Origin of the sequence: Nocardioides sp. (assembly GCF_004803405.1) — a bacterium.
Taxonomy (GTDB): domain Bacteria; phylum Actinomycetota; class Actinomycetes; order Propionibacteriales; family Nocardioidaceae; genus Nocardioides; species Nocardioides vastitatis.
The window spans coordinates 1-55013 of the sequence record NZ_SSXI01000144.1; the positions used below are offsets into that span (position 1 = coordinate 1).

At 68.6% G+C, this 55013-nt stretch carries 57 protein-coding genes and 1 pseudogene (1 of these 58 running past the window's edge); 19 read left to right on the top strand and 39 right to left on the bottom strand.

Annotated elements, in window-relative coordinates; translation table 11 throughout:
- The 3 genes and pseudogenes from E7Z54_RS10110 to E7Z54_RS10120 form a co-directional block, all read right to left on the bottom strand.
- Positions 1–203, bottom strand: a pseudogene (locus tag E7Z54_RS10110) (hypothetical protein); the annotation flags it as partial.
- Entirely contained in the window at positions 200–1060 is an 861-nt protein-coding gene (gene folP, locus E7Z54_RS10115; RefSeq protein WP_136433350.1) for a dihydropteroate synthase, read from the bottom strand. The pseudogene E7Z54_RS10110 and the gene folP, both read right to left, overlap by 4 nt.
- Positions 1060–1956 (bottom strand): glucosyl-3-phosphoglycerate synthase, encoded by an 897-nt coding sequence (locus tag E7Z54_RS10120; RefSeq protein ID WP_136433351.1) that lies wholly within the window; start codon positions 1954–1956, stop codon positions 1060–1062. The genes folP and E7Z54_RS10120 overlap by 1 nt, the downstream gene beginning before the upstream one ends.
- Before the next feature lie 341 nt (positions 1957–2297).
- On the opposite strand from E7Z54_RS10120, the gene E7Z54_RS10125 reads away from it, so the two are divergent.
- Positions 2298–2678: a hypothetical protein gene (locus tag E7Z54_RS10125; protein ID WP_136433353.1), complete on the top strand. Its 381-nt coding sequence runs from the start codon at positions 2298–2300 to the stop codon at positions 2676–2678.
- 59 nt (positions 2679–2737) lie between these two features.
- Complete coding sequence (locus E7Z54_RS10130) at positions 2738–3112, top strand: MarR family winged helix-turn-helix transcriptional regulator (protein ID WP_240769610.1); 375 nt, start codon at positions 2738–2740, stop codon at positions 3110–3112.
- A gap of 112 nt (positions 3113–3224) precedes the next feature.
- Here E7Z54_RS10130 and E7Z54_RS10135 read toward each other — a convergent pair whose 3' ends face one another.
- The 3 genes from E7Z54_RS10135 to galE are packed head-to-tail and all read right to left on the bottom strand — an operon-like array spanning position 3225 to position 6220.
- The gene (locus tag E7Z54_RS10135; RefSeq protein ID WP_136433357.1) at positions 3225–4373 is read right to left on the bottom strand and encodes a Vms1/Ankzf1 family peptidyl-tRNA hydrolase; all 1149 of its coding nucleotides are present in this window, start codon (positions 4371–4373) and stop codon (positions 3225–3227) included.
- 18 nt (positions 4374–4391) lie between these two features.
- Entirely contained in the window at positions 4392–5219 is an 828-nt protein-coding gene (locus tag E7Z54_RS10140) for an N-acetylmuramoyl-L-alanine amidase family protein (protein ID WP_240769611.1), read from the bottom strand.
- A complete protein-coding gene (gene galE, locus E7Z54_RS10145) occupies positions 5216–6220 on the bottom strand; it encodes a UDP-glucose 4-epimerase GalE (RefSeq protein WP_136433359.1) in 1005 nt (334 codons plus the stop codon). The genes E7Z54_RS10140 and galE overlap by 4 nt, the downstream gene beginning before the upstream one ends.
- A gap of 258 nt (positions 6221–6478) precedes the next feature.
- Between galE and E7Z54_RS10150 the strand changes: the two genes are divergently transcribed.
- On the top strand, positions 6479–7933 hold the full coding sequence (locus tag E7Z54_RS10150; RefSeq protein ID WP_136433361.1) for a sugar transferase: 1455 nt from the start codon (positions 6479–6481) through the stop codon (positions 7931–7933).
- 15 nt (positions 7934–7948) lie between these two features.
- On the opposite strand, the gene rfbA is transcribed toward E7Z54_RS10150, so the two are convergent.
- Entirely contained in the window at positions 7949–8821 is an 873-nt protein-coding gene (gene rfbA, locus E7Z54_RS10155) for a glucose-1-phosphate thymidylyltransferase RfbA (RefSeq protein WP_136433363.1), read from the bottom strand.
- Positions 8822–8887: 66 nt separating this feature from the next.
- On the opposite strand from rfbA, the gene rfbB reads away from it, so the two are divergent.
- The 3 genes from rfbB to manA are packed head-to-tail and all read left to right on the top strand — an operon-like array spanning position 8888 to position 12520.
- The gene (rfbB, locus tag E7Z54_RS10160; RefSeq protein ID WP_136433365.1) at positions 8888–9886 is read left to right on the top strand and encodes a dTDP-glucose 4,6-dehydratase; all 999 of its coding nucleotides are present in this window, start codon (positions 8888–8890) and stop codon (positions 9884–9886) included.
- A 21-nt stretch (positions 9887–9907) separates the two neighbouring features.
- A complete protein-coding gene (locus E7Z54_RS10165) occupies positions 9908–11302 on the top strand; it encodes a sugar nucleotide-binding protein (protein ID WP_136433367.1) in 1395 nt (464 codons plus the stop codon).
- A gap of 36 nt (positions 11303–11338) precedes the next feature.
- On the top strand, positions 11339–12520 hold the full coding sequence (gene manA / locus E7Z54_RS10170; RefSeq protein ID WP_136433369.1) for a mannose-6-phosphate isomerase, class I: 1182 nt from the start codon (positions 11339–11341) through the stop codon (positions 12518–12520).
- 30 nt (positions 12521–12550) lie between these two features.
- On the opposite strand, the gene E7Z54_RS10175 is transcribed toward manA, so the two are convergent.
- From E7Z54_RS10175 to E7Z54_RS10185, 3 genes are all read right to left on the bottom strand, one after another.
- Entirely contained in the window at positions 12551–12850 is a 300-nt protein-coding gene (locus E7Z54_RS10175) for a DUF2516 family protein (protein WP_136433370.1), read from the bottom strand.
- An 86-nt stretch (positions 12851–12936) separates the two neighbouring features.
- Positions 12937–13557 carry a hypothetical protein gene (locus E7Z54_RS23750; protein WP_206056122.1) on the bottom strand — a complete coding sequence of 207 codons (621 nt, stop codon included), beginning with the start codon at positions 13555–13557 and terminating at the stop codon, positions 12937–12939.
- Positions 13544–13999 (bottom strand): helix-turn-helix domain-containing protein, encoded by a 456-nt coding sequence (locus tag E7Z54_RS10185; RefSeq protein WP_136433372.1) that lies wholly within the window; start codon positions 13997–13999, stop codon positions 13544–13546. Before E7Z54_RS10185 ends, E7Z54_RS23750 begins: the two co-directional genes overlap by 14 nt.
- Positions 14000–14127: 128 nt before the next feature.
- On the opposite strand from E7Z54_RS10185, the gene cysC reads away from it, so the two are divergent.
- Together cysC and E7Z54_RS10195 are read left to right on the top strand one after the other, a co-directional pair.
- Positions 14128–15960 carry an adenylyl-sulfate kinase gene (cysC, locus tag E7Z54_RS10190; protein WP_136433374.1) on the top strand — a complete coding sequence of 611 codons (1833 nt, stop codon included), beginning with the start codon at positions 14128–14130 and terminating at the stop codon, positions 15958–15960.
- Positions 15957–16961: a sulfite exporter TauE/SafE family protein gene (locus E7Z54_RS10195; RefSeq protein WP_136433375.1), complete on the top strand. Its 1005-nt coding sequence runs from the start codon at positions 15957–15959 to the stop codon at positions 16959–16961. The genes cysC and E7Z54_RS10195 overlap by 4 nt, the downstream gene beginning before the upstream one ends.
- Positions 16962–16968: 7 nt before the next feature.
- On the opposite strand, the gene E7Z54_RS24185 is transcribed toward E7Z54_RS10195, so the two are convergent.
- The 3 genes from E7Z54_RS24185 to E7Z54_RS10205 all read right to left on the bottom strand — a co-directional run bounded on the left by E7Z54_RS24185 (position 16969) and on the right by E7Z54_RS10205 (position 19224).
- A complete protein-coding gene (locus E7Z54_RS24185) occupies positions 16969–17097 on the bottom strand; it encodes a hypothetical protein (RefSeq protein WP_276606217.1) in 129 nt (42 codons plus the stop codon).
- 73 nt (positions 17098–17170) lie between these two features.
- Positions 17171–18337: a nucleotide sugar dehydrogenase gene (locus E7Z54_RS10200; protein ID WP_136433377.1), complete on the bottom strand. Its 1167-nt coding sequence runs from the start codon at positions 18335–18337 to the stop codon at positions 17171–17173.
- 83 nt (positions 18338–18420) lie between these two features.
- Complete coding sequence (locus tag E7Z54_RS10205; protein ID WP_168798262.1) at positions 18421–19224, bottom strand: DUF4143 domain-containing protein; 804 nt, start codon at positions 19222–19224, stop codon at positions 18421–18423.
- A gap of 142 nt (positions 19225–19366) precedes the next feature.
- On the opposite strand from E7Z54_RS10205, the gene cysD reads away from it, so the two are divergent.
- The 3 genes from cysD (at position 19367) to E7Z54_RS10220 (ending at position 23274) form a co-directional block, all read left to right on the top strand.
- Positions 19367–20281, top strand: coding sequence for a sulfate adenylyltransferase subunit CysD (cysD, locus tag E7Z54_RS10210; protein ID WP_136433381.1), 915 nt, complete (start codon positions 19367–19369; stop codon positions 20279–20281).
- Complete coding sequence (gene cysN, locus E7Z54_RS10215; protein WP_136433383.1) at positions 20281–21552, top strand: sulfate adenylyltransferase subunit CysN; 1272 nt, start codon at positions 20281–20283, stop codon at positions 21550–21552. The genes cysD and cysN overlap by 1 nt, the downstream gene beginning before the upstream one ends.
- Positions 21553–22386: 834 nt before the next feature.
- A complete protein-coding gene (locus E7Z54_RS10220) occupies positions 22387–23274 on the top strand; it encodes a sulfotransferase family protein (RefSeq protein WP_136433385.1) in 888 nt (295 codons plus the stop codon).
- A 2-nt stretch (positions 23275–23276) separates the two neighbouring features.
- Here E7Z54_RS10220 and E7Z54_RS10225 read toward each other — a convergent pair whose 3' ends face one another.
- The 13 genes from E7Z54_RS10225 to E7Z54_RS10285 all read right to left on the bottom strand — a co-directional run bounded on the left by E7Z54_RS10225 (position 23277) and on the right by E7Z54_RS10285 (position 36294).
- The gene (locus tag E7Z54_RS10225; protein ID WP_136433387.1) at positions 23277–24557 is read right to left on the bottom strand and encodes an O-antigen ligase family protein; all 1281 of its coding nucleotides are present in this window, start codon (positions 24555–24557) and stop codon (positions 23277–23279) included.
- On the bottom strand, positions 24550–25575 hold the full coding sequence (locus E7Z54_RS10230) for a glycosyltransferase (RefSeq protein ID WP_136433389.1): 1026 nt from the start codon (positions 25573–25575) through the stop codon (positions 24550–24552). Before E7Z54_RS10230 ends, E7Z54_RS10225 begins: the two co-directional genes overlap by 8 nt.
- On the bottom strand, positions 25568–26590 hold the full coding sequence (locus tag E7Z54_RS10235) for a glycosyltransferase (protein ID WP_136433391.1): 1023 nt from the start codon (positions 26588–26590) through the stop codon (positions 25568–25570). Before E7Z54_RS10235 ends, E7Z54_RS10230 begins: the two co-directional genes overlap by 8 nt.
- Complete coding sequence (locus E7Z54_RS10240) at positions 26587–27825, bottom strand: hypothetical protein (protein ID WP_136433392.1); 1239 nt, start codon at positions 27823–27825, stop codon at positions 26587–26589. The genes E7Z54_RS10235 and E7Z54_RS10240 overlap by 4 nt, the downstream gene beginning before the upstream one ends.
- Positions 27826–27847: 22 nt before the next feature.
- The gene (locus E7Z54_RS10245) at positions 27848–28543 is read right to left on the bottom strand and encodes a glycosyltransferase family 4 protein (protein WP_168798263.1); all 696 of its coding nucleotides are present in this window, start codon (positions 28541–28543) and stop codon (positions 27848–27850) included.
- A 356-nt stretch (positions 28544–28899) separates the two neighbouring features.
- Complete coding sequence (locus E7Z54_RS10250) at positions 28900–29997, bottom strand: glycosyltransferase (RefSeq protein ID WP_168798264.1); 1098 nt, start codon at positions 29995–29997, stop codon at positions 28900–28902.
- Positions 29990–31369: a polysaccharide biosynthesis tyrosine autokinase gene (locus E7Z54_RS10255; protein WP_136433398.1), complete on the bottom strand. Its 1380-nt coding sequence runs from the start codon at positions 31367–31369 to the stop codon at positions 29990–29992. Before E7Z54_RS10255 ends, E7Z54_RS10250 begins: the two co-directional genes overlap by 8 nt.
- Positions 31370–31393: 24 nt before the next feature.
- On the bottom strand, positions 31394–33157 hold the full coding sequence (locus tag E7Z54_RS10260; RefSeq protein ID WP_136433400.1) for a DUF4012 domain-containing protein: 1764 nt from the start codon (positions 33155–33157) through the stop codon (positions 31394–31396).
- Between the two features lie 145 nt (positions 33158–33302).
- Positions 33303–33719, bottom strand: a complete 417-nt coding sequence (locus E7Z54_RS10265; RefSeq protein WP_136433402.1) for a hypothetical protein — start codon at positions 33717–33719, stop codon at positions 33303–33305.
- Positions 33720–33913: 194 nt separating this feature from the next.
- Positions 33914–34876 carry a YgfZ/GcvT domain-containing protein gene (locus E7Z54_RS10270; protein ID WP_136433404.1) on the bottom strand — a complete coding sequence of 321 codons (963 nt, stop codon included), beginning with the start codon at positions 34874–34876 and terminating at the stop codon, positions 33914–33916.
- On the bottom strand, positions 34873–35340 hold the full coding sequence (locus E7Z54_RS10275) for an adenylyltransferase/cytidyltransferase family protein (RefSeq protein WP_136433406.1): 468 nt from the start codon (positions 35338–35340) through the stop codon (positions 34873–34875). Before E7Z54_RS10275 ends, E7Z54_RS10270 begins: the two co-directional genes overlap by 4 nt.
- Positions 35337–35807: a Fur family transcriptional regulator gene (locus tag E7Z54_RS10280; protein ID WP_136433408.1), complete on the bottom strand. Its 471-nt coding sequence runs from the start codon at positions 35805–35807 to the stop codon at positions 35337–35339. The genes E7Z54_RS10275 and E7Z54_RS10280 overlap by 4 nt, the downstream gene beginning before the upstream one ends.
- Positions 35800–36294, bottom strand: coding sequence for an FABP family protein (locus tag E7Z54_RS10285; protein ID WP_136433410.1), 495 nt, complete (start codon positions 36292–36294; stop codon positions 35800–35802). Before E7Z54_RS10285 ends, E7Z54_RS10280 begins: the two co-directional genes overlap by 8 nt.
- A 34-nt stretch (positions 36295–36328) precedes the next feature.
- On the opposite strand from E7Z54_RS10285, the gene E7Z54_RS10290 reads away from it, so the two are divergent.
- Both E7Z54_RS10290 and dtd read left to right on the top strand, forming a co-directional pair.
- The gene (locus E7Z54_RS10290; protein ID WP_136433412.1) at positions 36329–36691 is read left to right on the top strand and encodes a DsrE family protein; all 363 of its coding nucleotides are present in this window, start codon (positions 36329–36331) and stop codon (positions 36689–36691) included.
- Positions 36692–36734: 43 nt separating this feature from the next.
- A complete protein-coding gene (dtd, locus tag E7Z54_RS10295) occupies positions 36735–37163 on the top strand; it encodes a D-aminoacyl-tRNA deacylase (RefSeq protein ID WP_136433413.1) in 429 nt (142 codons plus the stop codon).
- A gap of 1 nt (position 37164) precedes the next feature.
- Here the strand turns inward: dtd and E7Z54_RS10300 are convergent, their stop codons facing one another.
- From E7Z54_RS10300 to E7Z54_RS10320, 6 genes are all read right to left on the bottom strand, one after another.
- Positions 37165–37602 carry a DUF4395 domain-containing protein gene (locus E7Z54_RS10300; protein WP_136433415.1) on the bottom strand — a complete coding sequence of 146 codons (438 nt, stop codon included), beginning with the start codon at positions 37600–37602 and terminating at the stop codon, positions 37165–37167.
- Positions 37602–38048, bottom strand: coding sequence for a TlpA family protein disulfide reductase (locus tag E7Z54_RS10305; RefSeq protein WP_240769612.1), 447 nt, complete (start codon positions 38046–38048; stop codon positions 37602–37604). Before E7Z54_RS10305 ends, E7Z54_RS10300 begins: the two co-directional genes overlap by 1 nt.
- A gap of 49 nt (positions 38049–38097) precedes the next feature.
- Positions 38098–38406 (bottom strand): DUF1416 domain-containing protein, encoded by a 309-nt coding sequence (locus tag E7Z54_RS10310; RefSeq protein WP_136433419.1) that lies wholly within the window; start codon positions 38404–38406, stop codon positions 38098–38100.
- Positions 38406–39254, bottom strand: coding sequence for a sulfurtransferase (locus E7Z54_RS10315; protein WP_136433421.1), 849 nt, complete (start codon positions 39252–39254; stop codon positions 38406–38408). Before E7Z54_RS10315 ends, E7Z54_RS10310 begins: the two co-directional genes overlap by 1 nt.
- A gap of 178 nt (positions 39255–39432) precedes the next feature.
- Positions 39433–39552 (bottom strand): putative leader peptide, encoded by a 120-nt coding sequence (locus E7Z54_RS24390; protein WP_431188803.1) that lies wholly within the window; start codon positions 39550–39552, stop codon positions 39433–39435.
- A 41-nt stretch (positions 39553–39593) separates the two neighbouring features.
- Entirely contained in the window at positions 39594–41429 is a 1836-nt protein-coding gene (locus tag E7Z54_RS10320) for a DUF4012 domain-containing protein (RefSeq protein ID WP_136433423.1), read from the bottom strand.
- A gap of 131 nt (positions 41430–41560) precedes the next feature.
- On the opposite strand from E7Z54_RS10320, the gene E7Z54_RS10325 reads away from it, so the two are divergent.
- Complete coding sequence (locus E7Z54_RS10325) at positions 41561–42976, top strand: polysaccharide biosynthesis tyrosine autokinase (protein ID WP_168798265.1); 1416 nt, start codon at positions 41561–41563, stop codon at positions 42974–42976.
- 18 nt (positions 42977–42994) lie between these two features.
- Here E7Z54_RS10325 and E7Z54_RS10330 read toward each other — a convergent pair whose 3' ends face one another.
- From E7Z54_RS10330 to E7Z54_RS10340, 3 genes are read right to left on the bottom strand one after another with little or no spacing between them, the layout of a single operon-like run.
- Positions 42995–44191 carry a glycosyltransferase family 61 protein gene (locus E7Z54_RS10330; protein ID WP_136433427.1) on the bottom strand — a complete coding sequence of 399 codons (1197 nt, stop codon included), beginning with the start codon at positions 44189–44191 and terminating at the stop codon, positions 42995–42997.
- Between the two features lie 4 nt (positions 44192–44195).
- Positions 44196–45230 carry a glycosyltransferase family 2 protein gene (locus tag E7Z54_RS10335; RefSeq protein WP_136433429.1) on the bottom strand — a complete coding sequence of 345 codons (1035 nt, stop codon included), beginning with the start codon at positions 45228–45230 and terminating at the stop codon, positions 44196–44198.
- Positions 45223–46257 (bottom strand): glycosyltransferase family 2 protein, encoded by a 1035-nt coding sequence (locus tag E7Z54_RS10340; RefSeq protein WP_136433431.1) that lies wholly within the window; start codon positions 46255–46257, stop codon positions 45223–45225. Before E7Z54_RS10340 ends, E7Z54_RS10335 begins: the two co-directional genes overlap by 8 nt.
- A 90-nt stretch (positions 46258–46347) precedes the next feature.
- Between E7Z54_RS10340 and E7Z54_RS10345 the strand changes: the two genes are divergently transcribed.
- Positions 46348–47421 carry a hypothetical protein gene (locus tag E7Z54_RS10345; RefSeq protein WP_136433433.1) on the top strand — a complete coding sequence of 358 codons (1074 nt, stop codon included), beginning with the start codon at positions 46348–46350 and terminating at the stop codon, positions 47419–47421.
- On the opposite strand, the gene E7Z54_RS10350 is transcribed toward E7Z54_RS10345, so the two are convergent.
- Positions 47394–48683, bottom strand: a complete 1290-nt coding sequence (locus E7Z54_RS10350) for a hypothetical protein (RefSeq protein WP_136433435.1) — start codon at positions 48681–48683, stop codon at positions 47394–47396. The genes E7Z54_RS10345 and E7Z54_RS10350 overlap by 28 nt on opposite strands.
- Positions 48684–48761: 78 nt before the next feature.
- Here E7Z54_RS10350 and E7Z54_RS10355 point away from each other — a divergent pair, with 78 nt between their 5' ends.
- Positions 48762–49748 (top strand): hypothetical protein, encoded by a 987-nt coding sequence (locus tag E7Z54_RS10355; RefSeq protein ID WP_136433437.1) that lies wholly within the window; start codon positions 48762–48764, stop codon positions 49746–49748.
- 2 nt (positions 49749–49750) lie between these two features.
- Positions 49751–50488, top strand: coding sequence for a hypothetical protein (locus E7Z54_RS10360; RefSeq protein WP_136433439.1), 738 nt, complete (start codon positions 49751–49753; stop codon positions 50486–50488).
- Positions 50489–50497: 9 nt separating this feature from the next.
- Here the strand turns inward: E7Z54_RS10360 and E7Z54_RS10365 are convergent, their stop codons facing one another.
- Positions 50498–51397 carry an FkbM family methyltransferase gene (locus E7Z54_RS10365; protein ID WP_136433441.1) on the bottom strand — a complete coding sequence of 300 codons (900 nt, stop codon included), beginning with the start codon at positions 51395–51397 and terminating at the stop codon, positions 50498–50500.
- A gap of 9 nt (positions 51398–51406) precedes the next feature.
- Positions 51407–52414: a GDP-mannose 4,6-dehydratase gene (gmd, locus tag E7Z54_RS10370; RefSeq protein WP_136433443.1), complete on the bottom strand. Its 1008-nt coding sequence runs from the start codon at positions 52412–52414 to the stop codon at positions 51407–51409.
- 24 nt (positions 52415–52438) lie between these two features.
- On the opposite strand from gmd, the gene E7Z54_RS10375 reads away from it, so the two are divergent.
- Positions 52439–53524 (top strand): glycosyltransferase, encoded by a 1086-nt coding sequence (locus E7Z54_RS10375; protein ID WP_136433445.1) that lies wholly within the window; start codon positions 52439–52441, stop codon positions 53522–53524.
- Here E7Z54_RS10375 and E7Z54_RS10380 read toward each other — a convergent pair.
- A complete protein-coding gene (locus tag E7Z54_RS10380) occupies positions 53497–54477 on the bottom strand; it encodes a GDP-mannose 4,6-dehydratase (RefSeq protein WP_168798266.1) in 981 nt (326 codons plus the stop codon). The two genes, E7Z54_RS10375 and E7Z54_RS10380, sit on opposite strands and share 28 nt — an antisense overlap.
- Positions 54478–54610: 133 nt before the next feature.
- On the opposite strand from E7Z54_RS10380, the gene E7Z54_RS10385 reads away from it, so the two are divergent.
- A protein-coding gene (locus tag E7Z54_RS10385; RefSeq protein ID WP_136433449.1) for an NAD-dependent epimerase/dehydratase family protein crosses the window boundary here: on the top strand, positions 54611–55013 show its 5' end (the start). The gene runs 581 nt beyond the window's last position; the window shows 403 of its 984 coding nt (coding positions 1–403); the start codon lies at positions 54611–54613; its stop codon lies off the right edge, out of view.

A 55013-nucleotide genomic window follows, 5' to 3' on the forward strand; every position in this document is an offset into this window, starting at 1 on the left:
ACCGCGGCGCCGGCCGCGGCGACCAGCGCCGCGCCGACCTGCGCGCCCGCGTCCCCGGACGCGACGACCCGTACCTGCGGGCCCAGCTCAGCCACCGCCGACACGCACACATCGCGCAGGTCACCGACCGGGTCCTCCAGCGAGGCGTACTCGGGGAGCAGCGCCAGCACACCCGGGACCAGGACCACACGCGCGGCGTTCACTGCAACCCCCGGATCGCTCGCTGCGGCGGCCGTCGTCCCGCGATGGACCACGCCATGTCGACAGTCTGCCGGGTCTCGGGGACCTGGTGCACCCGGAAGACGCGGGCGCCCGCGAGGGCACAGATCGCGGTCGCGGCGAGTGTTCCGGTCAGCCGCTCGCCGACGTCGAGGCCGAGCGTCTCGCCCACGAAGTCCTTGTTGGACAGCGACACCAGGACCGGCCATCCCGTCGCGACCATCTCGCCGAGCCTGCGGGTGATCTCCAGGGAGTGGAAGGTGTTCTTGCCGAAGTCGTGCGCCGGATCGATCACGACCGACTCGCGCGAGACGCCTGCTGCCATGGCGCGCTCGGCGTAGCCGACGGTGTCGGCGATCGCCGCGGCCACCACGTCGTCGTACTGGTTCCGGAACGGGCGCGTCCGGGGGGTCGCCCCGCCGGTGTGGGTGCAGACGATCGCGGCGCCGTACTGGGCGGCGACGTCGACGAGCTCCGGGTCGGCGCCGCCCCAGGCGTCGTTGAGGACGTCGGCCCCCGCTTCGCAGACGGCGGCCCCGACCTCGGACCGCCAGGTGTCGACCGAGATGACCAGCTGCGGCCACTCCTCGCGCACCCGCGCCACGAAGTCCACCACTCGCGCCTTCTCTTCCGCGGCGCCGATCTCCTCCCCGGGCGCTGCCTTGATTCCCCCGATGTCGACGATCTCCGCTCCGTGGGCGACGACCTCGGCGACGCGAGCGAAGGCATCGTCCTCGGCCCACGTCGCCCCGTTGTCGAAGAACGAGTCGGGCGTGCGGTTGACGATCGCCATCATCAACGTGACGTCGTCGTCGAAGGCGTGGCGTCCCAGGCGAAGCATCAGAGGAACCTCTCCGCGGGCTCCCGCTCGACCACCGGTACGACGTGCCGCGTCGGGTCGAGCCCCTCACGGAACTGTCGCAGCACCACTGCTCCGTCCGTCGACGCGGTGTCCACGTCCACGCGGGCCAGCGCCGCCGCGAGGATCTGCGTCGCCATGGCGCCGAGGTCGAGCAGCGTCTGGTGCTGGTGCGCCCGGGTGCCGAGGTCGACCTGTGCCAGCGCGGGCTGACCGGCCCGGCGCACCGTCTCCACCAGCGCGGCCAGCTCCACGGCGTACCCGGTCGGCACCGTGAGCGAGGCGAACCACGACCGGCGCACCGCCCACTCCCCCGCCAGGGGCTGCACCAGGCCCGCGAGCTCCGGGAAGAGCAGGGCGATCAGCGGCCGCGCGACGAGCTCGGTGACCCGGCCGCCCTCGAGGGGGCCGCCGGCACCCGGCCGCGCGTAGAAGCCCTTCACCAGCTGGACCTCGGGCCGGGTCAGCAGGGGGCCCAGCAGGCCCGGCACGAAGTGCGTGTCCCAGTCGAGCAGGTCGGCATCCATGAACACCACGAGGTCGCCCGAGGTGACGAACAGCGACTTCCACATCGCTTCGCCCTTACCCGGGTGGCTGCCGAGGTCGGGCCGGATCTCGGCCGAGCGGTGCACGCGGGCGCCCGCCTCGGTGGCGACGTCGAACGTCCCGTCGACGGAGTCGCTGTCGATCACGACGATCTCGTCCACCAGGTCGACGGTCTGCATCAGGGCCTGGCGGACTCGCGCCACGACGGCCCCGACGGTTCCCGCCTCGTTGCGCGCCGGCACGACCAGGCTGACGGTGGCGCCGGCGTGGCTCTTGGCGGCCAGCAGTGCGTCGAGGGCCCAGTCGTCCCAGTGGGCGGCGTGGATCCCCATGGCGGCAAACCTACCGGGCCACCGCCCGCGCTTTTCAGGGCAAAGCGCCCACGCCGCCCAGCGAGCTGGGCTACCGTCGCTCGAGGTTCGGGCCTCCGGGTGCGTTCCCACCTGCCGCTGACCCCTCAGGAGATCCGACATGGGCATGCGTCGATGGCGCCGCAAGGTGCGTTGTCTGCTCAAGTACGGGCCCAGCGGCTGTCCGCACATCGAGCGGCACTCGCGACGCAGGCGCAGGCCTCGGCCCGGCAACGTCGAGCGAGCGGTCTAGTTGTTGCGGGTCGTTGGGTCGACAAGCCTGCCCGAGCGAAGATACATGCGGATCGCATATAGTTCCGGGCATGAGCTCGAGCCTTGAAGCAGCAATCGACGCGTGGCACGCGAGCGTCAACGACGGCGACCTCCAGCGCTCGGCGAAAGCGGTTGGTGACCCCGTTGTCGTCCTGGGCCCGAAGGGCGCGGGGCCGATCACGCCTGCTCAGTTCGCGCAGTGGGTGCAGCGTTCAGGGATCAAGCTGATCCCTCGGTCGTGGCACCCGGTCAGTGAGCGGCTGATGGTGGTCGAGGAGGACGCCACCTGGCCCGAGAGCTCGGAGCCTACGCGGGTGGCGACGGTCTTCCGTGCCTCTGACGGGAAGGTCACGGCTGCGCTGCGGCTGCCAGACCTCACGTCCGCCCTCGAGCTGGCCTACATCTGTCGCGAGATGGCGGCATCCGAGTGACGAGCCGGGGCCCTGGTCAGGTCCTGTTCCACTTCGTCCGGCATTGGGCGCGCCGGCCCGTGACGGCAGACGCCGGAGGTGACCAGGGCCGACTCGTGCTGGTTTGCGAGGCGGTCCACGCAGTCAGCCAGCGCGGGACCTCTGCAACGGTCAACGCCATCGCGCACGAGATCGGTATCGACCAGAGTGGCGCGTCACGGTTGATCACGAGCGCCACAGCGGCCGGCTACCTGGTCATGGCAGCATCCGCGACCGATGGTCGACGTCGCGAAGCATCGCTCACCGCCGCGGGCCGGTCCATGCTGGACCAGGCTCATCGTTGGCAGGAAGAGATCTTCGTTCAGCTGACCGCAGGCTGGAGCGACAAGAAGCGCCGCGACTTCCAGCAGGCGATCACCGACCTGATGGACCGCTCCTACGTGATGGACGCTTGAGGCACGCGAACGCTCCACTGCGCATCGCAGGACGCCGCGGGCTGCTCGAGCGCTGCAGACTGCCGGCATCTCGACTGCGGGGCGTCGTCTTCAACGTCCAGCCCGCTTATCCCTAGTCACCGGCCGCGGGCGTCTCGCCCTCCGTCGGCGTCCGGTCGTCCCAGCGCAGCAGCGCGGCAACGCCCGACGAGAGCGTGAGCTCGCGGGGCAAGGGCATCTCGTGCGGCACGACGGACACCTCGGCGTCGGTCAGCGCAGCCGCGGCGAGGAGCACCTGATCGGCGGGCAGCTCGCCTGCGTCTGTCGCAGAGGCCGGCAGCGCGAGACCCGGATGGTCCGCAGCCGACACCCCGACCGCACGTGCGTCGGGCAGGTCGAGCACCACCTGCTCGACCGCGCCGTTGACCATGGCGTCCGCCACCGCGTCCGGCCCGGTCACCACGCCCTCGGCGACGGCGAGCCCGCGGGCCAGGCGCTGTGCGATCAGGTCGACCGAGTGCGCCTCCAGGTCCGCGAGTGCCCGGTGGATCTCGGCCCACAGCGCCTCGTCGGACCCGCCCGCGGCGCGGCCGCCTCCGGCGTCGGTCTGCACGATCGTCACGTCGTCCCGTTCACCGAGCATCTGTGCCATGTCGGCCCGAGCCCGGACGTCACCGGAGATGACGACCAGCCGTACCCCGCGGCCGACCAGCAGGTGCTCGATGGCGGCGACCGCGAGCTGGGCGTTCTCGTGCCACTGGTTCTCGGAGCGCTGCTGGAACTTCTTCTGCGCCCAGTCGCCGTCGGGCACCTTCTGGAGGTGCAGGTCCGACCCCTCGACGGACTGGCTCTCCGCCCTCGCCGAGTTGCCGGCGACGTACAGCTCCAGGTCGGCGCCGAGCCGGTCGGCGCGGACGAGCAGGAAGGGGAACTGCCCGTCCGCCATGCTCACCCAGCCGGCGAGGTCGGGCAGCGGGCCCACGCCGACGGACTCGGGCCAGGTCGTGGTGCCGGAACGCACGTCGTCGAAGAGCACCTCATCCGAGGTCGCGACGATGGTCCGGCGCGCCGGTCCCGCGACGTGGGTCGGGGCACGCAGCCGCTCCTCCAGCTCGCCGAGCAGGTCGGCGGAGACGTCGGCCCGCTCCAGGTCGTGTCGTGTGGTGGTCCAGCGGGCGTCCAGCTGTTGTCGCGCGTCCTCGGTGTCGCGGCTGACGTCGAGGTGCAGTGAGACGAAGGGGCCGCTGTGCTCGTAGATCGGTCGGACGGTGTCGAGCCTCATGAGATTGCCGTACCCCCATCAGCCCGCGAGATACGCCCGCACGCCCCGCACGAGCGCCCGCGCGTACCGGTCGCGCCCGGCGGCGCTGCTCATCACCGCCGCCTCGGCCGCGTTGCGCATGTTCCCGAGCTCGACAAGCACCACCGGCACGTCCGACAGGTTCAGGGTGCCGAGATCGGTCCGGACGTCCAGCCCCCTCGTGCCCCGGTACGACGACGGCTGGAACCTCGCCCGGACCAGGGCGTCCCGGACGGCGAGCGCCAGCACGCGAGAGGCGCCCGCGATGTCGTCGGTGTAGCCGGGCAGCCGGCCGGGACGGATCACGTGGAAGCCGTGGGCGCCGGCGTCGTGGAGCCCGTCGGCGTGCAGGCTCAGCTTCACGTCGGCGGTGGGGCCCGGCCGGTCGGGATTGCCGGCGCGACCGCGCTCATCGACGCACGGTCCCCAGTGCGCGTCGCTGTTGGTCGACCGGGTCAGCACGACCCGCGCGCCGAGCCGGCGCAGCTGCCGCCGTACCTCCCGAGCCAGCTGCCACACGAAGGTGGCTTCGGGGTATCCCCGGTTCGTGGCCGTGCCCGTGGTGTTGCACTCCTTCTCGAACCCGCCTGCGTCCACCGGCTCGTCGATCTCCCGTGGGAAGCGGGCGTTGCCGAGCTGGTGACCGGGGTCGAGCACGATCACCTTGCCGGCCAGCGGACCACCGGCGACGGACGCCGACGCCGACGCTGTCGGCGACCCGATCGGCTTCGCCGTCGAGGGCTTCTCGGGGCTCTGGTCGTCGCCGGCCGAGCACCCACCCACCAGAGCGGCCGCGACCAGGACGGCGACCAGGCGGATCGAGCTCACTCGTACCCCAGGACGGCCTTCCGCTTCTCCCCCCACGCCAGTGCGGAGGCGATCGCATCGTCGAGCGACAGCTCCGCCTGCCAGCCGAGCAGCTCCGCAGCCTTGTCGGCGTTGGCGAACGCGCCCGCCGCGTCACCGGGCCGCGGCGGCGCCTCGGTCACGGGGATCGGCCTGCCGACGACCCGTTCGACGGCCGCAAGCAGCTCACGCACAGTGACACCGTCACCACCGCCGAGGTTGATGTAGGTGTAGGTCGCTCCGACCTTGCCCAGGACGGCGTCGAACTCCTCGACCGCCCGGACGTGGGCCTTCGCGAGGTCCCAGGCGTGGATGTAGTCCCGGATGCCCGTGCCGTCCCGGGTCGGGTGGTCGATCCCGGTGATCGTGAACGAGTCGCGGAACCCGAGAGCGGTCTGCGCCATCAGCGGCACGACGTGGGTGGCGTCCCTGAGGTGGTAGCCGGTCTCGAGGTCCGGGTCGGACCCGATCGGGTTGAAGTAGCGCAGGATGATCGCGCGCAGGTCGGTCGCGCCGCTCATGTCCTCGAGGACCTGCTCGATCATCCGCTTCGTCCGGGCGTACGGCGAGTTCGGGTCGACCGGGTCGTCCTCGCGCACCTCGAAGTCCGACTTGAGCGCGTAGAGGGAGGCGGTCGAGGAGAACAGGATCCGCGGCCGCCCGAGCGCGGTGAGCTCGTCGAACATCTCCAGCGACTTGGCCACGTTGTCGCGGTAGTACTCGTAAGGCTTCTCGACGGACTCCGGTACGACGATCCGCGCGGCCATGTGGATGGTCGCCTCGATGTCGGGGTGCTCGGCGACCACGCGCCGCAGGAGCGCTCGGTCGGCGATGTCGCCCTCGTAGAAGATCCGGTCGCCGACGTACTGCCGGGGGCCACTGATCAGCGAGTCGAGGACCACGGGGGTGTGGCCCGCCTGCTCGAGCGCCTTCGACGTGATCGAGCCGAGGTAGCCGGCGCCGCCGGTGACGAGAACCTTCATGTCAGCGACCCTACCGACGCACGGCGAGATCGGCGGGGAGCGCGGACCCAGAATGGCCTTTCGGTCATGATTTCCGAAACGGCCACGCGCGTCGGCAACCCCACCTACGGTACGTCGTGGACGTTAGGTCAGGTTCCCGGGTCTAAGTGACGTGGGGACTCGGCACCGCCGGGCTCTCATCGTGGGGGATGGACCGGGGGTCTGCGGGAGCCAAACGGGAACTCGGGCAACGTCCTGCACTTCTTGGGACTACACAAAATGACCGTTTTGGAACGTACCCGGCTGATCGCCGGGTCCGAGCCCAGCCGCACCCTGCGTTACCTACCGGGCAGCGTTCTCGCGGTAGACGTGGTAGCGCTCGCTGTCACCGCTCTGCTCGCCACTCTTGGTCGCGAGCGACTGACGATCTTCTCACGTGCGTGGGGAGCGCACGAGGAGCTGGGTGTAGTCGCCACCATCGCGATCGTTGCTTGGATCGGCATCATCGCCGTCGCCGGCGGCTACCGACGTGACCTGTTCGGCTCCGGCAGCGACGAGTTCAAGCGCGTCGTCAACGCCAGCCTCGTCACCGCCGGCGTACTGGGCGTCGGCTGCTACCTCGCGAAATACGACTTCTCCCGCGGCTTCTTCCTCTTAGCGTTCGCCATCGGGCCGCTACTGCTCCTGCTCGGCCGGTTCAGCGCACGCAAAGCTCTTCACGCGCTGCGCCGTCGCGGGTTCCTGCAGGCGCGCGTGCTGGTCGCCGGGTCCGCCCGGCGTGTCGACGAGGTCACTCAGGTGCTTCGGCGCGAGAAGTGGCTCGGCTACTCAGTTCTCGGCGCCGTGACGCCCGCCGTCGAGCCGCTCGAGGAGACCGCCACAGGAGTGCCGGTCCTCGGAGACAAGGAGAACGTCGTCGAGATCGGGCGCGCGCACGGAGCCGACATCATCTTCTTCGCCGGTGGCACCAGCACCTCGGCCGCGGAGATGAACCAACACCTGTGGGCGCTGGAAGGGCACGGGATCGACGTGGTGGTGGCACCCAGCCTGCAGGAGGTCTCCCAGCAACGACTGTCCTTGCGGCCCATCGGCGGCCTTCCGCTGATCCACGTCGACCAGCCGACCTGGGTGAGCGCCGGGCGTATCGGCAAGCGCATCTTCGACGTGGTCGGCTCGTTCCTGCTGATCCTGGCCCTGTCACCGATCCTGCTGGTCGCGGCGACCCAGATCTTCCTCCACGACCGCGGACCACTGCTCTTCAAGCACTACCGCATCGGCCGCAACGGCAAACGCTTCGGGTGCCTGAAGTTCCGCACGATGGTGGTCAACGCCGAGGCGATGGTCAAGGACCTCCAGGTCGAGACCGGTCAGCAAGCCCTTCTGTTCAAGTTGAAGAACGACCCCCGCGTCACGAAGCCGGGCCACTGGCTGCGCCGATTCTCCGTGGACGAGCTCCCGCAGCTCCTCAACGTGCTTCGCGGCGACATGAGCCTGGTCGGCCCGCGTCCCCAGGTCCAGGGCGAGGTGGATCTGTATCAGGGTGCGATGGAGCGACGCCTGCTCGTTCGGCCCGGCATGACCGGATTGTGGCAGGTCTCGGGCCGGAACGACCTGACGCCCGAGGAGGCCATGCGGCTAGACGTGTACTACGTGGACAACTGGTCGATGATGCAGGACATCTCGATCCTGCTTCGCACCTTCACAGCGGTCACGAGTTCCCGCGGGGCCTACTGACCGAGCGGTGGGTCATCACTTCCCGTCCTCATCGAGGATGTCGAGCAGGTACTGCCCGTAGCCGCTCTTCAGCAGCCCCTGGGCGAGCTGGGCGAGCTGTTCGTCGTCGATGTAGCCGGCGCGCCAGGCCACCTCCTCGGGCGAGCCGACCTTGGTGCCCTGCCGGGCCTCGAGCGCGCGCACGAAGTTGCTGGCGTCGTTGAGGTCGTCGAACGTCCCGGTGTCCAGCCAGGCGGAGCCGCGGGGAAGCACCTCGACCTGCAGTCGCCCCTCCTCCAGGTAGAGCCGGTTGAGGTCGGTGATCTCCAGCTCGCCGCGGGCCGAGGGCTTGAGGCCCTTGGCCTTCTCGACCACGTCGGCACCGTAGAAGTAGAGCCCGGGCACGGCGTAGTGGCTCTTGGGCTTCTCGGGCTTCTCCTCCAGCGAGAGCGCCCGGCCGTCGGCGTCGAAGTCCACGACCCCGTACGCCGTCGGGTCGGAGACGCGGTAGCCGAAGACCGCCGCGCCGTCGAAGCTCTCGAAGCGGCGCAGCCGGGTGCCCAGGCCCGCGCCGTAGAAGATGTTGTCGCCGAGCACCAGGCCGGCGCCGCCGCCCGCGAGATGGTCCTCGCCGATCAGGAACGCCTGCGCGAGGCCGTCCGGCGACGGCTGCACGGCGTAGCTGATCTCGATCCCGAAGTGCGAGCCGTCGCCCAGCAGCCGGCGGAACTGCTCGGCCTCGTGCGGGGTGGTGATGACCAGCACCTCACGAATGCCGGAGAGCATCAGCGTGGACAGCGGGTAGTAGATCATCGGCTTGTCGTAGATCGGCATCAGCTGCTTGCTGATGGCGTGGGTGATCGGGTGCAGTCGGCTGCCCGTGCCTCCGGCCAGGATGATCCCGCGCATGTGTCTGTCTCCCTCGTAGCGCCCTCGATGGGCTGACGGATCATTGTCCTCCATACACTGACACCTGTGCATCGCATCCTCGTGACCGGCGGGGCCGGCTTCATCGGCTCCAACTTCGTCCACCACCTCGTCCGCAGCACCGACGCCTTCGTCACGGTGCTGGACAAGCTGACCTACGCGTCGACCGAGGAGTCGCTCGCGGGACTGCCGGAGGACCGGGTCCGCCTGGTCGTGGGTGACATCGTCGACCCCGCACTCGTCGAACCACTGGTCGCCGAGCAGGACGCCGTCGTCCACTACGCGGCGGAGTCTCACAACGACAACTCCCTGAACGACCCGACCCCGTTCATCCAGACCAACCTGATCGGCACGTTCACGCTGCTCGAGGCGGTCCGGAAGGCAGACGTCCGGTTCCACCACGTCTCGACCGACGAGGTGTACGGCGACCTCGAGCTGGACGACCCGAAGAAGTTCACCGAGGACACGCCGTACAAGCCCTCGTCGCCGTACTCCGCATCCAAGGCCGGCTCCGACCACCTGGTCCGGGCCTGGACGCGAAGCTTCGGCGTGCGCGCCACGATCTCGAACTGCTCCAACAACTACGGTCCGTGGCAGCACATCGAGAAGTTCATCCCCCGCCAGATCACCGAGGTCCTCTCCGGCCGCCGCCCGAAGCTCTACGGCTCCGGCGAGAACGTCCGCGACTGGATCCACACCCAGGACCACTCCTCCGCCGTGCTCACCATCCTCGAGCAGGGTCGGATCGGGGAGACCTACCTGATCGGCGCCGACGGCGAGAAGTCCAACCTCGAGGTGGTCCGGCTGATCCTGCGCCTGATGGGACGCGACGAGAACGACTTCGAGCACGTCAACGACCGCGCCGGCCACGACCTGCGCTACGCGATCGAGTCCGGCAAGCTGCGCACCGAGCTCGGCTGGCGGCCCCAGTACGCCGACTTCGAGGCCGGCCTGGCCCAGACGATCGACTGGTACCGGGACAACGAGGCTTGGTGGCGGCCGCACAAGGACGCGACCGAGGCGGCCTACGCGGCCAAGGGCCAGTGAGGGCCACCCGGCGAGCTACGGATGACTGACCTTCGCATCGACCCGACGCCGATCCCGGGGCTCCTGGTCGTGCACCTGCCCGTGCACGGCGACGCCCGCGGCTGGTTCAAGGAGAACTGGCAGCGGGAGAAGATGGTGGCCCTCGGACTGCCCGACTTCGGCCCCGTGCAGAACAACATGAGCTTCAACGCCACCCGGGGCGCGACCCGCGGCATCCACACCGAGCCCTGGGACAAGTTCGTCTCCGTCGCGACCGGCAAGGTCTTCGCGGCGTGGGTCGACATGCGGGCCGGCGACAGCTTCGGCGCCACGTTCTCGGTGGAGATCGACGAGGGCGTCGCGGTGTTCGTCCCCCGCGGCGTGGGCAACTCCTACCAGGCGCTCGCCGACGGCACGGTCTACTCCTACCTGGTCAACGACCACTACCAGCCGGGCAAGGTCTATCCGGCGCTCAACCTCGCCGACCCGACGGCGGCCATTCCGTGGCCGATCCCGCTGGCCTCCGGCGAGGCGGAGATCTCCGAGAAGGACCGCAACAACCCCTTCCTGGGCGACGTCGCTCCCATGGAGCCGAGGCGGACGCTGATCACCGGCGGCCAGGGCCAGCTCGGACGCGCGCTCGCCGCGCTCTACCCCGATGCCACCGTCGTCGGCCGCGACGAGCTGGACCTCACCGACGAGGCCGCGCTCGAGGCCTGGCCCTGGCAGGACTACGGCGTGGTGCTCAACGCCGCCGCCTACACCGCGGTCGACAAGGCCGAGACCCCCGAGGGCCGCGCCGCCGCATGGGCGGCGAACGCCTCGGCGCCGGCGGCGCTCGCGCGGATCGCAGCCCGACGCGGCCTCACGCTCGTCCACTACTCCACCGACTACGTCTTCGACGGCTCGGACGTCGAGGGAGGCCACACCGAGCAGACGCCGCTCGCCCCGCTCGGCGTCTACGGGCAGACCAAGGCGGCCGGCGACATCGCGGTGGCCGCCGCTCCGCGCCACTACATCCTGCGGACGACCTGGGTCATCGGCGAGGGGCACAACTTCATCCGGACCATGCAGAAGCTCGCCGCCGAGGGGGTCTCCCCCTCGGTCGTCGCCGACCAGGTCGGCCGGCTGACCTTCACCGACGAGCTGGCCCGGGCGACGGGGCACCTCCTGGACTCCGGCGCCGCGTACGGCACCTACAACGTGACCAACGCCGGCACCCCCCGGTCCTGGGCCGACTACGCCCGCCGGGTCTTCGAGCTGTCGGGCCGCGACCCGAAGGACGTGAGCAGCACGACCACCGAGGAGTACGCCGCCGGCAAGCAGATGTCGCCCCGGCCACTGTTCAGCGTGCTGTCGCTCGCCAAGCTGGAGGCGACGGGGTTCACCAGCGCCGACGCGGATGAGGCGCTAGCGTCATACCTCGGCAACGCCTAGCGGGCCACCCCCGATCACCACCGCCCAGGAGAGAAGTTGCTCGAACTGGACTGTCCCACCCAGGACTACGACTGGGGCTCATCGGACGCGATTCCGGGCTTCCAGCGCCGGACCGCGGAAGGCCGCCCGGTTGCAGAGGTCTGGATGGGCACGCACCCCCTCGGGACCGCCCAGGTCGTCGACGGCGCCGCTGTCCGGCGTCCACTGACGGCCGTCGCGGGTGAGCTGGGCTTCATGCTGAAGATCCTGGCCGCCGGGCGACCGCTCTCGATCCAGGTGCACCCCAACGAGGCTCGGGCGAAGGCCGGCTTCGCCGCCGAGGAGGCGGCGGGCGTGCCGCTCGACGCTCCGCAGCGCGTGTTCAAGGACCCGAGCCCCAAGCCGGAGATGGTCTATGCGCTGTCGACCTTCGACACGCTGGTGGGGTTCCGACCCACCGCCGAGATCCTCCGGGTCCTGATGCCGCTTCGGCACCCGACCGTGCGCGCGCTGGTGAAGAGCCTGCGCGACAACCCGGGCTTCGCAGGGATCGTGCGCCTGGTCGAGGGGCTGGTGGGCGACCCGCCCTCGCCCGACGTCGTCCGGGACGTCGTCGCCGAGTGCCGCGAGGCACTCGAGGAGGGCATCGACATCAAGCGCGCCTATGCGACCGCGGTCGAGATCGCGCAGTTCTATCCGGGTGACGTGGGCGTCATCGTGTCGCTGCTGCTCAACCGGCTGACGCTCCAGCCGGGCGAGGCTGCCTACCTCGGCACCGGGATCATCCACGCGCACCTGCGCGGCATGTGCCTGGAGGTGATGGTGTCCTCGGACAACGTCCTGCGGGCGGGCCTCACGAGCAAGCATCTGGACCCGGTCGGCCTGGTGCAGTGTCTCGAGGAGGGGATGTCACGCGTGGCGCGGGTGACCCCGCGCCTGTTCGGCGCGTCCACCGACGTGTTCAGCCCGACCGCGGACTTCGCACTGTCGATCACCCAGAGCTCCCAGGCCGATCCGGGCGGCGTGACCCTCCCGGCCTCGGGCCCTCGGCTGCTGGTGTGCACCGGCGGCGAAGTGGCGCTTCTCAACGAGCGTGACCAGATGCTGCACCTGCGTCGCGGCGACACCGCCTTCGCCGACGACTCCGACGGGGAGCTCCGCGTGGTCGGCACGGGCGAGGTCGCACAGGCCTACCGCCCCACGGGCGACGACGCCGCAGAGCTGCTGGACCTCGTCTGAGCGCTGTCCGACCTGGCCGTCGGCCCGGATCTACCGTCGACGCAGGCCGGCCAGTGCCGGCCGGACGTCCGCCAGGTACACCAGCGCAGCGACCGTCATCGCGAGGTTGATGATCGTCAGGTTGATCGGCAGCAGCTGGAGCACCACCCCGACGCCGAGCACGATCGTCCACGTCGCCTTGTTCAGCTTGTCGGCGGCGGAGTAGGACTCCGCGGAGTAGAGCAGCGAGCTCACGAAGGCGAAGATCTTGACGACGAGCAGCACGAACGCGACGGCGAGGTTGATGTACAGCTCGACCGTGCTGACTGGACTGACGAATCCACCGCTCATGATGCCCAGATCCTAGTCGGCGACCCACGCGGAGACGCCGCACGGCCCCGAGGCGGTGCCTCGGGGCCGTGCTGCGACCAGACAGATCAGCTGGTGGCGGGCGCGTTCTCGGTGGTGGTGCTGTCCGAGGCGGCCTTCTTGGCCGGAGCCTTCTTGGCCGGGGCCTTCTTGGCCGGAGCCTTCTTCGCGGTCGCGGCCGGAGCCTTCTTCGCGGGAGCCTTGCGGGCCGCGACCTTCTTGGTGACCTCGACCGGAGCGGCGGTCTCGCCCTTGCGGATCCGGCTCACGACGGTCTCGCCGTGCTTCGCGAGACCGGCGTAGGTGGAGGAGACCAGGGTGAGGTTCTGGTCGTACTTGACCTTGACCGTGGTCGGCAGGCTCTTCGCCTCGGTCTGGATCTCGGCGAGCCGGGACTCGGCCTCCTTGCGGCGCTCGGCGAAAACCTGGGTCGCCTTGCCCTGCAGGGCCTTCGGCTCGGGCAGCTCGAAGGACTTGACCGTCTTCTGCACCTCGGCGACCTTCGAGGTGACGTCCTTCTGCAGGTCGGCGACGTTGGCGGTGACCTTCGCCTGCACGTCGGTGACGTAGGTGATCACCTTCTGCACGGCGAGGTCGGTGGCGCCCACGCCGGCGTACAGCGGCTTGGCCACCACCGGCGGGAGCTCGGGGAGCTCCACGGACTTGAGCTTCACGTCAAACTTGGCCATTGGCACTCTTTCCTTCGGTAGTGAGGTCTTCGGGATCGATCTCGGCGCTCTTCGGCGCGGTCTCCTGCGCCTTCGCGACGTCCTCGGCCGCATTCAGCGCGAGGAACGATGCGTAGACGTCGAGGAGCGACTGCTTCTGTCGCTCGGTGAGCCCAGCGTCGCCCAGGATGGCGAGCTCGACCGACCGCCCGACGCCGTCATCGGGGCTGAGGATGCCCGCCCTGATGTAGAGCTGCTCCGCGGAGATCCGGAGGGCCTTGGCGATCTGCTGGAGCACCTCGGCGGACGGCTTGCGGAGCCCGCGCTCGATCTGGCTCAGGTAGGGGTTGGACACGCCCGCCTGGGCGGCGAGCTGCCGCAGGGAGAGCCGGGCCGAGACCCGCTGCTCCTTGAGGTAGTCGCCGAGTGACCCGACGGCCTGCCCGACCTTGCCCTTCGCCATACGGCCATAGTGCTAGCAAGAGTTAGCAACCTGCAAGCACCCTCAGCGTGAAGTGGTTCACACCGACGCCCATCCACGACTCAGTGTTCAAATAGGATCAACTCACTCGACTCTGTACGATCCACTCTGTGTCGAGCCCCCTGCCGCAGCACTGCCCCCAGCCACGGGAGCTGGACGACCTGGAGCTCGTGGTCTCGGGGGCGGCCGCCCCGATCGCCGGCTTCAACGAGCCCGGCAGCCCGATCACGCTCTCCCTGCCCGACGACCTCGCGTCCCACCTGCACGGCGGTGGCGCGGTCGAGCTGGTCGACCCCGAGGGTCTGCCGCTGGCCCGGGTCACCGAAGGCGCCCGCGGTCTCGAGGTCGAGCCGCTCACCCATGCCCAGTTCGGCCCGTTCCGTCGGCTGTACCTCTCGCCGGCGGCCGTCCGCGAGCAACACGCGGGACGCACCGTCGTCCCGATCTCGGACCTGGTGACCGACGTCCAGCTCAGGCAGCTGCGCCGGCTGGGCCCGGTGCTCCTCCTCGCGCTCGTCGGCACGGGCACACCCGCACTCAGCCCGGTCGGGCTGCTGCGCGCCACGCTGCGGGTCGCCGACCAGCTGGACGCTGCCGTGGTCGCCGTCCCGCTGGCCGACCATGACTCCCTGACCGATCCCGCGCTGCGGGTCTCGGTGCTGACGAACTACGCGGGCACCGACCCGGTCGTCGAGCTGGAGTACGGCGGCGCCGTACTGCCGGAGCTCGCCGACATCGCCGGTGCGGAGCGCCCCGAACCGGCCGAGCAGGGCCTGGTGCTGTTCTTCACGGGTCTGTCGGGCAGTGGGAAGTCCACGCTCGCCCAGGCGCTCATGGACCGTCTCCTCGAGCAGGGCGGGCGCACCGTGACCAGCCTCGACGGCGACGTGGTGCGTCGGAACCTCTCGGCCGGCCTGACCTTCTCCAAGGAGGACCGCGAGACCAACATCCGCCGCATCGGCTGGGTCGCCGCGGAGATCTCCCGGCATGGCGGCGTCGCCGTCTGCAGCCCGATCGCACCCTTCGACCGAACGCGCCAGCAGGTCCGCGCCATGGTCCAGCAGGCCGGTGGGGCGTTCTTCCTGGTCCATGTCGCCACTCCGCTGGAGGAGTGCGAGCGACGCGACCGCAAGGGGCTCTACGCCAAGGCGCGGCGAGGCGAGATCCCCGACTTCACCGGCATCTCCTCGCCCTACGAGGAGCCGCAGGACGCCGACGTGCGGGTCGACACCACCGGAAGGTCCATCGAGGACGCGCTCGAGGACGTCACGGTGGCCCTCCGCACTGCCGGCTACCTCGATCTCGCGCGGGCCAAGACCGAGCAGGCGGAGACCGCCGTCGGCGGCCGGACCTCCGCCGAACCGGGCGCCCGGGCGCTCGCGACGACCGAGCGTCCACTGCGCGTGCTCTTCGTCTGCACGGCCAACATCTGCCGCTCCCCCTACATGGAGCTCCGCGCGCGCACCATGGCCGGTCGGGACGTCAGCATCGAGTTCGCCAGCGCCGGGACCCACGGCTTCCGCTCGCACTCCGTCGACGCCACGATGGCCGAGGTCCTCGCCGACCGCGGCGTCAGCGCGGACCTCATCGCGGGCTTCGCGAGCCGCCCGCTGACGCGCGACCTCGTGGAGGCCGCCGATCTGGTGCTGACCGCGGAGGCCGCGCACCGCACCTTCGTGCTCGACGAGGTGCCGCACGCCTTCCGCAAGGTCCTCACGCTCGGCCAGTTCGCCGAGTCGGCCGCGCGCGTCGACGTCTCGGTCGGAGGCGCCGACCTCGTCACCGCGGTCGGTCACCGACGTGCCGGAGCGACCGACGAGCACAACATCCGCGACCCCTACCGGCGCGGCAAGGCAGCGGCGGAGCTCACCGCCGACCAGATCGACCGGCTCCTGACGGCAGTGCTCCCGCGCCTCCTCAGGGCCCAGGCAGGCGCCCGATGAACGAGTGGATCACGCTCACCGCTCTGTCCATCGTGGCGGCCGGCTTCTTCGTCGGCATCATCGTGGGCCTGACCGGCATGGGTGGGGGCGCACTGATGACGCCGGCGCTGATCTTCCTCGGCGTCGGTGGTGGCGAGGCCGCGACCGTCGTCACGGCCGATCTCACCGCGGCCGCCGTGTACAAGACCGGCGGGGCCGCGGTCCACGCCAAGGAGGGATCGCCCAACCTCAGGCTCGCGGGCTGGCTGATCCTCGGGTCCGTGCCGATGGCGTTCCTGGGGCCTTACCTCGTCAAGGCGCTCACGACGGACGCCGACCAGCTCGACCGCGTGCTCAAGCTGGCGATCGGCTTCGCTCTGCTCGTCGCGGCCGCCACCTACGCCCTACGGCTCTACATCAACCTCAAGCGGGTACGACGAGGGGGCGACGGCGGCGACCCGAACCCCCGCATCCGCCCCGTCCCCACCCTCCTGGTGGGCGCACTCGGCGGGCTCCTGGTCGGCATCACGAGCGTCGGCTCCGGATCGGTCATCATGATCGCGCTCCTCATGCTCTATCCCGGCCTGACGGCTGTGAAGCTGGTCGGCACCGACCTGGTCCAGGCGGTTCCGCTGGTGCTCGCGGCAGCGATCTCCAACATCGCCATCCACGGCTTGGACTGGGCCATCGCGCTTCCGCTGATCGTCGGCTCGGTCCCGGGCACGCTGCTCGGGAGCCGGCTCGCGCCCCGGGTGCCCCAGTCCTACATCAGGCGCGGGATCGTCGTGGTCCTCACCATGTCCGGCGTGGCGCTGCTCGACAAGGCCGGTTGGGCTCCGCTCGGCAAGGAGGAGACCCATCCCGAACTGGTCGGCATCGTCGGCGTGGTGACCGTCGCGCTGGTGCCGCTCGTGTGGGGCATGATCCGCAAGACCGAGGGGATGCCGATGTTCGGCGCCCCCACGGTCGCCGACCTGGAGTCCCTCGGGGACAGCCGCAGCGAGCAGCGGGCCGAGCGCTAGGACGGGTTCAGCGAAGCGCCGGCGCGGGCGCGTCGGTCTCGACGTCGAACGTGCGCGAGGCCGCATGAGCGAGGCAGAAGGTGAGCGCGGCGGCGAGGGCGATCCACACTCCGATGACGCTGGCAAGGACGATCATGGGACTACCTCCTGGTCTCGGAGTACCCCATCGGCAGTCAACCACTCCCAGCTGAGCGATTTCTTCCCGCAGCTCAGTCCCGCCCGTAGATGTCGCGGGTATAGACCTTCTCGGCGACGTCGGCCAGCGCCTCGGACCGCCGGTTGGCGATGATCACGTCGCACCGGGCCTTGAACTCGTCGAGGTCGCGCACCACCTCCGAGTTGTAGAAGAGGTCGTCCTCGAGCTCCGGCTCGTACACGACCACCTCGACCCCCTTGGCCTTGATCCGCTTCATCACGCCCTGGACGCTGGACATCCGGAAGTTGTCCGAGCCGGACTTCATGATCAGCCGATAGACCCCGACGACCTGCGGCCGCCGGTTGAGGATGTCGTCGGCGATGAAGTCCTTGCGGGTGGTGTTCGCGTCGACGATCGCGCTGATCAGGTTCTGCGGCACGCGCTCGTAGTTGGCTTGGAGCTGCTTGGTGTCCTTCGGCAGGCAGTAGCCGCCGTACCCGAAGGACGGGTTGTTGTAGTGCGAGCCGATCCGCGGGTCGAGGCCGACCCCCTCGATGATCTGCTTGGTCGACAGGCCGTGCATGGCGGCGTAGGTGTCGAGCTCGTTGAAGTACGCCACCCGGAGCGCGAGATAGGTGTTGGCGAACAGCTTGATGGCCTCCGCCTCCGTGGAGCCGGTCAGCAGCACCGGGACGTCCTCGTCGACGGCTCCCGCCACCAGGAGCTTCGCGAACAGCCGGCCCTGCTCCGCCTCGGATCCCACCACGATGCGGGAGGGATGCAGGTTGTCGTACAGCGCCCGTCCCTCGCGGAGGAACTCAGGCGAGAAGATGATCGACGCACCCGGGTGCCGCTCCCGGAGCTGGTTGGTGAAGCCCACCGGCACCGTCGACTTGATGACGACGGTGGCGTACGGGTTGACCGCGAGCGCCTCCGCGGTCACCGACTCCACGGACCTGGTGTCGAAGTAGTTGGTGACCGGGTCGTAGTCGGTCGGCGTCGCGACCACCACGAAGGAGGCGTCCGCGTAGGCGAGCTCCTTGTCGAGGGTCGCCGTCAGGGTCAGCGGCCTGTTCGCGAGGAAGTCCTCGAGCTCCGGGTCGACGATCGGCGACTGACGCCGGTTGACGGCATCGACCCGCGCCGGATCGATGTCGACCGCATAGACGTCGTGGTCCTGCGCCAGGATGACGGCGTTGGACAATCCCACGTAGCCCGTGCCGACGACCGTGATCTTCATGCTCGCAGGCTAGGCGACTCCCGCTCCTGTGGTCGATGTCGGGGCGAGGACCGGCTCGAGGTCCCAGGGCCGACCGCCCCTGCTCAGCGCCCCGGTGGGGTGGCGTCCCAGTCCCAGAGTGCCGAGATCGGCAGCCCCCACAGCCCGGGGCGGAACTCGTGTCCCGCGGATCCGGTGTTGAGGACGACCCCGCCGCGGAACCGCCAGCCGGCGCGGGCGGCCAGCGCCTCGAGACCGGCGAACTGGTGGGGGCGCAGGCTGGCCGCCGTGCGGACCTCCAGTCCATAGACGGTGTCGTCGGGAAGCTCGACGACGAGGTCGACCGCGAGGCCGTTGCGCTCGCGGAGGTGGCTCAGCCGGTAGTCGACGGCGCTGGTCTCGCGCTGCCGCAGCAGCTCGTCGACCACCACACCGGTCAGGAGGGGAGCGAGGCGGCTGCGGCCACGAAGCTCGACGAGCTCGTCGACGGTGGCGCCGCTCAGGTGTCGCGCCACCGCCGGGTCGGTGAGGATCGCCCGTGGCCGCCCGATCACCCGCTTCGCGACCGACGCCCGGCAGCCGGGCAGCAGCCGGAGCAGCCCGACCTCCACCAGCACCTCGAGGTACGGCGAGATCGTGGTGGCCGGGATGCCGGACGCCGCCGCCAGGCGGGCCTTGTTGAGCTCCGCGGCGGGCGGTCGAGCCAGCGCGCGGAGCAGCGCCAGCAAGCGTTCCGGGTTCAGGCGCCGCAGGGCACGGGCGTCGCCGCTCGCGATCCGGCGGAGCTCGTCCGCGATGCCCTCCTCGCGCGCCATCAGCTCGACGTACTCGGGGACGCCCCAGTGGGAGCGCACCTCACCCGGCACGGCGGCCCGCGATCCGAGCCGGGCGACGAAGTCTGCGGCCACGGACCGAAGCGTAGGTCCCTCGGCGGCAAACTCGTAGATTTGTCTACGGCGCGCCCGCGGATGCGTCAACCGAGCGCGCCGCATGGCACGATGGGCGGGCCCTGAACTCAACAGGTTCGGAAAGGATGGCGTGGTTCCCGCCATGACACAGACCCACAGCGACTATCGCCTGAGCCAGCTCGACCAGCTCGAGGCAGAGTCCATCCACATCTTCCGCGAGGTCGCGGCGGAGTTCGAGAAGCCCGTCCTGATGTTCTCGGGCGGCAAGGACTCCATCGTGATGATGCGCCTGGCCGAGAAGGCCTTCTACCCGGCGAAGATCCCCTTCCCCGTGCTCCAGGTCGACACCGGCTATGACTTCCCCGAGGTCCTCGCGACCCGGGACAACTGGGTCAACCGCCTCGGCGTCAAGCTGGTCGTGGCCTCCGTCGAGCAGGCCATCAAGGACGGGATCGTCGTCGACGACGGCAAGACCTCCCGCAACCGGCTCCAGATCGGCACCCTGCTCAACGCCCTCGAGGAGGGCGGCTTCACCGCCGCCTTCGGCGGCGGCCGCCGCGACGAGGAGAAGGCCCGCGCGAAGGAGCGCGTGTACTCCCATCGTGACGAGTTCGGCCAGTGGGACCCCAAGATGCAGCGCCCCGAGCTGTGGTCGCTCTACAACGGGCGGATCCACGAGGGCGAGCACATGCGGATCTTCCCGATCTCCAACTGGACCGAGCTCGACATCTGGGACTACATCGGCCGCGAGGGCATCGAGATCCCCAGCATCTACTTCTCCCACCAGCGCCGCGTCTTCGAGCGCGACGGCATGCTGCTGACCGAGAGCGAGCACAACCCGCTCCGCGACGGTGAGGTCGCGCAGGAGCGGACCGTGCGGTTCCGCACCGTCGGCGACCTCACCCTGACCGGGTGCGTGGAGTCCACAGCGTCCACGATCCAGCAGATCATCGAGGAGGTCGCGATCGCCCGGGTCACCGAGCGCGGCGCGACCCGCGGTGACGACCGGTTCTCCGAGGCTGCCATGGAGGACCGCAAGAAGGAGGGCTACTTCTGATGGCCAACACCCCGCACAAGCGACCCATGGACCTGCTGCGGTTCGCCACCGCCGGCTCGGTCGACGACGGCAAGTCCACCCTCATCGGGCGGCTGCTTCTCGACTCGAAGGCGATCTTCGAGGACCAGCTCGAGGCGGTGGAGGCGACCAGCTCGGCGAAGGGCTACGACTACACCGACCTCGCGCTGCTGACCGACGGGCTGCGCTCCGAGCGCGAACAGGGCATCACCATCGACGTGGCCTACCGCTACTTCGCGACGCCCAACCGGAAGTTCATCATCGCCGACACCCCGGGCCACGTGCAGTACACCCGGAACATGGTGACCGGCGCCTCGACCGCCAACCTCGGACTGGTGCTCGTCGACGCCCGCCAGGGCCTCACCGAGCAGTCCCGCCGCCATGCGGTGATCCTCTCGCTGCTCCGGGTGCCCCACCTGGTGCTCGCGGTGAACAAGATGGACCTCGTCGACTACTCCGAGGAGGTCTACGACGAGATCCACGAGGAGTTCACCCAGTTCGCGACGAAGCTCAACGTGCCCGACCTCGAGGTCATCCCGATCTCGGCGCTCCAGGGCGACAACGTCGTGACCCGCTCCGAGAACATGCCGTGGTACTCCGGTCCGACGCTGATGCACCACCTCGAGAACGTGCACGTGGCGTCCGACCGCGACCTGGTCGACGTCCGCTTCCCGGTGCAGTACGTCATCCGGCCCAAGTCCGACGAGTTCCACGACTTCCGCGGCTACGCCGGACAGGTCGCCGGTGGCGTCCTCAAGCCCGGTGACGAGGTCGTTGTGCTTCCCTCGGGGATGACGTCGAAGATCTCCCGGATCGACCTGTTCGACAACGAGATCGCCGAGGCGTTCCCGCCGATGAGCGTGACCGTGCACCTCGACGACGACGTCGACGTGTCCCGTGGCGACATGATCGCCCGGGTCAACAACGCGCCGACGCCCAGCCAGGACATCGACGCGATGGTCTGCTGGATGACGACCACGCCGCTGCAGCCGCGCCAGAAGCTGGCCATCAAGCACACCACCCGCACCGGACGCGCGCTCGTCAAGGACATCTCCTACCGGCTCGACGTCAACACACTCCACCGCGACCAGGAGACCAAGGAGCTCGGCGTCAACGAGATCGGCCGCGTCCAGTTGCGCACCACGGTGCCACTGCTGGTCGACCCGTACTCGAAGAACCGCACCACCGGTTCATTCATCCTGATCGACGAGGCGACCGGGGTCACGGTCGGCGCCGGCATGATCAACGGCTGACACACGTCGATCGGGAAAGGCGCGGCCTCCCGCAGTTCCAGGAAATCGCCCACCGCTGGGTCCAGCGGGTGCGTAGATCCTCTACTACACCGAGGATGTTGCCTGTTGAGTGGTCCGAGCCGAGGGGGGTACAGAGCACCGACCCGCTGCCCGCGCAGCGTCCTAAGTTCACCAGCGCAGCGACGTGCGGAGCGTTCACTCGCGCTGCGCCATTCTGCGCGGCGCCCCGTGAACGACCTTCTCGCGGTTCTTCGCGCGGCTTGAAGCCTGAACGACAAACCTGCACCGCAGACCCGGACCATCGCTAGCCTTGCACTTGCCGAAAACGGTTCTCCCGTGACCGAGTCGTTTAGCGACGCGTGCCGGCGCGGGCCGCGCGTTCAGGCGACGACCCAGCGAAGAATGCCGTGTCCTAATGGCGGATGTTTCTCGTTCGCAGCGCGGCCGCATTTCCGGGGATGCCAGAAACCCGACCGCTGTCGGCGCCAAAAAACTGACTACTGCTCAGACCCCGCTCAACTGCTGGGCCGAGGGAGGAACCCGGTGGGTTCGAGATCTGGCGGTTCCGCGATAGAGAACTGCCCATCGGGTTAAACCGGCGCGGAACTCAAGAACGACGCTAGGTTTCCGCAGTGAGCACTGGAAACACCTGCGGGACGGCAGGCGAGCGATGTCTCCGCATCGATGCCAATGACGCGAGCGCTCAGACTGCCGCGGATCCGGTGCCGATGGCGCCTCCACGTAGGATGCGGTGAGGAGAGCCTCGAGATCAGTTAACTTGCTAGGCGTCGGACCCGCGCGAATTCGCGCACTCTACCTGTACGGAGCATCCCAATGGCGCAGATGCCCAACCTATTTATTGTGGGTGCCGGTAAGGCGGGGACCACGGCGATGCACTCACTGCTGTCCATGCACCCCAAGATCTCGATGTCGACTTTGAAGGAACCGCACTATTACTCATCGGTGCAGCCCGATCCTGCGTTGCGCCACCTGATTCCCACGATCACAGATAAGGCGGATTACCTCGCGCTCTTCCGCGATGTCGATGCTCCAATTCGCGGCGAGGCCAGCCCGTCCTATCTCTTCGATCCGGCCGCGGCTCACCGGATCAGAGCGGACGTTCCGGGCGCGAAAATCCTAATCCTTCTGCGTGATCCGGTTCAGCGGGCTTTCTCGCACTACCTGATGGATGTGCGGGAAGGGCTAGAGACGCGCCCGTTCCTCGAAGCGGTTGCAGCCGACGATGCACGCACGGATCGGCGCTGGGGGACCGCATGTCACCTCTACATCGACCTCGGCCTGTATGCAGCCCAGGTGGGGCGTTACCTCGAGGTCTTCCCACGAGAAAACATATTGGTCCTCGAGTCGGCACAGTTGCAGGAGCAGATGCCGTCGCTGCTCGACGCGTTAGCGCATTTTCTTGAAGTCGACGTCGGCTCATTTCAAGGCGTGCCGGCCGCGACCAACGCATTCGCTCGGCCGAGGTCCGACGTGTCCCGACGAATTATGCGAAGTCAGCGCATCCGGATCAGCGCTCGGCGCCTAGTGCCTGCGAAGTCTAGACTCGCCGTCCGAGACCGGATCCTACTTACGACATCCCAGAGACCGACCCTTGATAACGCCAGCCGGATTGCACTTCAACCTCGATTCGAGGCAGACATCACCGAAACCCGAAAACTGCTTTCGCATCCGCTGAGCACCTTAACTTCGAGCTGGGTCTGAGGTCATCCTCGGCTTTCCGTCGAGCGAGCGGACTTGAGCCTTAACCGCTCAGCACCTGCATCGGCGGTCCCCGTGCCTTTGAGCCAGTCCGCTCCGACCAAGGCAATCATCATCGGCAATCCGATTGCAGGGAACAGCTCTCCACCGGCCGACAACACCCATACGTATTCCATGATCGAGATAGTTCCGAAGATGGCGAGGAAAGCCGGCAGTCCGTCGTCATGAGGGCGGTCTCGCCCGTACCGCACGTTAAGCGCAATGAGACAGCCGTAGATCAGAACCGTGCCCGCCAGACCTGACACGACGAGTGAGCCAACGGCGAGATTGTGGCCCGACGAAGCGTCGGGGCCCATCGAGTTGAAAAGCGCGCCTACACGTTCGTACGTGTCGGTTCCCAGTCCCGTGACCCAGTCCTCCCGCCAAAGCTCGATGCTGCCCATCCAGATCGCTCCCCGCCGCGTGAAGGCAGCGGGATCCGTGGTGGCGAAGGGGACCACGACAGTCAGCCCGAGCACCGATAGACCCCACAATCTCATTGCTGATCGACGAGAGCGACGGGTCACAGTCGTGACGAGCACGATGAGAAAGAAGATGCCGAGTGCAATCAGGGCGCTCCGCGAAGATGACCACAACACCGCTAAAGTCAGTGTCGCCGTCGACAAAGCGCAGACCCACTTCCTGGAGATAGTGAGCGCAAAGGGAACTGCGAGCGCACAGTAGATTCCCAAGGTGTTCGAGTGTCCAAAAGGACCAGCTAGCTGATCGTCACCGATGATTGCCTTTCGCGACGTGCCGAAATTGCCGAACCGGTCGGCGAACATTGCATGCTCGGGAAATAACACGCCTTGGGCGAGGGCGTATCCCGCGACGATCGCCGCAAGCGCTCCGAGATACGCAAGTTCCGGTCTACCAGCGCCGCGACGCCACAACGCACAAGCGACCCCGAGCGTGAGCAGTAACTCCACCACCTGGTTCCGGCCGACGGCCGATGGATGCAACAGCGGCAACGCCAAAAGGCCAGCGAAGACTATTAGCCCTGTCGCATCCGGCTGTACGCGCGGTGCCCTTGCCAAGGCCCCAACCACGCCCAAACCGAGCAGGATGGTGAGGATCGCCGCTGCGGTACCAGCCGCGGGCGTCTGAACACTAACGTCCGAGACGTAGAGGCTCAGGTGGGTGGCCGACAGGTAGTTGACCGCTCCGGGCACCACCGCGCGTGCCACCACCAGCGTGATGAGTACGGCGCAGATCGGGTCGACCCGCTTCTGACCTCGACTAGGCACCGCAGCGCTCGCCGTCCACCGCAGCTAACCGATCGGCTACGACGTCGTACCAAACTCCTGCACGCCTGCTGATCGTCTCGACGGCAACCGCGCCCGCAGCGGTGAAACGCTCGCTCGTCATACGCCGAAACTCGTCAACCCGATCTACCGCATCCGTGATGCCGCCAATCTTGAACGTCGCCATGGCCCCGCCCTCGGGAAGGAGATACGGCATCAGTCCGATTCGCGAAGCCACTACGAATGCGCCGCGTGCTAGCGCTTCCTGCGCGGTGAGGCAGGCAGCTTCACCCGAGATGGATGGGATGACGAACACATCGCCCGGTTCGACCCAGTCAATCGTCCGGCGCCCCTCGACCAACCAAGGGGCTAGTCGCCCACGCAACCGCTCACGATAGCGATCGCGGCCGTCCAGCGCGTGCCCCAGGGCCACCTGCGCCTTCCACCCACGCCGCTCCAATTGCTCAAAGATTGGGGGGAGAAGGTGAAGCCCTTTACTGGGATCGGGACGGCCGAACGACTTGACCACACCAGTTCGTGCTGCCGGTGGCTCTCTGACGACATTGAAGTCCGCAGGTACGCTCAGCCATGGCGGGGCGTAGGCATCGGCACGCAGCCTTAGGAGTCCAGGCTCCACAACGATCACTGTGTCGAACTGCGCAAGCGCCGCCTTGGTCATGACCTCCCTTGCCCGGCTCGATGGATAGTTGTGGACGATCGCCACCGATTCCACCGACGCAGCCTTTCCCCGCAACTTGCGCGCAGCTAGCGCTACGCGAGGAAACACGGCATTGGCGTTGGCGACGAGACGCACGCGCCGTCCGCGCACGGTGCGGATGCAATCGGTCAGCGAGGAGAACTCCTGAACATTGGAGGGAACAGCAATCGAGCTTCGCCCCTCGGGCGGCATCACCAGGGCGGTGTCGATCCGCCCAGCGCACAGCCGCATCAGGCCCTCCAAAACCACCTGCCCGCCGCCGCGTCCGCGCTTGGGGTCGACGAACACCAGCAGGTCACTCATCGGGTGCTCCTGTGCCTTCGGTCTTAGGGGGATGAATGACGTCGCGGATCATGTTCCACGTCCCGTTGGAGCCGTACTGTGCATACTTGCCCGCCGCCGCCTGCCGCGCCACGCCCACGAACCGTGCAGCGGGGGCCGCGGGCATTCCCGCGCGGATTCTCTCGAAGTCACGCTTGCCGCGGACCAAGTCGACGATCCCCTCATCGACGTCGTCGCAGGCCTCAAGCCGTTGCACCAGCGCCTCGAATCGATCTCGCATCACCGTTGCGTCGCTTTCTGTCGTCAGCAGACGGCGCGCACGAATGCGCAGACGACGCGAGCCGGCGCCATAGACGTTCTGGTCGTGTTGCCGGTAGAAGAGCACCGAGGGGTCTGCGACCACCCGCAGGCGTCCGCGTGCTCCAGCCCAGCAGGCGAGCCAGTAATCATGCATCCAACCAGGTGGGATCGGGAACGCGGTGTCCAATAATCGTCGATCCAGGGCGAACGACATGCCAGCTAACACGTTCCGACGGCTGAGGGCCACCATGGCATTAGCGCTGCTCAACAAGCGGATTTCCTCGCTGGTCACCCCCATCGAGTCGAACGTGCTGATCGCCAAGTTCTCACCGCGGGCATCAATCAGCTGCGCGTCGTGTGCAACGATCCATGCCGCCGGGTCTTGCTCAAAGTGGGCCAGGGCCGCAGCAACCCGTCGCTCCGACCACATATCGTCCTGATCGGCCAAGATGACGACCTCGCTGGTCGACCGCCGCACTGCACGAACGAAGTTCTCAGTCGGTCCGAGCGGCACTGTCCCGGGCTCAAGAACTACCAGCTCAGTCCCTCGGCCACGCGATCGGACGAGATCCCTGACGATATCCAACGTGCTGTCGGTTGATCCGTCGTCAGCGACCACCAGTTGGTCAATCGGACGATCCTGGTCGAGGATTCCGATGACCTGCTGTCGGATGAACCGCTCGCCGTTGTAAGCAGCTAGTGCGACTGAGACGGTCGGCTGTTTGCGGCGGGTCATGAATGAGTCAACCCCGTGTACTCCTCGGCAGCTGTGCGGGCTTGCCGTCGAGCGGTCATCAGTAGACCGGCACCGACGACGACCGCAGAAAGCACCTCACTAGCCGCGAGCCCCATGGCGATTCCCGTCGGCGTCTCTTGCATCACCATGACGGCAACGCCGGTCACAGCGGACACAACTGTGGCCAGCACTACGAGGCCACTCCTTCCAGTAGGTATAGCAATATTCCGAATCAGTGCCGTCGAAATGTTAATACCAAGGAATGCCATTCCGAACCACCAACAGGTTCCGGGTGATGCCGTCACGTCTGACCCGAACAGCCAAGCGGTGGCAGTCGGACCCACCAGCGTCAATAAGCCGAGGCCGATGAGGCCAAGAACGGTGTGCATGACGAGCGCTATCTGTGCACGAGAACGCCGGCGCTGGTCCATGGGGTCCAGAACCCATGCCTGCAACGCGTTCGCCAATGCGACAATCACGAGGGTCGCGTATCGATACAGTCGGTCAGCCGACGCAAGACCGGCTGCCCAAGCCTCGCTGAGTGCAGCAGAGGCCACGGGCACCGGCGCTGATGAATACACAGCTCCCGTGACGCTCGCCGTTGCGCCGTAGATGTCCTCTTTTCGCGCGACCACACGATCCCCGCGTTCGTAACGCGGCCACAGTTGCCCCATGATCGCACGGTGGAACGAAGTCACGCCCAAAGCAGTCGCTACGATCAGAAGCACAGGGTAGATCCACAGCTGGCCGGTGGCGACGATTGAGGCGGCGGAAAGAGCCACAGCGACCAGCCGGGGACCTGCCTCGTACAGGACTATCCACGAAGGACGCCCCGCACCGGTCGCGAACCAGGTGAGGGAGAGACCTGACATCGCCATGGCCACGAACATCAGCAGCGCGTCAACGTCATATTCATCGACCACCATGGCGGTCAGGAGGCACCCGCAGGGAAGTACTACCAGCGCCGCTTTCACTCGCCTTTGAAGCGCGGCGGCATAAATGCGGTGCCGCGCCCGGCCTGTAGGCGAGGCAGCAACTCGCGCCTGACCGTGAATGGTCCAACCGGCCATGATCAGGACACCCGCGAATGACCCTAGAGCTTGACCAGTAAGGATAGCAATCCAACCCGCCGGGCCACCGATCCGAGCAATAATGGGCAGCAGGAGGAGCGGCGCAACCGCCGAAAGAAAGGGCAGTGCGCCGAAACCAAGCATGAGTCGAACAACCCTGTTCATTTCGTCAGTGTTAACCACCGGTCTAACCCATGCAGGCATTCACGAAGGCCGCCGCCGAACGGGACAATGACATGCCAGCCGCAACGACTTGCCCGTCAAGTGCGGTCTTGGAGAGGGCAACGGGGTCATCGAGGAGGCGATGGATTTCCCCAAGGATGCCCGCAGTGTCTCCGGGCTTTTGAAAATTAAAACCGTCCCCCGCGAAGTCCGGGACACCCCCGTTTAATGTCGACACGACGGCCGCTCCGCTAGCCATTGCCTCCGCGACGGGCAATCCGAAACCCTCATGATCACTCGCGCACAGATAGATAGCCGAGTTCCGATACAACGTGGAGAGTTGCGAACGCGACGGGTCCCGGTAGTAACGAACGCCGCGCGGAAGAGACTTGGGCCTAGGGCAGGTGCCAAAGGCGGCCAGTCGAACATCTCGACGACTGCCCTCCAAATCTCGATAAACCTCCGCAACAACGTCGGTGCGCTTCCAGGGCTGATCAGACACAAGCGCTAAAACGGATGGTCTGCGCTCCGTCACGGGCGGTCCGGGCGGAAATTCTCGCCCGTCTACGCCATTGCGGATCAGCGTTGCGCTCAATTTGAGGTCGACGGCGATTCGGAGCAGCCAACCCGAGACTACGACACGTTCCATGGGCAACGCCCAGGTTTCTTCGACGAAATCCTTGGTCGCAGTCCAATCCTCGAAATGTTGAATGAGATACATGGCGCGGATACCTCGTGACGCGGCGCACCTAGACACGAAGTGGGCAGTTAGGACTGATGTCGCTATCACAAGATCAGTGTCGTCGGGCACATACCGCGGCGCCTGACGGGGCCAGTTTTGAACCACTACTCGAGGATCGAGCTCGAACCAGTTCGGTCGCCAGTGCCGAGCCACGGCATAGGAACTCGTGCGGACGAGCCGGCGCACGCGCGTCACTGGGCCGCGATCTGGTCGCAGGTGGAGGACGGTGACCCGAGCTCCGACTGATACGAGGGCATTCGCGTATTGGTAGACGATCTTGTGCCCGCCACCCGGCCTTCGCGCAGGACCTGGCAACACAAAGGTCACATGCAAGCTCATGCGCCGCCAGCCGTCGCCGCAACCCACTCAAGTACCTCGCTGCGGAATCGCTCGATGCCGAATCGGGCAGCGTGCTCACGACAGCGAACATCGGAGAACTCGCTGTCGAGCAGACGAAGCAACGCCCTCTCAACGGCGTCCACACTCGAGTCGTCAGCGAAGACGCCGGTCTGACCTTCGAGCACCGTGTCTCGAAGCCCGCCGAGGCCAGGGCCCACCACCGGGGTGCCCGCTGCCTGTGCCTCGACAGGGACAATGCCAAAGTCCTCGACCGCGGCAAAAATTAGCGCAACGGAAGATGCCACGGCGGCGCGGACCTCCTCGTCGTTGGCATCCACGATGAAGTCAGCCTTCGCGCCCACGTCGGACGCCAAACGTCGCAATCGCATCTCGTCGGGGCCGCGACCGACCACTTTGATCCGCAGATTTAGTCGCGCCGCTATTTTGATCGCGATGTCATGGCCCTTGTAGGGGATCAACCGCCCAAGTGTGACAAGCCCGTCGCGGGACTCGACCGGCGCCGCAGCAAAAAACGAGGTGTCCACTGGGGGATGAATAATCCGAGCCTGGCGGCCGTAAAAGCGCTGAATCCGGTCAGCGACGGCCGACGAGTTTGCCGCGAAACTGTCGACCCAGCGCACGGAGTTCCGATCCCAGCGGCGAAGCGCCACACGTATTGGCGCGGCAACCTTCCTCGCACCTCGGTTGTCGATCTCGGGATTCCACACGTAGCGCATTGGTGCGTGGACATAGCAGAGGTGACGGGCCGCCCGGGCCGGTCGGAAGCCCTTGGCACATGCGTGGCTGGATGTAATGACTGTGTCATAGCGCTCGTTCGTTGCCATCACTCGCCAGGCCAGGGGCATCACCGGCAGGAGGAGGTCTCGGCGATCTCTCAACGTTCCGAGCCGGTCGAGAATGGTCGTGCGAATATCACGCGCATCAGTGTCGAGCTCGACTCCCGGCGTCATGGTCAAGGCATATAAGTCGGCTTCGGTGAAGACCCTTGCGAGTTCTTCGAAAACCTTTTCGCTTCCTGCCCGCGCAGACACCCATTCATGAGCGATCGCCATTCGACCGAAGGGCTCAACCATGGTCTGCTGCTTCAGCGTTTTTGTTAGGGGCATACCCATACCCATATCCGTAACCGTAAGCGCTGCCCTTGCCTGGGACCTTATTTAGCACGATTCCAACCACCCCGGCATCGACTTGCTCGAGTCGCTCGAGCGAATGGCGCACCTGCTCCCGCGTAACCGTGCCGTGGCTGACCACCAGTAACGCACCGTCGGCCCGGGCAGACAGCACGGCAGCGTCCGTGACCGGAAGCAACGGCGGAGCGTCGAGCAGTACGACGTCGTACTCGTCGCGAGCGATACGCAGGAGCTCTGCCATCGCATGGGACTGGAGCAGTTCGGCCGGATTGGGCGGGACTGGACCGGCGGCGATGAAGGAGAGCCCGGAGTCATCATGGATCTGCACGGCCTCCTCGGCCTTCACACGGCCGACGAGAATGCTGGTGACGCCGATGGCGCTGTCGAGGCCAAGGCGGCCCGCCGCCTTAGGGCGACGCAGGTCGCATTCGATCAGCATCGTGCGGCAGCCGCCCTGGACAAGGCTCAGCGCCAGGTTGACGGCAGTTGATGTCTTGCCCTCCCCTGGTAGCGCCGAGGTGACGACAAAAACCTTGTGGTTTCGATCGACGTCGACAAATTGCAGGTTCGTGCGCAACACACGGAAGGATTCCGCGCGCGGCGAGTGTGCGGGAATCTGGGTCAGCAGTGGCGTCTTCACCGCCGTGGGGTCGTTGATGATCGCGCCGAGCATCGGCAGGTCGGTGACGGCGGTAACGTCCTCCGATGACGTGATCCGGGTGTCAACCAGCTCCCTGACTACCGCTGCGCCAAAGCCCAATACGAGACCGGCCACAACTCCCAGGCCGATGTTGCGCACCGGCTGCGGCGAGACGGGATCCTCGGAGAACGAGGCGGCGTCGACGATCGTCGCCTTGATCGGCGCCTCCGCCTGTCCACTGGGCGTCTCGAGTTCGCGAACCAGATCGCGAAGTTGCTCGGCGTAGGACTGCGCAATGCGCTGCGCACGATGCGCATCGGGGTCGGTGGCGGTGATCTCGAGGTTCACTGTCTCGAGCACCGCCTGGGCGGAGACCTTCGCGGAGAGGTCACCAGGCTCGATTTCAAGACCGGTGTCCGCGATCACGCGGTCGGCAAGCTCTCGACTCGTGATCAGGTCAGCGTAGGACTTCACACGCTGTGCTGAGAACTGGCCGCCTTGGAAGAGCTGGGCGTCGTCGGTTTGCGACGTCGAGACGAACAGCCGCGCACTGGAGGCGTACTGGGGTGTCTGCAGCGCTGTGACGAGCGCGGCGAGACCTCCGCAGATGGCGGCGATCACGAGGATGGAGAGCCAGCGGCGCCGGAGGATCTTCAGGTAGTCACGAAGCTCCATGAGCCGCTCCCGAGTAGCACATCTCTAGTTCCCCTCAGCATGGCAGGCGCTGTTCAACGTCCGTGCGTTGTCAGTCTTTTGGATCGTGGGAGTGACTGCAACGGAGGTGTCGCCGGTCTGCCCCTCCCCGCTCCTCATGGTCCAGGCGAGGTCAACAGTCTGGCCGGGCTCGAGCCCGACGTAGGTCATGCCGACCGGGCGGCTGTCCTCGTCGACCCGGATCAGGTCCATTGGGGCGCCGTTCCACTCGAGTTCTCCGAGGGCGCCTCCGGCAGGCCCGAAGATCCGCAGCGTCAGGAGCTGGGAGCCGGGCTCGACGCCGAACTGCCCACCTCCCGTCACGTAGTCCGGCAAGTCAGCTGCGTTCTCCGGCGCGGTCGAGTGGAGACGCGCCTTGGCGGAAAAGGTCTGCACACCGTCAACACAGGAGGTGGCGTTGACGCCGACCTCGTAGCGCAGGAAGTAAGACATCTTGGCGCCCGTGGTGTCGTTAAGCGTGACGGCGATCTGAGGCTCCTCGACGGCCGGGTCGGCGACGAAATCACCGGCAATCGCTGTCCCACTCAGGTCCGACTGGAGCGCCGCATCGAAGGAGTGCACATATACCCGGCGTTCGTCCGTTGCCCGGGCCATGGCGCGAACCAGACCGACTGAGTCGTCGACCCCGTTCGTAAACCCGTCAAAGGCGGCGGAGGCGACCTCCGCGAAGAACGCGTCCTGGGCTCGTGGGTCCTTCAGCCGCAGATATGACTTGTGCAGCAATTCGTCGACGACGTTGTCGCTGGTGAGCTCGAGGCCATCGACCGTGACGGGTCCGGTGGCGTCGAGGAGGTAGCCGATGGCGACGGCGTCGATCATCAGCACCCCGTCGACGGGATCCGTCGGAAACTCCTGCTTCCAGCGGGCCTTGATGAGCTCGGCGGCACGAGGGACGTCCGGCGTCATGCCCGCGTTGACGAAATAGGTGCCGAGCACGTCGCCGTAGAGCTCGCGCTCGGCATCGTCGAGGGGCAGCACCGGCGCCGGCGCCTCACCCAACGAAGCGCCGGGCACGTGCCGCTTGATCGCGAGCCTGCCGCCGTCAGCCTCGATGTACGAGGCGGCGCCGGCGAGGCCGCCGGTCCCACGGATCTCCGCGTTGTTCTGGAAGACGAGCACGTAGCGCCGCGGGCCCTCGTCCCCGATCATCGCCGGCAAGACGGCGGTGGCCACCTTGGCAGAGCCCATCGCGTCCGACGCCTTGCTGACCTGGTCCCGGAAGTCTGTGAACCGGGTGCTGAGCCGCCCGATGAAACTGGACGGGTCTTGGGCGTAGAGCTTCGCCTCGGCGTCCGAGAACGCCGCCTCGGCCTGTGCGACCGGCTCCGCGAGCTCGCGGGCGAGCGCGGTGTCGATCGAGCCACCGCGCGGCAGGAGATCGTCGAGCCGGTCGGCGACCTCGGCCAAGGGCTGGACGCCGTCATTAGCGAGGTCATCGATCACGACACTGGTGACCCGCACGCCCTCGGCGTCGTCGCCGAAGACCGGCAGCTTGGTCAGCATGCCCCACGTCACACCGGACGTCCGGTGTGTGGCGTCCCCGCTCGCCTCGCGAAGGCGGGGCAGCTCACGGTCGAGCGCATCGGTGTCGCCGTCGTCGAGCGCAGCCTGGATGACTTCCGCATGATGGACGGCGTCGGACAGGGCCTTATTGACCTGCGAGACCTGCCAGGCGACCCACACCCCGAGAATCAGGACGAGCAGGGCGACGCCAGCCACCGAGATTCGGAAGGCGCGCGACTGGAGCATGCGATACCCGCGTTCGAACGTAGGGAGGTCTCCGGACGATCGTTGCCAATACCCTCGACTTTACGACAGCATGGCTGAGGGCCCAGAGGAGTGCCTCGGGGCCCTCAGGCATGCGCGTGAGGCCGGGACGGATCCGCGGCGAGGATCAGCGGACGCGGACCCGGAAGGCCGCGGACTGCGAGGTCTTGTAGACCGAGGACTTGCCGTAGTACTTCACGATGCACCGCCAGTTGGCGCGGGCGTACAGGCGCGGGCCGATAACCCCCTGCCTGTCCCCGTTGTAGCGCGTGAGGCGCCCATCGCGGCGGACGACATTGCCGTTGGGCGTAGTGCGCATGCAGATCATCTTCGCGACGCCGGCGCGCACCTTGGCGTTGCCGGACTTCGGGAGGACACGGACGCGCGCGACGGCGTGGGCGGTCCGCGGCAGGTTCTTCGAGATGGCGACGACGGCGACGCTGGTGCCGACGGTGCCGGTGTACGGGCCGGCCTGGGCGGGTGCGGTCGACAGGCTGACGGACATCAGCGCAGCAGCGAGCACGCCGAGAACGAGCTTCTTCATGGGTAAGTCCCCTTGGTTGTCACGAACGAGGGCGCTCAACAAGCGCCAAGGCCCCGAGATTCAACCCCCGGGACGAAGCGACCTTCGCACAGGCGTCGGCGCTTCGTGGCCGAACTGAGGAACCAAGGGTCATGAGGCGCCGACTCCCGGCGGTGGGGTGACCTAGGTCACCCCACCACTGAGAATCAGCTGGCTCAGCGCCGAGGACGGAAGTGGAGGCCGACCTCCGGGTCGACCACGACCTCCTGCGCCGCGGGAAGGCCGTCCACCTCCAGCGGTGCGGCGACGTCGACGTTGCGCTTCAGCAGGGCCAGCGCGATCGGACCGAGCTCGTGGTGGCGCGCCGACGACCCGACGGCGCCGACCACCTTGCCCTCGGCGCCGAGCGTGACCGGCAGGCCCGGGGCGGGCAGCCGGTTCTCCGATCCGTCGAGATGCAGGAGAGTCAGGCGGCGTGGCGGACGACCGAGGTTGTGCACGCGAGCAACCGTCTCCTGGCCCCGGTAGCAGCCCTTGTCCATGTGCACCGCCGCCCACTCGTGGTCGCCGTCGAGCCAACCGACCTCGTTGGGGATGGTGCGCTCGTCGGTGTCGATGCCGAACCTGGGCTCGCCGCGGGCGATCCGAAGCGCCTCGAAGGCCCAGAGCCCGGCCGCGGGGCCGGCCGCCTGCGCGTAGGCCGCGAGCTGGTCGCGAGGAACGAGGTCGTACCTGCCGGACGGACGCCAGCACACGGCGAGCTCAGCGGTGACGTCGCTGATCTCCACCCGGCTCATGAACTTCATCCGCTCGAGGAAGCCGATCAGCGCCGTGGCGCGACCGGGCTCGGTGTGCCCCACGAACGCCTCGCCGTCGTCGACACCGGCGAAGGCGTGCTCGATGTGTCCTTGGGGGCTGAGCACGAGGGCGGTGACCCACCGGCCCGGCTCGAGGCCCTCGAAGAACTGCGTGGTCAGCGAGTGCAGCCAGGTCAGCCGGTCCGGGCCGCTGATCCGGACGACCTCGCGATGCGAGAGGTCGACGAAGCCGTGCCCTTCGGCGAGTGCCCGCTGCTCGCCGTACAGGCTGCCGTAATGCGCCGCGACGCCGGCGTCGATGCCCTCGCCGGCGACGGCGCCGGGGAGCGTCAGGAGGGGGCTGCCAGCGGTCAGTGTCATGTGAGGTCCCGGTAGTGCTCGAGGAGGCGGGTCAGGGTGCCGAGCGCCGTCTGCATCTCCTCGATGTGGGTCGGGTCCAGGGTACGGAGCATGTCCTTGATCTCCGTGCTCGAGACGCCCGAGGTACGAGGCAGGTAGCGCACCTCGCAAACGTCGGAGAGGTCGTCGAACTTCCCCTTCCAGTCGTCGCCCATCACGAAGACGTCCACGCCCTGCTCGATGATGTCGGTCCGCTTCTGCTCCCAGGCCCGCTCGGGGATCACCAGGTCGACGCCCTTGATGGCGGCGACGATCGCGGCCCGATCCTCGTACGAGACGACCGACCGCTTGCCCTTGCCGGCGTTGAACTCGTCCGTGGAGACGCCGACGACCAGCCGGTCGCCCATCGCGGTGAGACGCTCGATGAGGCGCAGGTGGCCGATGTGGAACAGGTCGAACGTGCCGTACGTCAGCACCGTGGTCATACCGAGTCCCCTTCGCAGCTGGCGCACCGGCCGAAGACCGTGAGATGGCCGAGGTCGGGGGTGAACCCCTTGTCCTCGAGAACGGCGACGAACGGCGCCGCCTCCTCCGCGTCGACCGAGGTCACGGCGCGGCAGTCACGGCAGACGAGGTGGAAGTGCTCGTGGCCGCGGGTCGAGTGGTACGTCGGTGCTCGGTCGCTCAGGTGCGCATGGCGGATCAGGCCGAGCTCCTCGAGCACCTCGAGGGTGCGGTAGACGGTCGACGCGTTGACCGTGCTGGCCCGCTGCTGGACGTGCGCCAGGACCTCGTCGGGCGTGGCGTGGCCGAGCGCGTCCACCGCCGCCAGGATCAGCTCGCGCTGCGGCGTGAGCCGGTAGCCCTTCTCGCGAAGGGCCTGTCGCCAGTCGGTGCCGTGGTCTCCCGACGCGCGCTGAGCGTGCTCGACCTCCGAGCCGTTGCTAGGCACGCTTCAGCCTCGCCCACAGGTGCGGTTGGAGCGGCTGACCCATCGCGGCCATGTCGAAGGCGTAGAGCAGATCACCCTCGACGTTGCCGTAGAGGCGATGACCGGCGGTGTACTCCTTCGCGGTCTCGGTGCGCGCGACCGCATCGGTGGTCCACTCGAACTTCCCGTCGGATGCTTCGCCGTGCCAGATCTCGGCGACGCCGGTGTTGTGGGTCAGCAGGATCTCGAACCTGCCGTCCCCGACGGCCCGGATGAACCCGGTCTCGATCGCCCGGTCGCGGACCTTCTCGCCCTGGTCGTCGATCTCCCACGCGCGGGCCATGTAGTGGAAGAACGGGCGGCCGTCGTGGGTGAAGATCAGCTCCTGCCCGAACTGGAACTTCTCGATCGTCGGGTAGTCGCCGTGGCCGTTGCCGCGCCAGGTCCCGAGCATCCAGGCGATCGGGCCGCAGTCGGGGTGGAGGTTCTCGGGGAGATGGAAGGCCACGAGGAAAGAGTCTAGTTCGGCCTAGGGTGTACCTATGGCGCGCCAGCTCGTTGTGAAGGTCACCTGCGGGATCGAGGAGCCGGAGCGGTGCAACCAGGGCTTCACCGTGGCGGCGACGGCGGCGGCGTCCGGGATGCCGGTGTCGCTGTGGCTGACCGGCGAGGCCGCGTGGCTCGCGGTGCCCGGCCGCGCCGCCGAGCTGCAGCTGCCGCTGGCGGCTCCCCTGGCCGACCTGCTGGAGGCCGTCCTGACGTTGGGCACGGTGACCGTCTGCGCGCAGTGCGCTGCCCGCCGGTCGCTCGGCGAGGCGGACCTGGTGCCGGGCGCGCGGATCGCAGGCGCGCCGGTGTTCGTCGAGGAGGTCCTCGGCGACGGCGTGCAGGCGCTCGTGTACTGATGAGCCCGGAGCGCTCCCGGGTTCCTGCGACGGCGGCCCGCTGATGCGGGCCGTGCTGCAGCGCGTGTCGTCGGCATCGGTGGTGGTCGACGGATCCGTCGTCGGGTCGATCCACGAACCGGGCCTGCTGGTCTACCTCGGCGTCACCCACGCCGACGGTGATGCCGAGGTCGCCTGGATGGTGCGGAAGATCCGCGACCTGCGGATGCTCGACGACGAGAGGTCGGTGGGTGAGACCGGCGCGCCCGTGCTGGTCGTCTCCCAGTTCACCCTGTACGGCGACGCACGCAAGGGCCGCCGACCCACCTGGATCGCCGCGGCACCCTCCGCGGTGAGCGAACCGCTCTACGAGGCGGTGTGCTCTGCTCTCGAGGCCGCCGGGACCCGTGTGCAGCGTGGCCTGTTCGGCGAGCACATGGAGGTCTCGTCGGTGAACGACGGGCCGTTCACGGTGCTGCTGGAGACGCCGTAGCTCAGGAGGCGCGGCCGGTGACCCGCAGTCCGAGCAGGTACATCTCGCAGCCGAGGCAGAACGCGAAGGCGGCGTTGAGGAAGGCGGCCGCGAACGCGAGACCGGAGGCGACCTGGCCGACCAGGACGGCGCCCGACGCGAAGCCGACGGTCGCGACGACCGCGAACACCAGGCCGACGGCCTGCGCGAAGCGCGGAGGGGTCGGGTCCTCGAGGTGCGAGGGCGGCGCCAGCCGGGGCCGGATCGCCGAGCGGAAGAGCAAGCCGGTCGGCGTCATCTGGACGCCCAGACCCGCGCCGATCGCGAAGAGCACGGCCTGGGCTCCCGTGAGCACCGCTGCCGCTGCCGGGGCCGCGTCGGAGAGCACGAGTGCGACCGCGAAGACCACCAGGGTGGCGGTGGCGGTGAAGCGCGGGCCGCGCGGATCGATCCCGGTCATCAGAACTCCTGGCTCAGAGTGGGTAGTGCCGCGAGGACCTGCTCGCGGCGGGGCGCTCCGGCGGCGCGGGTGATCTCGGCGCCGGTCGCATCGAGGATCAGCGTCGTCGGAGTACGGCGGACGTCGAGCTCACGCACGACGTCGAGGTGCTCCTCGGCGTCGACCTCCAGGTGTACGACGCCGTCGACCCGGTCGGCCACGTCACCGAGCACCACCCGGGTCGTCCGGCAGGGCGCGCAGAACGCACTCGAGAACTGCACCAGGGTGGCCCGCTCCCCCAGCCGTGCGTGCGGCATCACGGCGGCCAGGCTCGACCACGTGGTCGTCGTACTCGACCCGTCGGCGAAGCGGCCGTCCACCCGGCGTCGGTGCAGGCCGAAGCCGACCGCGACGAGCACGGCCAGCGCGAGGACCACGATTCCGGGAGACATCTCAGACCAGAACACCGACGGCGGCCCTCGGATTCCGGGGACCGCCGTCGCTGCTCATCGTTCGTCAGATGGAGATGGTGACCTCGGCGACCGAGCCCGTCTGGGCCTGGACGACGCGGTCGACGGGCTCGGCCTTGGGGGCCAGCGTTCGAAGGGTCCACTCGCCGTCCCCGGCGAAGAACCGGAAGTGGCCGGTGGCGGAGGTCGGGACCTCGGCCGTGAACTCGCCGGTCCTGTCGAGCAGCCGGACGTAGGCGCCCGAGACCGGGGCCGCGTCGTCACCGGAGCCGCGGACGACCTGACCCTGGATGACTGCTTCCTTGGCGACGTTCACGCCGTCGAGCGAGAGCCCGCCGACGGTCGCGCCGCACATCAGGCCTCACCCGGCTCGTCGCCAAGGGCCACGGGAACGCCGACGAGGGAGCCGTACTCGGTCCACGAGCCGTCGTAGTTCTTGACGTTCTCCTGGCCGAGGAGCTCCTTGAGCACGAACCACGTGTGCGAGGAGCGCTCGCCGATGCGGCAGTACGCGATGGTGTCCTTGCTCCAGTCCACACCGGCCTCGGTGTAGATCTGCTTCAGGTCCTCGTCGGACTTGAAGGTGCCGTCGTCGTTCGCGGCCTTGCTCCACGGGACGTTGGCAGCGGTCGGGATGTGGCCCGCGCGCTGCGCCTGCTCCTGCGGAAGGTGCGCCGGTGCCAGCAGGCGGCCGGCGAACTCGTCGGGGCTACGGACGTCGACGAGGTTCTTCGTGCCGATCGCCTCGACGGTCTCGTCGCGGAACGCGCGGATCGAGAGGTCCTGCTCGGTGGCGGTGTAGCTGGTCTTCGCGCGGGTCGGGAGCTCGTCGGTCAGCTCACGGCTGTCCAGCTCCCACTTCTTGCGGCCGCCGTCGAGCAGCTTGACGTCCTGGTGGCCGTAGAGCTTGAAGTACCAGTAGGCGTAGGCCGCGAACCAGTTGTTGTTGCCGCCGTACAGGACGACGGTGTCGTCGTTGGCGACGCCGCGCTCGGACAGCAGCGCCTCGAACTGCTCCTTGTTGACGAAGTCACGGCGGACCTGGTCCTGCAGGTCGGTGGTCCAGTCGAGCTTGATGGCGCTCCTGATGTGGCCCTTGTCGTAGGCCGTGGTGTCCTCATCGACCTCGATCAGGACGACCTTCGGGTTGTCCAGGTTGTCCTCGACCCACTGGGCCGAGACGAGCGAGTTCTCGCGGCTCATGCTGATTCCTCTTCGGAGTGTTGGTGACTGTCAGGTTCGAAACTCAGGGCGAAGCGCAGCCCACAGGGGAGCTGCGCACGCTGGGGCCACAGCGTGGAACGCGAGGAGGTGCGCCGGGATTCCGCTCGCAACGGCGGGAGCGCTGGCCTCGGACGTCGGCCGGATCAGAAGGGCCCCGTCAGCAGAGTCGACACAGTGCCGAGCTGACGCGGCAGTTGTCCACCGCGCGCCGCTTGGTCAGCAGCAAGGTCGTCGACATGCGAAGAACCATAGGGCCGGGTGGCGGTTCGACCACCATTGGTTCCACATGTCGAGACCGCTGTCCGAATAGCAAGACAGTCAGTGTGCGGTGCAGGCGCTGCGCGCCTTCCCGTTCGAGCTGCTGGGGAACGCTCCGGGGGTCACGTTGAGATCGACGTCCCCCTGTTGGCCCCGCCCCGACCGCATCGTGAACTCCACCCGATGCCGTGACTGTGGCTCGAGGTAGATGCCGACCCGGGCGAGCGAGCGGTTGGCGAAGGGCTCGACCACGGGGCTGGCCACACGTTGCCCGTCGATCACGATCTCGGTGATCTCGCCGCCGATCGGCGAGGTCAGGTAGAGGATGAGGAACTGGTCACCGGGTTCGACCCGGACACCGGGGTACCCCTCCCCCGTGATCGAAGGCGGCAGGGTGTCCACATCGGCAGGGGTGTCGTTGTGCAGGTCGATCGAGCCGGCGACGTCCTGGCGGCCGCCGATGCACGAGCGTGCGAACACCGCCGCGTCGTAGGTGAGGTAGTACTGCATCTTCGTCGGGCCGCCGTCGTTGAGGTAGATCCCGACCTGAGGCTCGGCTCCGGCCTTCCGCGGGAAGTCGCCCGCGATCTCGGTGCCGGCGATCTCCGCCTGCTCGGCCTTGTCGAAGCTGCGCATCCGGATCCGGCCCTCCATGACGCCTGCGACCAGTCCCCGGATGGACTCAGCGGTGTCGCCGGCTCCGTCGGCGAAGACGTCGAAGACCGCCTTGGAGACAGCCTGCTGGTAGTTGCTCTGGACCTCGCGGTCCGACGAGGCCTGGTAGACCTCGTTCTCGACGGCGGCCACCACGTTGTTGGCGTCCACGGGCGTGTGGCCCGGGACCGGGACCGGGCCGATGCTGCGCATCAGGTAGGACACGGCGACGGGGTCGATGAAGAACATCCCGTCGAGGCGGCCTCCGACCGCCCGCTCCCAGCGTGCCCGGATGATCTCCGCCGCGCGGGCGAAGTCGGGCGTCAGCGTCGCGTCCACCGCCGCGCGGTCGAGGATCTCGCCGAAGACGCGGCGCTCCTCCTTCGTCAGCTCCACCGTCGGGTCGGTGTCGTTCGCGATGTCGGACATGTCCGCCTGCTCGACGATGTCGACGTGGCCGTTCCTCATCTCGATCAGGGACAGGGCGCCGGGAAGCCCGCCACCGCTGCGGAGCTCGGCGTTGTTCTGCAGGACCATGAGGTAGTACCGGGGCCGGTCGGTGCCCATCATCCGCGGGATCAGGCGGGCGGCGCGGTACGTCGAGCCCAGCGTCGAGCGGGCGTCGGTCACCGACGTGCGGAGCCGGTCGAACTGCTCTCGGACCGGCGCCAGGAACCCAGAGGAGTCGACATTTCCGAGGGACTGGGCGGCCGCGTCGAAGGCTGCCTCGCTGCGGCGGGCCGGGCCCTCCATTCCGGCGATCCGCCGGACAGGGAAGCGTTTGTCGGTCGGCTGGAACGTCTCGGCGGTGACCAGCTCGGCGGCGTCCACCACCGGCGGCAGGCCGTCGCGCCCGATGTCGGCCAGGACCGCGGAGACGATCGCGACGCCCTCTGCGTCATCGCCGAGCACCGGCACCTTCCCGAAGACCGACCAGGTCGGGCCCGACGTGCGCGACTCGGCAGACTCCGCGGCCTCCCGGTACGCCGCGAGGGCGTTCCGCGCTCCGTCCGCGTCACCACGCACGAGTGCGGCCTGCATGATCTCCACCTGGTCCGCCGCGTCGCCGAGATCCCGGCTGGTCGACCACCCCAGCCAGGCCGACCACAGCAGACCGAGCACGATCGCGCCCCCCACGCCAGGGAGCACGAGCGACCCACGCCGACCTCTCAACAGGCGACGCAGTCGCCGCCGGACCTTGCGCCACCCACGAACCCGGCGACGTCGTACCTCGGGCGACATGCGCGGTAGGCTACCGCCCGGCCGGCCACGCTCCGACGCAGTGATCCCGGCCGAGGTCGGCGTTGGCACACCGGGGTCGCCTAGGATCCGACTCGGCCGGTCGCACACTTCCGCACAGCAAGGGTTGGGTCTTGGACTTCAAGCAGTTTCTCGTGGTGCTGCGACGTCGCTGGCTGAGCATCGTCCTCCTCGTCACGATCACCGTGGGAGTCGCGAGCGCACTGACCTTCACCCAGACCCCGCAGTACGCGTCGCAGTCCCGGGTGTTCCTGACCGTCGACGTGCGCAACACCACCGACGCCTACGCAGCGTCTCTCTTCGCGTCCAACCGCGCGAGCTCGTACGCCGACCTCGCCGGGAGCACGGAGCTCGCCCAGCGGGTGATCGACCAGCTCGACCTCGACATGACGGCCGAACAGCTCGCCTCCCGCATCTCCGCCGAGGTCACCGAGAGCACGTCCCTGATCGAGCTCCGGGTCACCGCCGACGACCCGCAGGAGGCCCGGACGATCGCCGAGGTCACCACCGCGCAGTTCACGAAGTACATAGCCGACCTCGAGACCCCGCGCGCCGGCAGCGAGTCGCAGCTGATCGCACAGGTCACCGACGAGGCCAGCCTCAACCGTTCCCAGGTCAGTCCCAACGTCGCGCTGAACCTCACCGTCGCGGTCCTGATCGGCCTGCTCGTCGGGATCGCGCTCGCGGTCACCCGCGACCTCCTCGACCGCACGATCCGTACGGCGGACCACGTCGCCGAGCTCACCGACGCCCCCGTGCTCGCCAGCATCGGCTTCGACCACGACATCCGCACCGCGCCCCTGCTCACCGACCTCGGGGGCTTCGCCGCGCGGACCGAGGCGTTCCGCCTGCTGCGCACGAACCTGCAGTTCATCGACCTCGACCACCAGCCACGCTCGCTCGTGATCACCAGCGCCGTCCCCGGCGAGGGCAAGACGATGACCTCCACCAACCTCGCGCTGGCCCTGGCCCAGACCGGTCGCAACACCCTGATCATCGACGCCGATCTCCGCCGCCCCCGGGTCGCCAGCACGCTCGGCCTGGACCCGGCGATCGGCCTCACCACCGCGCTCGTCGGAAAGACCGAGATCCACGACGCCATCCAGGTGCACGAGGCCAGCGGACTCCACGTCCTCGCGAGCGGCGCCAAGCCGCCCAACCCGACCGAGATCCTCCAGTCCAAGATCACCCAGGACCTCATCCGGCGGCTGCGGTCGTCCTACGACATGGTGATCATCGACGCACCGCCGCTGCTGCCGGTCGCGGACGCATCGGTCCTGGCGAAGCTCGCGGACGGAGTGATCATCGTCGTCCGCCACGGCAGGACCACCAAGGACCAGGTCAACGAGGCGATCAAGCGGCTCAACCAGGTCGGCGCGCGGCTCTACGGCGTCGTGGTCAACATGGTCGCGAAGCGCGCCGTCGGCTCCTATTACTACTACTACTACGAGGAGACCGGGCCCGCCGGTCGCCAGCCGATCGCGGGACCGACCCGCGCGGGCGACAAGACCGGCCGCCGCCAGGCCTGACCGAGCAGCCTGGGGTGGTCAGCCGAGCAGCTCGTCCAGCGCCTCCAGCACCCGCGGCACCGGCACCGACACGTCGTCGAGGACGCCCGCGTTGGCGCGACCGGGACGACCGTGGTGGTCGGCCACCAGGTAGCGGTACTCCGCGCCGAGTGCCTGGCAGATCGACCACAGGCCGAGGTGCACGTAGGTCGCGGCGAACATCTCCAGGACGCGCACGCCCGGCGGGCTGAAGGTCACGTTCGTGAGCGCGGCACCGTGCGGCGCGACGATCACCTCCGCCTGGGCGAACACGTCGATCTGCTCCTGGACCGTCAAGCTGCCAGGGTCGAGCCTGAGGAAGCCGCGCTGCTCGAGGTGCGGCCACAGCTCGGCCTCCTCCACGTACCGACGGGTCCGGGGCAGGGCTCCGCGGGTGAGGTAGAGCCGGCGCGGCAGGTCGGGGACGTTGCGGGCAGGCAGCCGCTCCCGCAACCACGTGACCACCGCAGGGGGTGCCTGAAGGGCGGCATTGGGGTTGCTCGGCACGAGCAGTCGGTCCGCAGAGACGGTGCGGCCCCGCTGCGGCTGGATGAGCCGCGCGGTCACCCCCGCCAGCTCGAGGAGCTCGCGCTGGTAGCGGGTCGCGTGGGACACCACGACCGCGTCGGGCTGGACTCCCGGCAGGCACTGCTCCACCGAGAGCAGCCGACCGATCGCGTCGTACAGGAAGTGGTAGTAATTCGTCGACGTCCCTCGGGTGGTGAGGCTCAGCACCGTCCCCGGCACGTGCTCGATATCGCCGAGGCTGGGTCGAAGGAAGATCGGGTGCTCCCGCCAGTCCTCGACACCGAAGTAGGTGCTGGTCTCGTGGTCGAGCACGCCGGCGGGGGTGATCGCGGCTCCGTAGTCGCCGCTGAGCCTCCCGCCGCGGATGTCCAGCAGGAAGGTCGCCGGCACCGTGACGGAGCGAGCCTCGTCGAAGACCCGGTGTCCGGCCGGGTCCCCGTCGGTGGACGTCCGCTCCAGCTCCAGTGCGGGAGCTCCGGGATGGAGCGTGACCGCCTCGGGCTCCCGGGCGGAGGTCTCGGACGCCGTGGCGGTGGCGGTGCGGGGCACCCCCCGCGCACCGAGGAGCGGCGAGACCGCGCGGTAGGGGTACCCGCTCGCGCGAGACAGCAGTCGGTGGATGCGCTTGAAGAAGCGCCACCACGGACGCAGCCAGGAAGGAAGGGTCACACCGTCACCTCGCGACCAGCCGACGGACCACCCACCACACGGGTCGGAAGGTGATGACCGATCGGATCGCTGCCCGCAGCCAGAGCGGACGGATCAGCCTGCGTGCCCAGCGCGAGAGCCGGCCGTCGGTGCGCAGCAGGTCGAGCTCGAGCTCGGCCGAGACCGCCCGGTTGAGCTCCACCCGCTCGGGGTGCACGAGCGGGAACGGCATGGGCTCCGACGGCACCGGGTCCTTCGCCGCCGTGGTGTGCGTCGCGTCGGGCCCGTACCCGTCGTTCTGCACCAGGTTGTACGCCGGCGTGGCCGCCACCCCGCGCTCGGCCATGATGGTCACCCACCAGTGGTGGTCCCAGCCGCGCAGGTCGCCGTTCTCCTCCTGGGCAACCTCGGTGAAGTGCCGGAGCGCCGCCTCGGTCGCGAGCGAGTCCGGGTGCGGGAGCATCGGCGCCGGGCGTACCGCCGCTGCGGTGCGCGGCTGCTGCCCGACCCGGTCCTCTGCGCCGGCGTGGTCGCGGGGGAACGTGGCCCGGTGGGCGTGCCACCGGTCGGCCCAGGTCGCCCAGCCCCACACGCTCGCCCACGAGCTGAAGCCGTAGCTGTCGCCGTCGAACATCCGCCGAGGGACGCTCTTGCTGTCCCCGGCGATCTGCCACACGCGGCGCTCCTCGGCGTAGCGGTCCAGCAGCTCGGTGCAGAAGTCGAAGAAGGTGGGCTCGGGGACGCAGTCGTCCTCCAGGACGATGGCCCGGTCCACCTGGCTGAACACCCAGTCGAGCCCCAGCTCGACGTTCGCCTCCAGGCCCAGGTTCCGCTCGGCGAACCGGGTCTGGACCTGACCGGGCCACGGCTCGGTCGTCAGGATGTCGCGCACCTCCGCGCAGAGCCTCTCATCGGAGGGGTGCGTGGACCGCGGGCCATCGGCCAGCAGGAACAGTCGGGCCGGCCTGGTCTGCCGGATCACCTCCACCGTTCGCCGGGTCACCTCCGGCCGGTTGAACGTGATCAGCACGAGGGGGGTGCTGAGTGACGACTCAGGCACGGGTCCCCCTGTCCACCAGGCGCGACGCCGTACGTGCGACGCCCACCGCCGCCCTGCTGTTCGCCGTCGACCGGGCGATGTCGCGCAGCCTCTGCGACTTCACCAGCCGCCGCGCCAGCCTGGCGGTTCGACCACCCACCCGACTGAGCGCCAGCTCGAGCTCTCGCTCCACCTCGACGTTGAGGGTCACCTGCGGGGGGTGCCGAACTGGAGCCTCCATCGCGCCCGCGGGGTGATCGCGGCGTCCGGCGGCCACCCCGTGCGTCGCGTCGGGCCCCCAACCGACGTTCTGCACCATGTTCACCGCGGGCGAGACCGCCAGGGCGCCCACGCTCAGCATCGTCAGCCACCAGTGCTTGTCCCAACCGTGGGTGACGACGTCGGACGAGACGGCGGCCTCGGCGAAGTGACGCTGGCCGGACCGGGTGACCAGCAGCCCGCGCTGCTGGCGTGCCGGCCGGGTTCGCACCGGAGGCGCACCGGCGTCGCCAGGGGCACGGCCTGCGTGGTCGCGGGTGAAGACGGCGCGATGCTGCTGCCACCGGTCCGCCCACGTCGCCCAGCCCCAGACGCTCGCCCAGGCAGTGAAGGCGTAGCTGTGGTCACCGAAGAACTTGCGCGGGACCCCGAAGCTGCTGCCCGAGATCTGCCAGATCCGCTGATCGTCGCGGTAGCGGTCGAGGAGCTCGGCCGCGAACGTGAAGAACGAGGGATCCGCCACGCAGTCGTCCTCCAGCACGATCGCCTCGCCCACCTGGGAGAAGACCCAGTCCAGCCCCAACTCGACGTTCGCCTCGAGGCCGATGTTCTGCTCGGCGACCCGTCGGTGCACCGTGCACGGCCAGTCGATCTCCTCGAGGACCGCGCGGGTCGCCTCGCACCGCTCGGCGTCCGCCGGGCGATCCGGCCGAGGCCCATCCACCACGAGGAACAGCTGCTGCGGCCGAACGAGGCGGATCGCGTCGAGCGTCCGACGGGTCAGGTCCGGCCGGTTGAACGCGACTAGGACCACGGGGGTGGTGAACAAGCAGCCTCCTCGACAACGGGCACCGACGGTCGTCGCCGTCGCCGGACATTCCACCACGAGGTGGCGGGGGTCAGGCTACAGTTGCCGACCGTGCCTTCCCCACGGACCGACGGACGGATCACCCGAAGCAAGCTCCCCTACCGCGAGTCGATGTCGACCTGGCTCCGCCGTCAGACGAAGGCGGGCGCCGCACGCGCCGGCATCATGGTCAGCCGCCTCGACGAGGAGAGTCGTCGCTACATCGCGGTGAACCACAACGACTCCGTCCCGCTGCCGGCAGGCGCGGAGGACTTCCTGCGTCGGGACAACCCTCGACTCGTCGAGCTCGAGGCGGCCTACGACGCGCTCGCCATCCCAGCGGCGGCCCACACGCAATGGCGGCCCTCGTTCCTCCGCAAGAACCTCGCGATGTCCTGGTTCCGCGGCGACAACGCCTACGTCTGGCAGATCCGCCAGCTCGGCAGGGCCACCCGCCTGCGGATGTACCTCGCCATGCTCGACGTTCTGGAACGCGACGACCTCCGCCTCGCCGAGAAGCTGGAGGAGGACGGCCTGTTCGGTGCCTGGACCTTCGAGTTCGGGGACCGGCCGTCGGTCAGTCGCGACCTGCTCGACAGCATCAACGAGATCAACTACCTCGACGACCAGATGGGGCTGACGTCGATCGACGAGCTGCGGGTCCTCGACATCGGCGCCGGCTATGGCCGTCTTGCCCACCGCATGTCTGCGGGGCTGCCGAACCTGGCCGCCTACGACTGCATCGACGGCGTGGCCACGTCGACGTTCCTGTGCGAGTACTACACGCGGTTCCGCCAGGTCCCCGAGTCCGTCCGGGTGATCCGCCTGGACCGCCATGAGGAGCTGGGAGAGCGCTACGACGTGGCGGTCAACATCCACAGCTTCTCAGAGTGCTCGATCGACGCCATCCGCTGGTGGCTGGACCGTATCGCCGAGCGCCAGATCCCCTGGCTCCTGATCGTCCCGAACACGCCCGACGAGCTGCGCAGCACCGAGCTGGACGGCAGCATGCTGCCGTTCCGCCAGGACGTGCTGGACCGGGGCTACGAGCTCGTCGACACCCGGCCGATCCACCAGTCCGACGAGCTGCGTGAGCTGATCGACCTGCACGACCAGTTCTACTTGTTCCGCCGCACCGGCATCTGACCCGCGACCGGCGCAGCGTCCTCTCGCGGCTCGCGACCGTCCCACCACAGCGCGACGTACCAGCACAGGGTGGAGACCCCGGTCCCGGCGGCCATCCCCCACAGCGCGCCGGCGACGTCGCCGAGGGCGGCCCCGGCCACCATCGTCAGTCCCACCAGCACCATGCTGACGATGTCGGTCACCATCGCCAGCTGGATGCGGTGGCGACCGATGAGAGACGCGCGGATGCCGGCCTGTGCGGACATCAGCACGATCCGCAGGCTCACCGCCAGCATGAACGGCTCCACGATCGTCCAGGCTTCGCCCAGAAGCATCCGACCGATCACGTCGGGGAGGAACACCAGCACGATCAGGTTGGCCACGCCGATCGCGGCGGCGATCGCGATCGCACGCCGCATGTGTCGTGTCACCGCCGCCAGATCGTCGCGCTCACGGGCGATGTCCGTCGCCGCGGACGTCGAGACCGCCATCTGCACCGCGGTGCTCGGCGAGGCCAGCAAGGTGGCCGCGCGGAACGCGGCAACGGCGACGGGGCTGCTGAACAGCGCCATCAGGGAGGAGGTCACCAGGACGGTGGCGCTGGCGGTCAGGCCGCTGACCATCGAGCGCCAGGAGAAGTCCCAGCGGTCCCGGACCCAGCGCAGCCCGTCCCGGGCGGGCATCCCGTACTGCACGAGGACCACCAGACCGGCGACGGCGCCGGATGCCGCCCACACCGCCACCAGCCAGCCGAGGGTCGCTGACCCGAGCATCTGGAGGACCGGGAACCCGACCGCGAGCCCGGCCATCCAGACCAGGTCGAGCGCGACCGCGTACGACGGACGGTGCCGCGCGATCGCGAGGTACCGCCCCACGTCCTGCATCAGGAGCAGCGGCAGCGCGAGTCCCAGGACGAGGAGCGGGACACCCAGCCCGCTGCCGACGGCGCGCAGGCCCAGCGCCGCGACGATGCACACCAACCCGGCAGCGGAGCTCAGCAGCGCGGCCGACCCGAGCACGCTGCGCGCGCGGTGGTCCGCGTCCTCGGGGTGGACCAGCACGGTCGTCGAGACCAGGCTGCGGAACGCGACCTGCGCCACCATGAAGACCATCATCACGAGGCTGAACTCGCCGAACGCGATCGGCGAGGTCGCATGAGCGACCCATACGAGCGCGGCGACGTTGACCACACCGGAGAGCACCTGGTCGACGGTGACCAGTCCGAGTCGTCGTCCGGCGGACGTCGGACTTCCCGGTTCCTGCGCCGTCAACCCGTCCGTCACGGTGATGATCCTCGCAGAAGCGACGAACGTCGCGAAGTCGATCCCGCCTGTCCACGCGCTTGTGCCACACTGCGTGCCGTGGTCCTGAGTTCCGCCTTGCACCGAGCCCGGGGGTCGATGCGGGTCCAGCAGCAGCTGACGCGGGTTCGGGTCGCCCGCGATCGCTTGATCGATCATCCCCTCCGTCAGCTCGAGAGAGCGCGTCGACGCCTGGTCTCGGAGGACGTGGATGTCCTGCTGCTGGGCGACAGCTCGATGCTCTGCTGGTCTCCGCGGGACACCGACCGCACCATGATCCCCACGATGCTGGCCGACCGCATCGGTGGCAACGTCGTGACCGTCCAGGGACCCGGCTACGGCGCTGCCATCTACGGCGAGGCGCTGCGCATCCTGGGCACGCTCGACAGGCGCCCGTCGGCGGTGGTGTTCTCCATGGCCGTGCGGCTCAACACCGCCACCCACGTCCTGCGCCACCCCGTCGTGGGATACCCCCGCTCCCTGCGAGCGCTGGCCACGGTCAAGGGAGCCGGCCGACCGATCCGGTATGTCGGTCGCGGCGGCTCCTCCCACACCGACGCGGAACGATCAGCGTTCTACGCGCTTCCGGTGACGAGTCGCTGGTCGGGCGACCACACCATCGACTACTTCCGCCGCCGGTTGGACGGCATGGGAGCGCCGCCGTGGCCCGAGGAGCTGGAGCGTCTCCGGTTCGACTACTTCCATGGTGAGCGCGTCCTGCCGGACAATCCGGGTCTCCCGCTGATCCAGCAGTTCGGCCGGCAGGTGGAGGACTACGGCGTCCCCACGGTCGGGTTCTGGAGCAAGCCGCCGCTCCAGCGGGGCGAGCTGCACTTCCCCGGCGAGTTCGAGTCGCACGTCCGGGACAACCTGTCGAAGGTTCAGGCAGCCTTGAGCGCCGGGGGTCCGTCCCTGCCGCCACTTCTGGAGATCGACATCGCCGAGGACGAGTTCGAGGACAGCCAGAACGCCATCGAGCACTTCGACCACGCGGGCCGGACCAAGATCGCGGAGGCCCTCGCGAGCGTGGTCAGCAGGACCGGCTGAGCATGCTGGTTCGTCTCCGGATTCGCGCCTATCGCATGCGCGAGGGCGTACTCGCCGTCATCGGCATGGCCCGACTCCTTCGCGCTCTGCAGCGCGGAGGAGTCGAGGAGCTCTGGATCGGGGACTCGCATTCCGTCCTGCTCAACACGTCGCGCTTCCCCTTCCCCACGCTGGCCCCCGTCGGGGAGGGGAGGTGGGTCTGGCACCTCGGTCCACGTCTCATGTTCTCCATGGCGCGCGACGGCCTGCTGCCCTACGTGCGGAGGTTCGCTCGCCTCGCCGGACGCATCGAGCGGGCCCGGGACGTCAGCTACCTGTTCGTGTTCGGCGAGATCGACATCCGCTGCCACCTCGCGCCGAGGCTTCGACGGGGCGAGCACCTCGACTTCGTCACGGCCTACGTGGACCGCGTGGCCGCACTGGTTCGCGACCTCGGCGGCACCCGGGCGGTGGTCGTGGTTCCTGTCCCACCCGCGGTGGACGCCCTGGACCACAGCGCGTTCCCGGTGATCGGCACGCCTGAGGAGCGGCTCGCTGCCCACGACGCGCTGCGGAGGCGGCTCGTCGAGGAAGCAGCCAACCACTCGGCGCCGAGGGTCGACATCCTGGATCTGACACCGGCACTGGCCGGCGAGACCGGGCTGCTCCGGGACGAGCTCACCGACGACGGGTGCCATACGAACGACGCCGGGCGCGCGGTGGTGCGCGAGGTCTCGCGAGGCTTCCTCCGGACCGGTTGACGCGCAGCGTCAGACCGGAAGCGCCTCCGGCACCAGCGCCTCGATGGCCTGCCGGCCGGCGGCGTCGTCGGCGTGGACGACGGCCACGTCCCAGTAGACCCGCTTGCGGCGGCGCGGGCGGAGTGCGTCCAGCGCCTTGGCCTGGTCGGCGATCTGCGCCGTGGTCGTCTGCCCCAGCGGCTCGCCGCCGTTGTCCCACACCGCGACGTGGTGGTAGCCCAGCGCGGTCAGTCGGGGCCAGAGGCCGAGCGGGTCCGAGCCCGCCAGTCGAGTCAGGTGCGGGTCGTACTCGAGGAACAGGACCGGACGGCGATCCGACCACGCCTCCGCGATCGCGGGCACCAGGTCCACGTCGTAGCCGTCGGTGTCGGACTTCACGAGCCGGAGGTCGTCGTACGACGGGTACCGCGCGCGCAACGCGGCGGCCGACACGGTCGGCATGGCGTCGGATCCCCCGCCCTCGACGAACCGGGTCGTGCCGCCGGTGCGCACCGCGGTCGAGCCAGCGCTCGCGTCGTCGTCGACGACCAGCAGCCCCTCGACCACGGTGATGCGCGGATCGTCCCCGACGTTGCGGCGGAGGAAGTCCAGGTAGGCCTTGTCGGCCTCCACGCACAGGACCTGGCCGTCCGCGGCGTGGAGGATCTGCAGGGCCGAGTCGCCGACGTTGGCGCCGACGTCGAGCACGGTCAGCGGCGGGGCCGACTCCGCCAGGAGCGCGGCGAGTCGTACCAGGTTCTGGCCGTACGGCGAGCCGTCGGGAGCGTAGTCAGGAAGCCGGTGCGACCACGGAAGCACCATTCGGACGCCCTGGACCTCCCGGACCACCGGGCGGTTGGGGAAAAGGTCGCGCACGAACCATCGCGCGTGACGTCTGGCGGCAGTCGCCGCAGCACCGATACCGATCACGAGCGGATGCTAGTCCTTCGCGTGCCCGGCGAGTTCCCGCTTGTGCTGGACCAGCCGTCCCAGCTCGGCGATGTCGGCGTCGACCATCAGCTCCGCCAGCGCCTTGGCGTGGGTCGAGGCCTTCCAGCCGAGGACCTCCTGCGCCTTCGACGCGTCGCCGATCAGGGCGTCGACCTCGGTGGGCCGCTCGTAGGACTTCTCGTAACGCACGTGCTCCTCCCAGTCGAGGCCCGCGTGCCCGAACGCGTACTCGCAGAACTCACGCACCGTGGTGCCGACACCGGTCGCCAGGACGTAGTCCTGCGGCTCGTCGTGCTGGAGCATCCGCCACATGCCCTCGACGTACTCGGGCGCGTAGCCCCAGTCGCGGACCGCATCGAGGTTGCCGAGGTCGAGGTGGTCGGTGATCCCCAGCTTGATGGACGCGACACCGAGGGTGATCTTGCGCGTCACGAAGCTCTCACCTCGGCGAGGTGACTCGTGGTTGAACAGGATCCCGGAGACCGCGAACAGGTCGTAGGCCTCGCGGTAGTTGATCGTCACCCAGTGGGAGTAGAGCTTGGCTGCGCCGTAGGGAGAGCGTGGGTAGAACACCGTGTCCTCCCTCTGCGGCGGAGGTGTCGCGCCGAACATCTCCGAGGTGGACGCCTGGTAGAACCGGCAGTCGATCCTGGCTGCGCGGATCGCCTCGAGCAGCCGAAGGGTGCCGACCGCGTCGGTCGACGCGGTGTACTCCGGCAGCTCGAACGAGACCTTCACGTGGCTCTGCGCGCCCAGGTTGTACACCTCGTGCGGTGCGATGTCGCGGATCTGGTTCCCCAGGCTGACCCCGTCGGTCAGGTCGCCGTAGTGCAGGTGCAGATCGTTGTCACCGTGCAGGTGGTCGATCCGGCTGCGGTTCAGGGTCGACGATCGGCGAACCAGTCCATGCACCTCGTAGCCCTTGCTGAGCAGCAGTTCCGCGAGGTACGAGCCGTCCTGGCCGGTGATGCCGGTGATGAGTGCCCGTTTAGTCACGGAGTCACAGTATCGTCGCGCCTCATGCATCTGGTGGTGGACGCCGTTGCCGTGCAGGCCGGCAGCTCGGCGATCGTGGTCGAGCACCTGCTTCGCGGTTGGACCGAGCTGGCACCGGACGACCGGATCACGGTTCTGGCCGGCCGGGACGGCCTGGCCTTCGAACCCCCCACCGGCGTGGAGGTGGTGGTCCTGCAGCCGCCGATGGCGGGCAAGGCGGGCGCACTCTGGCTGCGCACCGTGGGGGTACGACGCGGGGCCCGCGCCGCCGGTGCCGACGCACTGTTGTCCGGCGTCCCGGCCAGCGGTCTCCTCGGCGCCGGCTGCCCGCGCGGGATCATCCTCTACGACCTGCGCCACGAGCTCCGGCCACACCAGTTCTCGAGAAGGTCTCGGCTGGCGCGTCGGGTGTCCTGGGGCTGGAGCATGCGTCAGGCCGACGGGATCTTCACGATCTCCGAGAGGACCCTCGACGATCTGCGACGACGGCACCCGCGCGTCGCCCACAAGGGGGCGGCGGCCGTGCTCGGCTCCGACCATGCGCAGGCGTGGCCGGACCCGGAGGCCGCCGATCCTCCCTATGCACTGGCCTTCGGGCACTTCGCGAACAAGAACGCCGACGCCGTGATCGCGGGCTGGGCCGCGTTCTGCGCGACCGACCAACGCTGGCTCCTGCGGCTCGTCGGGATGGGGAACGCCGACCGCGCGGCCGCCGAGGCTCAGGTGCGCGACCTCGGCATCGGCAGGCGCGTCGAGCTCATGCCGTGGCTCGACGACGAGTCGTTCCGCCAGTGGTTCAGCGGCGCCGGGCTGGTGATCTTCCCTTCCGACTTCGAGGGCTTCGGGCTGCCCGCCGCGGAGGCACTCCGGCTCGGGATCCCGGTCGTGGTGTCCGACGACCGGGCACTGGCGGAGGTGACCGGCGGCCATGCGGTCACCGCGGCCTCGACCTCGGCCGCCGATCTCGCCGAGGCCTACCGCGCCGCGATCGCACTCACGCCGGAGCAGCGCTCGGCCGGCCGACGGTACGCAGGGGCGTTCACCTGGCGTCGTACGGCCGAGGTCGTGCGGCGCGGACTGACTCAGTCCGCCGAGCGCGGGAACAGGTAGTCGACCGACTCCGCGACACCCGAGCGGAGCCGGGCCATGTCGACGGCCACCATCTGGCCGACCAGCTCCTTCAACCGCATCTGCGCGCGCCAGCCGATCGCACGCAGGGCGGGCTCCGGGTCGGCCACCAGTACGGCGGTGTCCGCGGGCCGGACGAGCGACGGATCCTGCTCGACGTAGGTTCCGGCTCTACCGAGACCGGCCGCTGCGAAGGCACACTCCACGAGCTCGAGCAGGCTGTGGGGCCGACCGGTGCCGATAGGCAGGTCGACCGGGTCGTCCGCCGCCGTCATCAGCCGGATCGCCTCGACGTAGTCACCGGCGAATCCCCAGTCCCGGACCACATCGAGCGTGCCGAGCACCAACCGGTCGCTCTGCCCGAGCGCGATCTCGGCCACACCGCGGGTGATCTTGCGGGTCACGAACGCCACGGTCCGCACAGGACTCTCGTGGATGTGGAGCCGGGCGTAGCAGGCATGCAGACCCGACTGCTCCCGGGCGGTGCGCACCACGTCCTCTGCCGCAGCCTTCGCTCGCGCGTAGGGACTCTCCGCTGCCGTACCGGACACCTCGGCCGTCGACGCCTGGAAGAAGCGCACGTCCCGCCCGGTCCGGTCCCGGGTCGCCAGCACTGCGTCGACGAGCACCTCGACGGCGGTCTGGTTGACCGCGATCGTGAGCTCCGGCTGTTGCCAGCTGCGGCCGACCGAGCTGACCGCAGCGAGGTTGTAGACCTCGGTCGGCTCCACCTGCTCCACCAGAGTGCGGAGCGCGGGGGCGTCGCGTACATCGAGCGGCACGACCTCGACTCCCTGGAGGTACGTGGCCACGCGGAGCGACCCGGCACTCTCGGGCGTGACAGTCCCCACGACTCGCTTCCCGTCACGGAGCAGGGAATGCGCCAGGTAGATGCCGTCCTGCCCACCGACGCCGGTAACGAGAGCGGTGTCCACGCGGCGAGTGTAGGTGTCGTCCACAGGGGGCCCGTGACGCGACCGCGGAAGGGTCGTTGAGAATGGTGTCGCTGGGGGGCGAATGGCTGCGCGTGCACTGATCTCGGCATGCACTGATTTAGAGGAGACGCACATGAACTCGAGCCCCGTCGACGTACTGGTCGCCGGCGGAGGAGGCTTCATCGGGGGCCATCTCGTCGCCGATCTCCTCGCGCAGGGCAAGACGGTCCGCGCTGTCGACGTCAAGCCGTACGACGAGTGGTACCAGGTCCACGACGGCGCGCAGAACCAGCGCGCGGACCTGGCGCTGCTCGACAGCGCCGAGGCCGCCACGGCCGGTGCGCGGGAGGTCTACATGCTCGCCGCCGACATGGGCGGCATGGGCTTCATCGAGAACAACAAGGCCCTGTGCATGCTGTCCGTGCTCACCAGCACCCACATGCTGCAGGCCGCGCAGAAGCACGACGTGGAGCGCTACTTCTACTCCTCGTCGGCCTGCGTGTACGCCGCTGACAAGCAGACCGACACCGCGGTCA

What these genes read in the sequence shown, in the direction of transcription:
- E7Z54_RS10310 (WP_136433419.1), bottom strand. Translation starts at nt 38,406, where the DNA reads ATGTGCGGCGCGACCGTCGGCGGGCTCTCGCTCGACGGCGTGAACGTC.
- E7Z54_RS10265 (WP_136433402.1), bottom strand. Translation starts at nt 33,719, where the DNA reads ATGAAGAAGCTCGTTCTCGGCGTGCTCGCTGCTGCGCTGATGTCCGTC.
- E7Z54_RS10195 (WP_136433375.1), top strand. Translation starts at nt 15,957, where the DNA reads ATGAACGAGTGGATCACGCTCACCGCTCTGTCCATCGTGGCGGCCGGC.
- E7Z54_RS10150 (WP_136433361.1), top strand. Translation starts at nt 6,479, where the DNA reads ATGACCGTTTTGGAACGTACCCGGCTGATCGCCGGGTCCGAGCCCAGC.
- E7Z54_RS10300 (WP_136433415.1), bottom strand. Translation starts at nt 37,602, where the DNA reads ATGACCGGGATCGATCCGCGCGGCCCGCGCTTCACCGCCACCGCCACC.
- E7Z54_RS10230 (WP_136433389.1), bottom strand. Translation starts at nt 25,575, where the DNA reads ATGAGTGACCTGCTGGTGTTCGTCGACCCCAAGCGCGGACGCGGCGGC.
- galE (WP_136433359.1), bottom strand. Translation starts at nt 6,220, where the DNA reads ATGAAGGTTCTCGTCACCGGCGGCGCCGGCTACCTCGGCTCGATCACG.
- E7Z54_RS10220 (WP_136433385.1), top strand. Translation starts at nt 22,387, where the DNA reads ATGGCGCAGATGCCCAACCTATTTATTGTGGGTGCCGGTAAGGCGGGG.
- E7Z54_RS10320 (WP_136433423.1), bottom strand. Translation starts at nt 41,429, where the DNA reads ATGTCGCCCGAGGTACGACGTCGCCGGGTTCGTGGGTGGCGCAAGGTC.
- E7Z54_RS10185 (WP_136433372.1), bottom strand. Translation starts at nt 13,999, where the DNA reads ATGGCGAAGGGCAAGGTCGGGCAGGCCGTCGGGTCACTCGGCGACTAC.
- E7Z54_RS24185 (WP_276606217.1), bottom strand. Translation starts at nt 17,097, where the DNA reads ATGATCGTCCTTGCCAGCGTCATCGGAGTGTGGATCGCCCTCGCCGCC.
- E7Z54_RS10375 (WP_136433445.1), top strand. Translation starts at nt 52,439, where the DNA reads ATGCATCTGGTGGTGGACGCCGTTGCCGTGCAGGCCGGCAGCTCGGCG.
- E7Z54_RS10270 (WP_136433404.1), bottom strand. Translation starts at nt 34,876, where the DNA reads ATGACACTGACCGCTGGCAGCCCCCTCCTGACGCTCCCCGGCGCCGTC.
- E7Z54_RS10260 (WP_136433400.1), bottom strand. Translation starts at nt 33,157, where the DNA reads ATGCTCCAGTCGCGCGCCTTCCGAATCTCGGTGGCTGGCGTCGCCCTG.
- E7Z54_RS10245 (WP_168798263.1), bottom strand. Translation starts at nt 28,543, where the DNA reads ATGTATCTCATTCAACATTTCGAGGATTGGACTGCGACCAAGGATTTC.
- E7Z54_RS10360 (WP_136433439.1), top strand. Translation starts at nt 49,751, where the DNA reads ATGCTGGTTCGTCTCCGGATTCGCGCCTATCGCATGCGCGAGGGCGTA.
- folP (WP_136433350.1), bottom strand. Translation starts at nt 1,060, where the DNA reads ATGCTTCGCCTGGGACGCCACGCCTTCGACGACGACGTCACGTTGATG.
- E7Z54_RS10250 (WP_168798264.1), bottom strand. Translation starts at nt 29,997, where the DNA reads ATGGTTGAGCCCTTCGGTCGAATGGCGATCGCTCATGAATGGGTGTCT.
- E7Z54_RS23750 (WP_206056122.1), bottom strand. Translation starts at nt 13,557, where the DNA reads ATGGCCAAGTTTGACGTGAAGCTCAAGTCCGTGGAGCTCCCCGAGCTC.
- E7Z54_RS10235 (WP_136433391.1), bottom strand. Translation starts at nt 26,590, where the DNA reads ATGACCCGCCGCAAACAGCCGACCGTCTCAGTCGCACTAGCTGCTTAC.
- E7Z54_RS10135 (WP_136433357.1), bottom strand. Translation starts at nt 4,373, where the DNA reads ATGAGGCTCGACACCGTCCGACCGATCTACGAGCACAGCGGCCCCTTC.
- rfbA (WP_136433363.1), bottom strand. Translation starts at nt 8,821, where the DNA reads ATGCGCGGGATCATCCTGGCCGGAGGCACGGGCAGCCGACTGCACCCG.
- cysN (WP_136433383.1), top strand. Translation starts at nt 20,281, where the DNA reads ATGGCCAACACCCCGCACAAGCGACCCATGGACCTGCTGCGGTTCGCC.
- E7Z54_RS10315 (WP_136433421.1), bottom strand. Translation starts at nt 39,254, where the DNA reads ATGAGCCGCGAGAACTCGCTCGTCTCGGCCCAGTGGGTCGAGGACAAC.
- E7Z54_RS10165 (WP_136433367.1), top strand. Translation starts at nt 9,908, where the DNA reads ATGACTGACCTTCGCATCGACCCGACGCCGATCCCGGGGCTCCTGGTC.
- E7Z54_RS10255 (WP_136433398.1), bottom strand. Translation starts at nt 31,369, where the DNA reads ATGGAGCTTCGTGACTACCTGAAGATCCTCCGGCGCCGCTGGCTCTCC.
- E7Z54_RS10175 (WP_136433370.1), bottom strand. Translation starts at nt 12,850, where the DNA reads ATGAGCGGTGGATTCGTCAGTCCAGTCAGCACGGTCGAGCTGTACATC.
- E7Z54_RS10240 (WP_136433392.1), bottom strand. Translation starts at nt 27,825, where the DNA reads ATGAACAGGGTTGTTCGACTCATGCTTGGTTTCGGCGCACTGCCCTTT.
- E7Z54_RS10200 (WP_136433377.1), bottom strand. Translation starts at nt 18,337, where the DNA reads ATGAAGATCACGGTCGTCGGCACGGGCTACGTGGGATTGTCCAACGCC.
- E7Z54_RS10125 (WP_136433353.1), top strand. Translation starts at nt 2,298, where the DNA reads ATGAGCTCGAGCCTTGAAGCAGCAATCGACGCGTGGCACGCGAGCGTC.
- E7Z54_RS10290 (WP_136433412.1), top strand. Translation starts at nt 36,329, where the DNA reads ATGGCGCGCCAGCTCGTTGTGAAGGTCACCTGCGGGATCGAGGAGCCG.
- dtd (WP_136433413.1), top strand. Translation starts at nt 36,735, where the DNA reads ATGCGGGCCGTGCTGCAGCGCGTGTCGTCGGCATCGGTGGTGGTCGAC.
- cysD (WP_136433381.1), top strand. Translation starts at nt 19,367, where the DNA reads ATGACACAGACCCACAGCGACTATCGCCTGAGCCAGCTCGACCAGCTC.
- E7Z54_RS24390 (WP_431188803.1), bottom strand. Translation starts at nt 39,552, where the DNA reads ATGGTGGTCGAACCGCCACCCGGCCCTATGGTTCTTCGCATGTCGACG.
- E7Z54_RS10275 (WP_136433406.1), bottom strand. Translation starts at nt 35,340, where the DNA reads ATGACCACGGTGCTGACGTACGGCACGTTCGACCTGTTCCACATCGGC.
- E7Z54_RS10120 (WP_136433351.1), bottom strand. Translation starts at nt 1,956, where the DNA reads ATGGGGATCCACGCCGCCCACTGGGACGACTGGGCCCTCGACGCACTG.